Raw genomic sequence first — 56,363 nt, forward strand, 5'->3', positions numbered from 1 at the left:
TGGCGCGATGCGCCACGTCTCGCCGCTCCGGGCCGAGCTCGGCTTCCGGACCATCTTCAACCTGCTGGGGCCGCTCACCAATCCGGCGGGCGCCACGCGGCAGGTCGTCGGCGTCTTCGCCGAGCGCTGGGTCGCGCCGCTGGCCCAGGTGCTGGGCGCGCTGGGCTCGGAGCGCGCCTGGGTCGTCCACGGGGGCGGCATGGACGAGATGACCACCACCGGCGAGACCAGCGTGGCCGAACTCCGCGAGGGGCAGGTCCGCCTCTTCACGATCACGCCCGAGGCCGTGGGCCTGCCGCGCGCATCGCTGGCCGACCTCACCGGCGGCTCGCCCGCCCACAACGCCGACGCCCTGCGCCGCCTGCTGGACGGCGAGACGGGCGCCTACCGCGACGTGGTGATGCTGAACGCCGCCGCCGCCTTCTTCGTGGGCGACAAGGTCGAGACCCTGCGCGACGGCGTCGAGCTCGCCGGCCGGGTCATCGACGACGGCCGCGCCCGGGCCGCGCTTTCGAAGCTGGTCGAGATCGCCCCCCTGGTGCGCGAGGGCGCATGAGCGACATCCTCGAGAAGATCGCCGCCTACAAGCGCGAGGAGGTGGCCGATCGGAAGGCTGCGCGCCCGACGGTCGCGGTCGACGGCGTCACGCCCCCCAGAGGCTTCCGCGCCGCCCTGGCGCGCGCCCATGCGCCCGGCCGCCTCGCCCTCATCGCCGAGATCAAGAAGGCCTCGCCGTCGAAGGGCCTGATCCGCGAGGACTTCGACCCGCCCGTCCTGGCCAGGGCCTACGAGGCGGGCGGCGCCGCCTGCCTCTCGGTGCTGACCGACACGCCCAGCTTCCAGGGCGCCGACGCCTACCTGGCCGCCGCGCGCGACGCCGTCGCCCTGCCCTGCATCCGCAAGGACTTCCTGGTCGACCCGTGGCAGGTGGCCGAGAGCCGCGCCCTGGGCGCCGACGCGATCCTCGTCATCCTCGCCATGGTGGACGACGCGCTCGCCGCCGACCTGATGTCGGAGGCCCGCCGCCTGGGCATGGACGCCCTGGTCGAGGTCCACGACGCGCATGAGATGGCGCGCGCCGGCCGCCTGGGCGCCGACCTCGTGGGCGTCAACAACCGCGACCTGCGCACGTTCACGGTCGACCTCGGCATCACCGAGCGCCTGGCCGCCGCCGCGCCGCCCGGCGCCCTCCTCGTCACCGAGAGCGGCATCTTCACGCCGGACGACGCCGCCCGGCTGGAGCGCTCGGGCGCGAAGGCGATGCTGGTGGGCGAGAGCCTGATGCGGCAGGCCGACGTGACGGCGGCGACTCGGGCCCTGCTCGGCTGAGTCGAGCGGCGATTCCCCCGACCGCCGCTTATCGATCCCCTTGTTTCGGAAACACTTTTTCCGGCACGTGGCGCTGTAACTTGACATTAACGGGGAACGCCTGGAGAACATCCACAGAAGTTGGCGGTTTGTTCTGCGAGGACCCGAGATGCTTACCCGCAAACAGCATGAATTGCTCATGTTCATCCATGAGCGGATCAAGGAAACGGGCGTCTCCCCGTCGTTCGACGAGATGAAGGATGCGCTCGATCTCGCCTCCAAGTCCGGCATCCACCGCCTCATCACCGCGCTGGAGGAGCGCGGGTTCCTGCGCCGCCTGCCCCACCGGGCCCGCGCGCTGGAGGTGGTGAAGCTGCCGCAGCAGGCGACGCCCACCGCGCCGCCCAAGGGCCGCGCGCCCTTCAAGCCGCAACTGGTCGACGCGGGCTCGGCGATGCCGGCGGCGGCGAACGACACCCGCGAGCTGCCGATCCTGGGGCGCATCGCCGCCGGCACGCCGATCGAGGCGATCCAGCAGGAGCGCGACCGCATCCCCGTGCCCGAGACGATCCTGGGCGCCGGCGAGCACTTCGTCCTCGAGATCTCGGGCGACTCGATGATCAACGCGGGCATCCTCGACGGCGACTTCGTGGTCATCCGCCGCACCGATAGCGCCGTCTCCGGCGACATCGTCGTGGCTCTGGTGGACGGCGAGGAAGCCACCCTGAAGCGCCTGCGCAAGAAGGGCGCCTCCATCGCCCTGGAGGCCGCGAACCCAGCCTACGAGACCCGCATCTTCGGCCCCGATCGCGTCTCGGTGCAGGGCAAGCTGGTCGGCCTCATCCGCCGCTACCACTAAGGACTCTCCTACCTCCCCCGCGAAGCGGCGGGAGGGGGACCATCCGCCGAAGAGCGGATGGTGGAGGGGGCGAGCTTCAAGCTCGGCAGAGCGGACACCCATGATACAGGGGATGGGGCTCGCCCCCTCCACCACTCGCTCTCCGCTACGCTCGGCGAGCGGTCCCCCTCCCCCGCAGCGCGGGGGAGGTAGGGCGATCTCAGGGCGCTACGAACACGAAGTCCACGATGAACACCCGCTCGCCACGCCCGTGGCGGGCGGTTTTCATGAGGTCTTCCAGATCGGCGAACCCGCCGTCCCGCGCGATCTCGTCGGTGATGTCGGAAAGGTCGACCTCCTGAAGCCGTGTCACCTCGATGCAGCCGTCCAGCAGCGGATAGCGTGCGCCGACCTTCACGCGCGGCGTCAGCCAGAGCCGCACGCTGGAGGTGATCTCGCCCGAGCGGACGCGGGCGCGGAGTCGCTTGGCGAACGTCATCGCGGGTCGTAGCCCCAGGTCCACGGCCGGCGGCCGCGCAGGTCCTGCGCCCAGACGATGCGCCAGCCGGCGCCCGCCCGATAGATCTCGGCCGCCCCGCCGGCCGCGAAGTCCGCGCCTGTCAGCACCAGCGGCGCCGGGCAGCTCTCCGGCCGGACGTCGTTGCGCAGCACCACGATGTCGGCGTTGCGGCAGAGCTCCTCAAGGCGGCCGGCCTTCAGCGGCCGGCGCAGGTTCCATGCCGCCGCGAGCTTCACCGGCGCTGTCGGCCCGGGCGCGCAGCTCCACCGGTCGCACGCGAACCGCGCATCCCGCTCGGCCTCGCTGACGAGCGGCGTGAGCCCGCGCCGCCGCGACCAGAGCTCGGCCCCGAACAGCTTTACGTCCGGCCGCAGCAGCACCGACGCCTGGCCCTCGCGCACGGCCACCGCCGCTCCGTCGGCGGCGATCCAGACGTCGGGCGCGGGCGGTCGCGGGACCACCAGCACGGCGGCGGCGACCGGCACGCCGATCCAGCGCAGCGGCCCGCGCCACAGGCAGGCGAACAGCAGCCCCAGGAAACTCACCGGCAGCACCCAGTCGGGGGCGCTCGGCACCACCACCTGCGACATGGGCGCCGCCGCGGCCCAGGCGGCGATCCGGTTCATCAGCCCGATCGACCAGCCCGCCACCTCCAGCGGCGCCTGGCCGAGGCCGAGCGGCGTCAGCGCCGCGCCCAGCGCCAGGCCCGGCATCATCAGGAACGACGAGATCGGCGCGACGGCGAGATTGGCGAACAGGCCCCAGGTCGAGACGCGGTTGAAATGCTGGATCGCGAACGGCCCCGTGGCCAGCCCCGCCACGAAGCTCACCGCGATGCTGGCGGCCGTCCACGTCACCGCGCCCTGGACGATGCGGATGGCCCAGGGGACCTTGATCTCCCGGATCGGCCGCGGCCAGATCTCGGCCAGGGCCACCAGCGCCGCCGTCGCCGCGAACGACATCTGGAAGCCCGGCTCGGTCACCGCCTCGGGCTGCAACAGCAGCACGCCCATGGCCGCCAGCGCCAGCGCGTGCAGGCTGATCGCCTGGCGGTCCGCCAGGATCGCGGCGAACGCCACCGCCGCCGTGATCGCCGCCCGCTCGGCCGGCGGCGGCGCGCCGGACAGCACGAGGTAGCCGCCCACCGCCGCCAGGCCCACCAGCGCGGCGGCCTTCTTCCCATGCACGCGCAGCGCCAGCCACGGCCAGCAGGCGATCAGCAGCCGCGCCAGCCCGAACGCGAAGCCGCCGACGATCGCCATGTGCAGCCCGCTGATCGAGACGATGTGCGCCAGCCCCGCCGCGCGCAGGTTGTCCACCTGCTCGCGCGGGATGAACGCCTCGTGGCCGGTCGTCATGGCCGCCGCCAGCCCGCCCGTCCCGGGTCCCAGCGCGTCCACGATCCGCTGCGTGAGCGCCCAGCGCGTCGCATTGACCCGCATCGCCAGGGCGAGCCGCCACGGCGGCGTGACGCCGGCCTCGACCGCCTCCGGCGGCCGTAGCGCCAGGCCCACCGCGCCGACGCTCTCGAAGTAGGCGTCGCGGGCGAAGTCGTAGGACCCGGGGCTCGCCGGCGACGGCGGCGGGTTCAGGATCGCCAGCAGGCGCACCGTCTCGCCCGGCGCCGGCAGCGGCGTCCCCGGCCGCAGCGTGGCGCGCATGCGGATCGGCGTCGCCTCGGGCGGCCAGTCGCCGACGCGGATCGGCGCCAGCAGCAGCCGCTGGCCGCCGACGCCCGGTGAGGCGATGTCGACCACGAACGCGTCGACCCACTGCGGCCGCGCCCCCGCCTGCGCCACGGGCGCCTTCACCGCCTCGGCCCGCAACTTGGCGACCGCGAAGCCGCCCACAGCGCAGGCGCCCAGCACCAGCGTCATGGTCACGCCGCGCCAGCGGCTCCAGCGCGTCGCCGCCAGCAGCGCCACAGCCGCCACGACCAGCGTCCACGCCACCCACGCCTGCGGCTCGCGCAGCAGGCCGAAGTAGAGCCCGCAGCCCAGGCCCAGCGCTACGGGCGTCCACAGCGTCCAGCGGTCCGCCTGCAGATCGGCCTGCTCCGTCAGCCAGCCCGCGATCCGCCGCAGGCTAGGAAGGCCGCGAAGCCGCGTGCTAAGTGGCGCCGCCTCCGCGGAGGCCGCCGCTCCCGCCCTCTCGAGATCGCCCGACCCCACGATGTCCGCCCCCGCCCCCACCGATCGTCCCGTCCGGACCCGGATCGCCCCGTCGCCCACCGGCATGATGCACATTGGCACCGCCCGCACGGCGTTGTTCAACTGGCTATACGCGCGCCATACGGGTGGGAAGTTCCTCCTGCGCGTGGAGGACACCGACCGCGAGCGTTCGACCGACGCGGCCGTGCAGGTGATCCTGGACGGCCTGAAGTGGCTGGGCATGGACTGGGACGAGGCGCCGGTCTTCCAGTTCGCCCGCGCCGACCGCCACCGGGAGGTCGCAGCCGAGCTCCTGGCGAAGGGCGAAGCCTATCGCGACTACATGCTCCCCGAGGAGCTGGAGGCCGAGCGCGAGCGCGCCCGCGCCGAGGGCCGCGTCGTGCGCACGCCCTGGCGCGACGCCGATCCGTCCACCTGGCCCGACCGCGCCTACGCGGTGCGCCTGAAGAGCCCGCTGGACGGCGAGACGATCGTCGCCGACGCGGTAAAGGGCGAGGTGAGGTTCCAGAACGCCGGGCTGGACGACCTGATCCTGCTGCGCTCGGACGGCAACCCGACCTACAACCTGGCCGTCGTGGTGGACGACCACGACATGGGCATCACCCACGTCATCCGCGGCGACGACCACCTGAGCAACGCCGCGCGCCAGACGATCATCTACAAGGCCATGGGCTGGGACGTGCCGGTCTGGGCGCACCTGCCGATGATCCACGGCCCCGACGGCGCGAAGCTCAGCAAGCGCCACGGCGCCCAGTCGGTCACCGAGTTCGACGACATGGGCTACCTGCCCGAGACCCTGCGCAACTACCTGGCCAAGCTGGGCTGGGGCCACGGCGACGACGAGATCTTCTCCGACGCCCAGGCCGCCGAGTGGTTCGACATCCACGACGTCGTCAGCGCGCCGGCCCGCCTCGACTGGGCCAAGCTCAACCACGTCAACAACCACTACATCCGCCTGGCCGAGCCCGAGCGCCTGGCCGGCCTCGTCGCGAAGATCCTCAAGAGCCGCGGCGTGGCGCTGAAGCAGGGCGACGCGGCGCTGATCGCCCGCACCATCCCGTTCGTCCGCGACGGCGCCAAGACGACGCTGGAACTGGCCGACGCCGTCGTCTTCGCGCTGAAGGTCCGGCCCCTGGACGTGCCCGAGAAGACCCGAACCCAACTCGCCGAACCGGAGATGGCGGAGCGGTTCACGAAACTGCGCACGGCGCTGGGGGAGGTCGCCGACTGGAGCGTGCCCGGACTTGAAGAGTCCCTGCGCAAGTTCGCGGAATCAGAGGGGATCGGGCTTGGGAAGTTCGGTCCGCAACTGCGGGCGGCGCTGTCCGGCGGCGCCCCCGCCCCTGACCTAGCGGGAACCATGACGGCGCTCGGCCGCGACGAGAGCCTCGGCCGGATCGACGACGCGCTTTCTCCGGCCGCATAAAGGGGTATAAGCGCCGACGAACGGATGTTTCATTTCGCAACCGCGAAGGGGGTCTCATGGCTGAATCGGCGAAGTTCCAGGTCGACGGCAAGACGGTCGAACTGCCCGTGATGCGGGGCACCGATGGCCCGGCCGTGGTCGACATCCGCAAGCTCTACGGCGACGCCGACGTCTTCACCTACGACCCGGGCTTCACGTCGACGGCCTCCTGCGAGAGCAAGATCACCTTCATCGACGGTGACAAGGGCGTGCTGCTGCATCGCGGCTACCCGATCGACGAACTGGCCGAGAAGTCCAGCTTCCTGGAGGTCTGCTACCTCCTGCTCCACGGCGAGTTGCCGACCGCGGCCGAGTTCGCCGAGTTCGACAAGAACATCACCTACCACACGATGGTGCATGAGCAGGTCGACCGCTTCTTCCAGGGCTTCCGCCGCGACGCCCACCCGATGGCCATCATGTGCGGCGCGGTCGGCGCGATGAGCGCCTTCTACCACGACAGCACCGACATCAACGATCCCGAGCAGCGGATGATCTCCGCCCACCGGCTGATCGCCAAGATGCCGACGCTGGCGGCGCGCGCCTTCAAGTACTCGCGCGGCCAGCCGTTCGTGTACCCGCGCAACGAGCTCTCCTACGCCGAGAACTTCCTGCGCATGTGCTTCTCGGTCCCGGCCGAGGACTGGAAGCCGAACCCCGTCCTGGCCAAGGCCATGGACCGCATCTTCATCCTGCACGCCGACCACGAGCAGAACGCGTCGACCTCGACGGTGCGCCTCGCCGGCTCGTCGGGGGCCAATCCGTTCGCCTGCATCGCGGCGGGCATCGCCTCGCTCTGGGGCCCCAAGCACGGCGGCGCGAACGAAGAAGCGCTGAACATGCTGAAGGAGATCGGGACGGTCGACCGGATCCCCGAGTTCGTCCAGGGCGTGAAGGACCGCCGCTACCTGCTCATGGGCTTCGGCCACCGGGTCTACAAGAACTACGACCCCCGCGCGAAGGTCATGCAGAAGTCCTGCCACGAGGTGCTGGAGGCCGTCGGCGCCCAGAACGACCCGCTGCTGCAGGTGGCGATGGAGCTCGAGAAGATCGCCCTGAGCGACGAGTTCTTCATCGAGCGCAAGCTCTACCCGAACGTCGACTTCTACTCCGGCATCACGCTGCGCGCCCTGGGCTTCCCGCCCGAGATGTTCACCGTGCTGTTCGCCCTGGCCCGCACCGTCGGCTGGATCGCCCAGTGGAAGGAGATGATCGAGGACCCGTCGCAGAAGATCGGCCGCCCGCGGCAGATCTACACCGGCGCCCCGCAGCGCAGCTACGTGGCGGTCGACAAGCGCTGACGCGCGATCAGGTCCAGGACGGCGGACGCCGCGGCCTCGTTCGGATCGGGGCCGCCGCGTCCCATCTTCAGCAACGCCGCGTTCTGCCGCTCGACCTGCCGCGCCCGCAGGCCGGCGTCGTCGAGGCGTAGCGCGACCTCGCGCGCGAGCGCGGGCCCGTTGCAGTCCGCCTGGATCATCTCGGGCGCCACGAAGTCCTGGGCGGCGATGTTGAACAGGGTCACGTACTTCGTGCGGATCAGCCGCTTCAGGACGGCGTAGGTCACCGGCGCCAGCCGATAGGCCACCACCATCGGGCAGCCCGCCAGCGCCAGCTCGGTCGTGACCGTGCCCGAGCAGGCCAGCGCCACCGTCGCGGCCTTCATCGCCGAGCGCTTGGCGGCGTCGCCCTCGACCACCTGCGCCCGGTGCGGCCAGCCGGCGACCCGCGACTTCACCAGCCCGGCCACCGTCGGCGCCGCCGCGACGACCACATGCAGGTCCGGCCGCCCGGCCTTCAGGCGATGGACGGCGTCCTCGAACGCCGGCATCACCCGCTCGATCTCGGACGGCCGGCTGCCGGGCAGCACCAGCAGGATCGGCTCGTCCGGCGCCGCGCCGATCTCCGCGCGCAACCCGGCCGGATCGGCCGCCGAGAAGTCGATGGCGAGCGTCGAGTCGCCCACGAACACCGTCTTCAGCCCCTCGCGCTCGAAGGCCGCGCCGTCGAAGGCGTGGATGGTCAGCAGGAGGTCGTACCAGCGCGCCGCCGTCCGCGCGCGCCCGGGCCGCGACGCCCAGACCTGCGGGCCCACGTACTTCACCAGCGGCAGCGCCGGGGACTGCCGTCGCAGGCGATGCGCCACGCGCAGGGTGAAGCCCCAGGAGTCGATCAGGACAGCCACGTCCGGCGGCTCCCGCGCGGCGACGGCCGCGGCCTCGTCGGCCCGGCGCACCACCTTGCCGTAGGCCATCAGGCCCTCCAGCAGGCCGAAGATCGAGAGCTCCGCGATGTCGAACGGGCTCGTGAGCCCCTCCCCGCGCATCCGCTGGCCACCGACGCCCACGAACCGGACGCCCTCGCCCAGCTTCGCCTTCAGCGCCCGCATGAGCCCCGCGCCGCGGTCGTCGCCCGAAGCCTCCGCGGCGACCAGCATCACCGTGAGCGGCCGCGCCGTCATGGCGGCGGCTCGACGCCCAGGATGAAGACCCCGAGCTCGTCGGCCAGTGCGATCACCGCCTCGCGGTCCAGCACGAGCAGCCCCCCCGCCTCGCCCACGATCCCCGCCAGGCCGGCCCGCGCCACGCCCTGCACCGTCGCCAGCCCGATGGTCGGCAGGTCCACCCGCGTCTCCTGGATCGGCTTCGGCGCCTTGGCCAGCACGCCGAGGCCCGCGCCCGCGCGGCCCCTCAGGTGCGCCGGCAGGCCGGCCACCCGCGCCAGCATCGCGTCGGTGCCCTCCTGCGCCTCCACCGCCAGCACCAGGCCTTGCGCCACGACCGCCGCCTGCCCGACGTCCAGCCGGCCGATCGCGCGCGCCACCTCCAGCGCGCGGCCCGCGTCCGCCCTGTCCTCGGCCGAGGGCTCGCGTCGCCCCAGCAGGCCGGCGGGCAACGACAGGTCGTCCATCACCTCGTGCGCCCCCTCGACCGCGAAGCCCTCCTTCTCGAACGCGCCGACGAGGACGCGCAGCATGGCGTCGTCGCCCTGGCGCGCGGCGGCCGCCACCTTCGGCAGCAGCATCAGGCCGCGGAGGTCGGGCATCAGGCTCGCGAAATCCGGCCGCGCCACCTCGCCGGCCAGGCAGATCGAGCGGCACCCCGCCCGCTTCAGCGCCTTCAGGCACTTTCCGAGCTCGGCCAGCCCCACCTCGGCCCCGGCGTAGTCGCCGAGGCCCTCGCCGGCGAACCCCTTCAGCCGGATGACGAACAGCGGCCGCCCGGAGCGTTCGCAGTGCCGGGCGATCTCCACCGGCAGGCCCCCGCCGCCGGCGATGAGGCCGAGCTTCTGCATCGCCGCTAGAGTTCCCGCTCGGGCAGGCAGAGCGGGCGGCTGGCGTCGGCGCGGATGAAGTCGATGATCTCCATCACCGGCGGCGAGCGGCCGAAGGTGGCGGCCGTATCGTCGATCCGCTCCTGGAACGTGCCTTCCTCGGCGAACATCAGGCGGTAGGCCGAGCGCAGCGCGCTGACGGTCTCGCGATCGAAGTTCCGCCGCTTGAGGCCCACGAGATTGAGCCCCTCGAGATGGGCGTGGTTGCCCCAGACCATCCCGTAGGGAATCACGTCCTTGGTCACCGCGGCCAGGCCGCCGATGAACGAGTAACGCCCCACGCGGCAGAACTGATGGACGGCCGCGAGCCCGCTGACGGTGACGAAGTCGCCCACCACGACGTGGCCGCCCAGGGTCGCCCCGTGCGCCAGCACCACGTTGTCGCCGACGATGCAGTCGTGGCCGATGTGGCTCGTGGCCATGAAGAAGCCGTCGTCGCCCACGCGGGTCACGCCGTCCTCGCCGGGACCGCCGATGTGCATCGTGACGTGTTCCCAGATCCGGTTGCGGTCGCCGATGATCAGCTCGGTGGGCTCGCCCTTGAAGCCGGTATGGTGCGGCGGCCCGCCCAGGTTGGCGAAGTTCCTGACCGAGCAGTCCACGCCGATGGTGGTGCGGTTCTCGATCACCACATGCGCCAGCACCTGGGTGCGCGCGCCGATCCTCACGTGCTCGCCGATGATGCTGTAGGGGCCGACCGACACGCCGTCGGCCAGTTCCGCCCCCTTGGCGACGAGGGCGGTCGGGTGGATGTCGACGCTCAACGGCTCAGGTCTCCACGACCATGGCGGCGAACTCGCATTCGGCGGCCACCTTGTCGCCCACGAGGGCCTGGCCGGCGAACTTGAAGACGTCGCCGCGATGACGGACCACTTTCACCGGCATGCGCACCACGTCGCCGGGCCGCACGGGCGAGCGGAACCGGCAGTTGTCGGCCGACATGAAGAAGATCGCCTTGCCGCCCACGTCCACGTCCAGCGACTTCGACATCAGCACGGCCCCGGTCTGGGCCATGGCCTCGATCAGCAGCACCGCCGGCATCACCGGATAGTGCGGGAAGTGCCCCGGGAAGAACGGCTCGTTCACCGTCACGCACTTGATGCCGACGATGGATTCCGAGGCCCTGTAGTCCTCGCACCGGTCCACCAGCAGGAACGGATGACGGTGCGGGATCCGCTCCATGATCTCGGTGATGTCGATATCGGTGGGATTCGCCGCCACCGGGGCTCTTCGCGCCATCAGTTTCCCCCCGACCTGCGGTTGGCCATGCGGGCCAGCCAGGCCGTTTCCTTCAGCCATTCACGGATGGGCCGCGCCGGCATCCCGCCCCAGGTCTCGCCGGCCGGGATGTCCTTCATGCAGCCCGCGGCGGCGCCGACGCGGGCCCCCGCGCCGATGGTCACGTGGTCGGCGACCCCGGCCCGGCCGCCGAACTGGGCTCCGTCCCCGATCGTCACGCTGCCCGAGATCCCCGTATGGGCGGCCATCACGCAGTTGCGTCCCACGCGGACGTTGTGGGCGATCTGCACCAGGTTGTCGATCTTGGTGTTCTCGCCGATGACGGTGTCGTCGTAGGCCCCGCGGTCCACGGTCGAATTGGCCCCGATGGACACGCCGTCCTGGATGATCACGCGGCCCAGTTGCGGGATGTCGATCAGCCCCTTGGGGCCGACGGTGGCGCCGAATCCGGGCTCGCCGATCCGTGCGCCCGCCAGCACCTTCACCCGGTCGCCGATCAGCGCGAAGCCGATGCTGACGTTCGGGCCGATGTCGCAGTCGCGCCCGATCGCGACCCCCGGCCCGATCACCGTGTTCGGCCCGATCCGCGTGCCGCGCCCGATCTGCGCCGCCGGGCCGACGACCGCGCCGGCGCCCAGCACGACGCCGTCCTCCAGCTTCGCGTCCGCGGCCAGGCGCGCCGTTCCCGCATCGCGGGGGCGGTGCAGGCGCTGGGCGGCGAGCGCATAGGCGCCTTGCGGATTCGCCGCGATCAGCATGGCGCAGCCGTCGGGGGCGAACCCCTCGGCCCCGCGGGGCGCAAAGCAGCCCGCCGGCCGCGCCTCGGCGAGCTGGGCCGCATAGCGCCTGTCGGTCAGGAACGTGATGCTGTCGGGACCGGCGTGGGCCAGCACGGCCACCCGGCCCACCATCCGGTCGCCCGCGCGCGCATCCACGAGCTCGGCGCCGGTCAGGCGGGCGAGCTCGTGGAGTGGCGCCGGGCCCAGGTCCTCGAAGAAGCGCGGGTCGGGCATGGCCTGGGTTCTAGGCCGCTTCGGCCCGCGCGTCAGTCCTATCCGTCGCCTACTTGCGCGGAGCCGCCGCCGCGGCCGGCGCGCCCTGCTGGTCGAGCCGCTCGCGATCGAAGGCGAACTGGGTGATCTTGGCGTTCAGCGCCGTCACCACCTGCGGGGTGAGGTCGGTGGCCGGATTGGCCAGCACGATCACCTGGCGGTTGAAGAGCATGGCGCAGCCCTTGGCCTGGTAGGCCTGGCGGATCAGCGGCTCCATCTCGTTGCCGATGCGGTCGATGGCCTTCTGCTGCGTCGCCTGCAGCTCCTGCTCGCGCAGTTGGCGCTTACGGGCGAAGGCGTTGGCCTTCACCTGCACGGCGGCGGCGCGCTGCTCGAAGGCGTCCTGCGCCAGCGTCGCGCGCTGGGCGTCGATCGCCTTGGCTTCGTTGTCGATCGCCGTGCCTTCGGACGTCAGCTCGGCGTTCACCTGTCCGGCGAGCTGCTGGATGCGCGTCTGCACGTACTTGCCGACCGTCGAGTTGGCCAGCACGCCTTCCGGCGAGACGATGCAGAGGCCGGCCGGAGCCGCGCCGTGCGTCACTTGCGGAGCCGCAGCGGCCGCGGGAGCCGGGGCCTGGGCGGTCGCGGTGGTCGCGCCCGTGAGCGCGAGGGCCACGGCGGTTCCCGCCACGGCGAAGGTCTTGAACGTCATCTTTTCCTAGAACCTGGTTGAAGTGGAGAACCGGAAGAGTTCCTTCCTGTCGTAGTCTTCCTTGGCCAAAATTCGGCTGAAGTCGAAGCGGATCGGCCCCATCGGCGATTTCCAGAAGACGCTCAGGCCCGCCGAGGCGCGAAGCGACAGGTCGTCGCGGATGCAGACGTTGCGCGTGCCGGGCGTGGCCAGGTTCGGGATCGTCTGGGTCGGGTCGGTCGGGCTCGGAAGCGTCGGGTTCAGGCAGTCGACGTCGCCCGGCTGGTAGGTCTTGTCGCGCTTGTCGAGCATGCCCAGCGTACCGATGTCGCTGAACAGCGCCGCCTTGATCCCGTACTGCTCGGGCAGGAAGGTCGGCACCGTCAGCTCCACGGTGGTGATCGCATAGGTCTTGCCGCCCAGGGCGTCGGCCCGTTGCAGCGAGATGTCGCGCGGACCGATGCCGGCGGTCTCGAACCCGCGGAAGGTCAGGCCGCCCTTGTAGTAGCGGTCGTTGATCCGCACGTCGTCGCCGGCCCAGCCGACCACATAGCCGGCCGACCCGACGATCGAGAAGATGAAGTCCTTGGTGAAGCCGTGGAACCAGCCCGCCTCGATATCGGTGCGCACGTAGTTCACGTCGCCGCCCAGGCCCGCGACGTCCTGGTTGAAGTCGATGTAGTAGCCGCGGGTGGGGTTCAGGTAGTCGTTCCGCCGGTCGAGGCGCGCGCCGTAGCCGACCAGCGACGTCAGGCGCTTGCCGACCTGGCCGCAGAGCGCCGTCGACAGCACCTGGCCCTGGGTCGGGTCGCAGTAGAAGTCGTCGATGTCGATGTCTTCCTGGCGCAGCGTGTAGCGCACCGACCCGCGGCTATCGATGCTGAGCGGGAAGCTCGTGCGCAGGCTGAAGCCCACCGTGGCGGTCTTGTAGGCCGAGAAGTCCGAGTAATCGAGGCGGTAGGCGAACAGGTCCACGCCCGCCGCCAGGTCGCGGTTCAGGAACCGGGGCTCGGTGAAGGAGAAGTCGAGCTGCTGGCGCAGCGAGCCCACCGAAATCCGCGCCCGCACGTCCTGGCCGCGGCCGCGGAAGTTGCGCTGGGTGACCCCCAGGTCGAGCACGAGCTGGTCCACCGACGAATAGCCGGCCGAGAACGAGAGCTCGCCCGTCGGCTGTTCCTCGACCTTCACCTGCAGCGCGGTGCGGTCGGGCGCAGAGCCCGGGACCTCGGTGATGTTGACGTCCTTGAAGTAGCCCAGCGCGCGGATCTGGCGCTTGGACCGGTCGACCAGGGCGCGGTTGTAGGCGTCGCCTTCCACGACGCTCATCTCGCGGCGGATCACGTAGTCCAGGGTCTGGGTGTTGCCGACGATGTCGATGCGGTCGACGTAGACGCGCGGGCCTTCGTTGACCTGGAAGGTCACGTCGACGACGCCCTTCTCGCGGTCCGGCGTGTAGCGCGGCCGCACGTCCACGAAGGCGAAGCCCGCGGCGCCGGCGGCGAAGGTGAGCGCGTCGGTCGCCTGCTCGATCGCCTCGTCCTGGTAGGTCGAGCCCGACCGGATCGGCACCAGGGCGGTCAGCACGTCCTTGTCCAGCTTCTGCAGCGTCGTCTCGACGTTCAGCTTGCCGAACCTGTACCGCGGGCCTTCGTCGACCGTGTAGGTGATGACGAAGCCGTTCTTGTCGGGGGCCAGCTCGGCCACCGCCGAGGAGACGCGGAAGTCGTAGTAGCCGCGGTTGCGGTAGTGCTTCCGGAGCTGCTCCTTGTCGTACTCCAGGCGGTCCGGGTCGTAGTTGGCGTTGTTCGAGAAGAACTTGTACCAGCGGCTCTCCTCGGTCACGACCACGTCGCGCAGGTCGTTGTCGCTGAAGGCCTTGTTGCCCAGGAAGTTGACCGAGAGGATGCCGCTCTTGGGGCCTTCGTCGATCTTGAAGATCAGATCGACGCGCTTCTGCGGCAGTTCGATGATCTGCGGCGTCACCGTGGCCGAGATCCGGCCCGACCGACGATAGAGTTCGACGATCCGCTGCACGTCGCCCTGCGCCTTGGCGCGCGTGAAGATGCCCCGCGGGCGCACCGTCACCTCGTCGCGCAGCTTGTCTTCCTTGAGGCCCTTGTTCCCCTCGAAGATCACCCGGTTGATGATCGGGTTCTCGACGACGGTGACGATCAGGTCGCCGTTCTGGAAGTCGATCTGCACGTCGGCGAACAGGTCGGTGCGGAACAGCGCCTTCAGCGCCAGGTCGATCTTCGCCGAATCGACCGCCTCGCCCGGCTGCACCGGCAGGTAGGAGACGACCGTCGACTGCTCGATCCGCTCGTTGCCCTGGACCAGGATCCGCTGGATGACCCCGCCCTGCTCCTGCTGGGCGTTCGCGATACCGGGCGCGACCAGGGCCGTTGTCCCGAAGAGAAGGGCAACGCCAGTGGCGAGCGCGGCGCAGGGTACGCGGGTTCTAAGCATCGAATCAGCCGTTTGAGGGGACGAGCGGGCTTACGAGAATAGCCCGCCGAACAGATTGAACACACGGTTGCGCTGCAAATCGTTCCAGGTGGCGAACAACATCAAACCGAGAACGAGTGCAAGCCCAACGCGGTACCCTGCCGCCTGAACCTTGGCGGCAAGAGGGCGGCGCGCCACGGCCTCGTACGCATAGAACAGCAGGTGTCCCCCATCGAGCACAGGCACGGGCAGCAGGTTCATGAACCCGATGCTGACCGAGATCAGCGCCGCGAGCTGGAGCAGGTTGATCCCGGAGCGGAAGATCTTGTCGCCGAAGTTCTCCGAGCTGTCGGCGCCCAGGGTGGCCACGTTCTTCGCGACGCTGGCGATGCCCAGCGGTCCGCGCAGCTCGTCGGCGCGCACCTGCCCGGTGATCATCCGGCCCAGGTAGTAGACGGTGGTCTCCAGCGTATGCCACGTCTTCACCGCACCGCGCGTGACGGCCTCGATCGGCCCGTAGCGGATCTGGATGAAGTCGTCGCGCGATTGCGCGGGCGCGATGCCCAGCAGGCCCAGGCGCTGCTTGCCGGCCACCGGGTCGTTGGTCTCGTTCCAGCGCGGTGTGGCGGTCAGATGCACCTCGCGCCCGCCCCGCTGCACGACGAACTCGGTCGGCACCTCGGCGCGGACGCTGATGATCTCCTTCACCTCGTCGAAGCGCTGGATCTTGCGGCCGGCCGCCTCCACGATCAGGTCGCCGGCCCGGAAACCCGCGGCGGCGGCCGGCGTGTCCGGGGCCACCGTCGCCACGCGCGCCGGCACCACCCACTCGCCGAACGCCATCAGGAGGCCCGCGAAGATCGCGATCGCCAGCAGGAAGTTCGCGATGGGTCCCGCGCCCACGATGATCGCGCGCTGCCAGATCGGCTTGAAGTGGAAGTAGCGGTTGATCTCCGCGCCGCGCCCCTGGGCGATCAGCGCCTGGCGCATGCCCTTCAGGTCTTCGGCGTCGGGGATGGACGCGGCGTTCTCGTCGCCGGCGAAGCGGACGTAGCCGCCGATCGGCGCCCAGCCGATCCGCCACTCCACGCCCGACCTGTCGGTCCAGTGGGCGATGGCGCGCCCGAAGCCGATCGAGAAGCGGTCGATCTTGGTCCCCAGCCACTTGGCGGCCAGGAAGTGACCCAGCTCGTGGACCGTCACCACCACGCCCAGGACGAGCAGGAACGGAACCACATAGAGCAGGATGGTCTGGAGGATCTGCATCGGGGCTGTTGCTCCTAGGCGGCGGCGAGGTCGTGGACGACCGCGTCCGCCACGCGCCGCGCGGCGGCATCGGTTCGTCGAGCGCTCTCCAACGCGTCGTTCGGCGTGGAGAAGTCGTCCGTGCGGTCCATCCGCTCCAGCGTTTCGGCCACCACGTTCGGGATATCCAGAAAGCCGATGCGCCGGTCAAGGAAAGCCGCCACCGCGCGCTCGTTGGCCGCATTCATGGCCGCCGGCGCCGGACCGCCCGCGGCCAGGGCCTGCTTGGCGATGGCGAGCGCCGGGAACTTCTGCGGATCGGGATGCTGGAACTTCAGCGGGCCGGCGGTCACGAGGTCCAGCTTGGGCGCGGGCCACGGCAGGCGGTCGGGCCAGGCGAAGGCGCAGGCGATCGGCGGGCGCATGTCGGGCGGCCCGAGCTGGGCCAGCGTCGAGCCGTCGGCGTACTCCACCAGCGAATGGATGATCTGCTGCGGGTGGACCAGCACCTCGATCCGCTCGGGCGGCATGGCGAACAGGTAGGCCGCCTCGATCACCTCCAGGCCCTTGTTCATCATGGTCGCCGAGTCGACCGAGATCTTGGCGCCCATCGAGAAGTTCGGGTGCGCGATCGCCCGCTCGGGCGTGGCCGCCGCCATCTCGTCGCGGCTGGCGTCGCGGAACGGGCCGCCCGACGACGTCAGGATCAGCTTCGAGACCTGCGCGGCGATGGTCGGGTCCAGCACCTGGAAGATCGCCGAGTGCTCCGAGTCGACCGGGATCACCGCCCCGCCCGCCAGCTTCGCCGTCCGCAGCAGCGAGGGGCCGGCGCAGACCAGGCTCTCCTTGTTGGCCAGCGCCACCACCGCCCCCGCCCGCGCCGCCGCCAGCGTGGGCGCGAGGCCTGCGAAGCCCACGATGGCCGACATCACCCACTGGGCGTCGGCGCCGGCCACGTCCGCCACCGCCCGCGCGCCTGCCGCGGCTTCGACGCCCGAGCCCTTCAGCCGCTCGCGCAACTCGGCCAGCTTCGTCTCGTCCTCGATCACCGCCAGCTTCGGCCGCCAGCGCAGCGCCTGCTCGGCCAGCCGCGCCGCGTTGCGCCCCGCCGTCAGGCCCACGACCTCGACGTCCACGCCGGCCTGCTCGAACAGGTCCAGCGTCGAGACGCCGATCGAGCCCGTCGAGCCCAGGACGCTGACCTTGCGCGGCAGGTTCAATGTCCCCATCCTAGCTGGTTCGCGAGCCGAAGCGCCGCCATCACCACCACAGCAAACATCAGGCCATCCACCCGATCCAGCAGCCCGCCGTGACCGGGGATGAGATCGCCCGAATCCTTCACGCCGAAACGCCGCTTCAGCGCCGATTCCCAGAGATCCCCGGCCATGGTCGCCAGGCCCACGGTGAACCCGATGAGGCCGGTGGCCCAGACGTTGAGCTGGAACGGCTGGATCATCGGCCAGAACGCGCGCAGCAGGTCGGGCAACGTCTCCACGCCGATCGCCGCCAGCGTCGCGGCGACGAGGCCGCCGAAGAAGCCCGACCAGGTCTTGTTCGGCGAGAACCGCGGCCACAGCTTCGGCCCCTTCAGGATGCTGCCGACCGCGAACGCCCCGATGTCGGCCGACCATGTCGCGGCGAACAGCATGATCGTCCACCAGTTGCCCTGGTTGGTCTGCTGCAGCCACACGAGGCACAGCGCGGCGGGCGCGATGTAGAGCACGCCGTACGCCGCGTCGGCGGGCCGCTCCGCCACCCCCCGCGCCACCACGGCCGCGCCGGCCGCCGCCAGGAAGATCGCGCCCCAGGCCCAGATGAAGTCACCCCGGTAACCCACGAAGATCGCGATCAGAACCGCCGCCGCGACGGCCGCCGCGACCCGCGTCGGCGACACCGGCGCGCTCATCCCGCCCCATTCGATCGCGAGCAGCGCCACGCCGATCGCGATCAGGACGAGATAGGGCCAGCCGCCGAACCACGCGGCGGCCAGGGCGGCCGGCACCAGCACCACGGCCGACGCGACGCGCAGGCCGAGGTTGGACCAGTCGAACCGCTTAACCGGCGGCAAGGACGTCATCGGCGACGATTGCGCCGTAGCGCCGGTCCCGCGCGGCGAATTCCGCCAGCGCCGCCTTGAGGTGCTCTTCCCCATAGTCGGGCCAAAGCACGTCCTGGAAGACGAGTTCCGCGTAGGCGGCCTCCCAGAGCAGGAAGTTCGACAGCCGCTGCTCCCCCGAGGGCCGCACGATCAGGTCCGGCGGCGGCGCATCCGCCGTGGCCAGCATGCTCCCGAACATCGCTTCGTCCATCTCGGAGGGATCGCGCCGCCCCGCGGCGACCTCCTCGGCGAAGCGGCGGGCCGTCGCGGCGATGTCGGCCTGGCTGCCGTAGTTGAAGGCGATGTTGAGGTTGAAGACGCTGTTGTGCGCCGTGCGCGCCTGGGCGTCCTCGACCAGGCGCACGAGCTCCTTGGGAAGCCCCTCGCGCTGGCCGATCACCCGCACGCGGACGCCTTCGCGCTCCAGGCGGCCGAGGTCGGTCTCGAAGTAGCGCTTGGGCAGGGCCATCAGCTCGGCCACCTCGGCGGCGGGACGACTCCAGTTCTCGGTGGAGAAGCCGAAGACGGTCAGCCAGCCGATGCCCAGCCCGGGCGCCGCGGAGACCGTGCGGCGCAGCGATTCCACCCCGGCCCGATGGCCCAGCGGCCGCGGCAGCCGGCGCTGCTTGGCCCAGCGGCCGTTGCCGTCCATCACGATCGCCACGTGCAGGGGCCGGCTCCCTTCGGGAGCGCCCGCAAACGGTAGCTTCTCGGCGGCGGCCATGGAGGGAACGCTATCCTTCACGCAGGTTCAGACCTGCATGATCTCCTGCTCTTTTGTTTTCAAGGCTTCGTCGATGCGCTTGATGGCTTCGTCGGTGATCTTCTGCACCTCCGTCTCCATCCTCTTCTCCTCGTCCTGGCTGATGACGTGGTCCTTCTCGGCCTTGCGGCAGTCGTCGTTGGCGTCGCGCCGGACGTTGCGCACAGCGATCCGCTGCTGTTCGGCGTACTTGCCGGCGAGCTTCGCCAGGTCCTTGCGGCGGTCCTCGGTGAGCGGCGGGATCGGCAGGCGCAGGGTCTGGCCGTCGACCACGGGGTTCAGGCCCAGGTCCGAGGCGCGGATGGCCTTCTCCACCGAGACCACGAGGCCGCGGTCCCACACGTTGATGGTGATCATCCGCGGTTCCGGCACGCTGATCGCGCCCACCTGGTTCAGCGGCGTGCTCGCGCCGTAGGCTTCGACGTGGATCTGGTCGAGCAGGCTGGCCGAGGCGCGGCCGGTGCGCAGCGAGCCGAACTCGTCCTTGAGGGCGGCGATGGCCTTGTCCATCCGGGCCTTGTAGGTCGCAAGCACGGGCTTCTCGGCGGTGGCCATGTCGGGCGTCTCCGTATTCCTGGTCGTGGACTTTAGCGTCTAGGCGATGGTCGTGAAGACGCCTTCGCCGTTCAGCACCTTCAGCAGGTTGCCCCGCTCGCGGATGTTGAACACCACGATCGGGATCTTGTTGTCGCGCATCAGCGAGACCGCCGAGGCGTCCATGACCTTCAGGTCCCTGGCCAGCACGTCGGTGTAGCTGAGCGTCTTGTAGCGCTCCGCCTTCGGGTCCTTCTTCGGGTCGGCGGTGTAGACCCCGTCCACGCTGGTGCCCTTGAACAGCGCCTCGCAGCCCATCTCGGCCGCCCGCAGCGCCGCGCCCGAGTCGGTGGTGAAGAACGGGGCGCCCACGCCCGCGGCGAAGATCACCACCCGCCCCTTCTCCAGGTGCCTGAGCGCCCGGCGGCGGATGTAGGGCTCGCAGACCGCTTCCATCGGGATCGCCGACTGCACGCGGGTGAAGACGCCGATCTTCTCCAGCGCCGCCTGCACCGCCAGCGCGTTCATCACGGTCGCCAGCATGCCCATGTAGTCGGCGCTGGCCCGCTCCATGCCCGCCTCGGCCAGGGCCGCGCCGCGGAAGATGTTGCCGCCGCCCACGACCACGCACACCTGCACGCCGGCGCGCGCGACCTGGGCGATCTCCTCGGCCACCGCCCCCAGGGTCTTGGGATCGATCCCGAAGCTGTCGCCCCCGACGCCCGCCTCGCCCGAGAGCTTCAGGAGGATGCGCTTGTAAGGGGCGTCGGCCATCGGGTGAGTCTCTTCGGAAGCTGGGGGAACATACAGCGCTGCCGCTGCCCGTCGAGGTGGAAGCCGGCCCCGCGCCAGGCATCGGCATCACCAGGATCACCGTTGCCATCTCTCGCGGAGATGGCAAAGGGGCGCCGCACGTCGAACGTGCGGCGCCCCGGGTCTTGGTGCAGGTGCGGTTTAGGCCGCGCCGGTCATCGAGGCCACTTCGGCGGCGAAGTCGGGGCCTTCCGGACCCTTGTCGACGCCCTCGCCGAGCGCGAAGCGCACGAAGCCCTTCAGCGCGACCGGCGAGCCGACGCTCTTGGCCGTCTCGGCCACGAGCTGCTCGATCGTCTGGTCAGGGTTCATGACGAACGGCTGGACCATGAGCACGACTTCTTCCTGCCACTTGCGGATGCGGCCCTCGACCATCTTCTCGGCGATCTCGCGGGGCTTGCCCGACTCGATCGCCATCTGGGTCTGGATTTCGCGCTCCTTGGCGACGACGCCCGGATCCAGATCGGCCGAGGTCAGCGCCAGCGGCGGGGTCGGCGTACCGGCCACGTGGAGCGCGATCTTGCGCGCCACTTCGGCCAGCGTGGCCTGATCGCCGGCGCCTTCCAGCGCCACGAGCACCGCCAGCTTCGCCACGTCGTCGCCCTGCTTGTTGTGCAGGTAGAGCGCGACGGCGCCCTGATCCACCGCGAGCCTGGCGGCGCGGCGGATGCGCATGTTCTCGCCGATCGTGGCGATCAGGTTGGTCACCACGTCGCTGACGACTTCGCCCTTGGAGGTCTTGGCCGCCGCGATGGCGTCCACGGTCCCGTCGGTTCCCAGCGCCACGGTCGCGAATTCACGCGCCGCGCTCTGGAACTGGTCGTTCTTGGCCACGAAGTCGGTCTCGGCGTTGAACTCGACGAGAGCGCCCGACTTGCCGTCGGCGGCGATCTTGCCGGCCACCAGACCTTCGGCCGCCGCGCGGTCGGCCTTCTTGGCCGCCTTCGCGATGCCCTTGGTCCGCAGCCAGTCCATCGACGCCTCGACGTCGCCGTTGTTCTCCTGCAGCGCCTTCTTGCAGTCCATCATGCCGGCGCCGGATTTTTCGCGCAGGTCCTTGACCAGCGCAGCGGTGATTTCCGCCATGGTCAGCTCCTTGAGAAAGAGACTCGTGAATCGGGACGGCCCTTCGATGAGGGCCGTCCGTCAGGGTTTTGTGTCAGCCGAGCGCGGGGTGCGCTCAGCCGGCCTTTTCTTCGCTCGCCGCGTCGGCGCCTTCAGAGGCCGTCTCGTCCGCCGCGGCGGTGGTATCGGGCTCGGCCGCCGGAGCCGCTTCACCGGACATTTCCGCCTCGAGGGCCGCGGCTTCCGCCGGGGCGACTTCGGGCTCCGCCGCGGGCGCCGGAGCGGCCGCACGGGCCAGCGCCGGCTCCATCGGAGCTTCCGACGCGCCCAGGTCGACGCCCGAGGCCGCCTGGCCGGCGGCCAGGCCGTCGAGGATCGCATCGGCCATCAGGTCGCAGTAGAGCTGGATGGCGCGCGCGGCATCGTCGTTGCCCGGGATCGGATAGGTGATGCCGTCCGGGTTCGAATTGGTGTCCAGGATGGCGATCACCGGGATGTTCAGCTTCCGGGCTTCCTGGATCGCGATCGCTTCCTTGTTGGTGTCGATCACGAACATCAGGTCGGGGATGCCGCCCATGTCCTTGATGCCGCCCAGGGAGAGCTCCAGCTTGTCGCGCTCGCGCGTCAGTTGCAGCAGCTCCTTCTTCGAACGGCCCTGGCCTTCGCCGGTCACCAGCGCGTCGGTCTCGCGCAGGCGCTGGATCGAGCCCGACACGGTGCGCCAGTTGGTGAGCGTGCCGCCCAGCCAGCGGTGGTTCACGTAGTACTGGGCGCAGCGCTTGGCGGCCGTAGCGATCGGCTCCGACGCCTGGCGCTTCGTGCCGACGAACAGGATGCGGCCGCCGCCGGCGGCGACTTCACGCACCTTCACCAGCGCCTGGTGCAGCAGCGGGATCGACTGCGACAGGTCGATGATATGGATGTTGGAGCGCGAACCGAAGATGTACTTGTCCATCTTCGGGTTCCAGCGGTGCGTCTGGTGGCCGAAGTGGGCGCCGCTCTCGAGCAGTTGGCGCATGGAGAATTCAGGCAGAGCCATCGTCTGTAACTCGTCTTTCTTCCGGTTGGACCGCCGCGGGCAAACCCCTCCGAGGAGGGACCGGAACGGAATTGACGGGATGTCTCCCCGCCAAGCCGCACACCCGCGTGTGGATTGGAGCGGCGCATGTAGTGGGATTGCGCCGGAAAATCAAGCGCGCAGGGCAGCCGCGCGCCCCGGCCCGATCACCGCTTCTTGTCGCAGGCGTTCATGTAGACGCTGGTCTTGCACGGGTCGGGCTTCGCCGAGGCGCTGGGGCTCGAATAGACCGAACTGCCGCTGAAGGGCTTGTACGGCTCGAAGCCCTTGGCCGTCGGCGCTTCGGGCGCGCCGTAGGTCGTCCGCGGCTTCGCGGCCGGCGCGGGCGGGGTCGAGGGCAGGTACGACCCGGGCTTCGGGGTCGACGGCGAGGCGGACCCTCCGAACGTCGAGCCCGGCTTCTGCCCCGGCGAGAACGTGCCCTGCGCCATGGCCGGCCCGGCGACCAGCACCGCCGCCGCCGCGATCCACCCTGGGTTCATCGTGCCCTCCTCTGCGCCCCGGCAATGCGCCGGACATGCAAGCGCCGCACACTCGTCACAATACCGGCGATACGCTCCCCTCGGCAACCTGGAGGGCTGCACGATGCGTTACCGCCTCGCCCTGATCGTCCCCGTCGTCTCCCTGGCCCTCGCCGCCGCTCCGGCCCTGGCGAAGACCTCCGGCCATCCGCGACACCACCCGTCCGCCGCCGCGGCGACCCAGAAAACCCCGCATGACCGGGCCGGGCGTCAGTCCGGCGCCAATGCGTTCAGCGCCGACCCCAGCAGCGACCCGTTCGCCCAGGCCGCTTACTCCGGCCTCATCCAGCCGGGCGCCCGGAAGACCGGCGGCGACGCCTCCGCCTTCCCGTCCAAGCCCCACCGCCGCGGCGCGTCCTACTGACGCTCGTCAGAGGTCCTCGACGAACACGACGCCCGGCGCGGTCTTCAGCGCGCCGCGGACCGCGCCGTCCAGCACGAACCGGCCCGGCAGCCTGAGCTCCACCTCGCGGTTGTTCTCCAGCCGGGCGGTCAGCACCACCTCGCCGCCCTTCCCGTTCGAGACGCCCAGCCGCTTCTTGATCGCCTCGATCTCGGCGCTCCTCGGCTGGACGTGGACGCGCAGGCCCGCCACCACGTTCGCGACCGCCGTCTCCACCGGCTCCACGTCGTCGCCGAAGAAGCGCACCTCGCCGTCGCTGGCCTTGGCGCGCACCTTCAGCACGACCGCCCTGCCGGGCTCCAGCAGCTCGCGGCACTTGCGCAGGCTCTCGGGCGGGAACAGCACCTCGTACTCGCCGGTCGGGTCCGAGAAGGTGACGAAGGCGAACTTCTCGCCGCTGCGCGACGGCCGCTCCTGCTTGCGGCGCACCACGCCGGCCATCCGCAGCGCCTCGGCCCCGGCGGCCGCCTTGGCCACCGCGTCGGTCAGCAGGTCGGTGCGCTTGCGCCGCAGCGCCTCGATCATGTCGTCCAGCGGGTGGCCCGAGAGGTAGAAGCCCACCGCCACCAGTTCCTGGTCCAGCCGCTCGGTCGGCGTCCAGTTGTCGCGGCGCGGCATCTTGCTCCGCTGGGCCTGGATCAGGTCGGCGGTGCCGTCGCCGAAGAGGCCGCCCTGCTCCGATTCCCGCTGGGCCGACACCGTCTGGCCGACGCTCAGCAGCAGGTCCGCCGCCTCGACCAGTTGCGCGCGGTTCGGGTGGATCGCGTCGAACGCGCCGGCGCGCGCGAGCGTCTCGAACGTGCGCTTGTTGACCTGCCGCGGGTCGACCCGCTCGACGAAGTCGAAGATGTCCCTGAACGGCCCGCCGTCCTTGCGGACCGCCACCACATGCTCCATCGCCTGCAGGCCGACGTTGCGGATGGCGCCCAGCGCATACAGCACCTCGCCGTTCGCGACGTCGAAGTCGGCCATCGAGCGGTTCACGCAGGGCGGCTGGATCCTCACCCCGACCCGCCTGGCGTCCTGGTAGAAGACCGCCAGCTTGTCGGTGTTGGCCATGTCGAGGCTCATCGAGGCCGCGAAGAACTCGACCGGATGGTTCGCCTTCAGCCAGCCCGTCTGGTAGCTCAGGAAGGCGTAGGCTGCGGCGTGGGACTTGTTGAAGCCGTAGCCCGCGAACTTGTCCACCAGGTCGAAGATCGCGCCCGACTGGGCCGCCGGCACGCCCTTGGCCTCGGCGCCGGAGACGAAGCGCGCCCGCTGGAGCTCCATCTCCTCCTTCTTCTTCTTGCCCATGGCGCGGCGCAGGAGGTCGGCTTCGCCCAGGCTGTAGCCGGCCAGGATCTGGGCGATCTGCATCACCTGTTCCTGGTAGACGATGATGCCGTAGGTCTCCTTCAGCACCCCCTCCAGCATGGGGTGCAGGTAGTCGATCTCCTTCCGGCCGAACTTGCAGTCGACGAAGGTCGGGATGTTGTCCATCGGCCCCGGGCGGTAGAGCGCGCCGATGGCGGTGACGTCCTCGATGGAGTTGGGCCGCAGTTGCCGCAGGGCGTCGCGCATGCCCTGGCCTTCGAACTGGAAGACCCCGATCGTCTGGGCGTTGCTCATCAGCTCGTAGGTGGGCGTGTCGTCGAGCGGCAGCTTGGCCATGTCGACCACCTCGCCGCGCTTCTCCAGGTACTTCACGGCCCGGTCGATGACGGTGAGCGTCTTCAGGCCCAGGAAGTCGAACTTCACCAGCCCGGCGCTCTCCACCCACTTCATGTTGAACTGTGTGGCGGGCAGCTCCGAGCGCGGGTCGCGGTAGAGCGGCGTCAGTTGCGTCAGCGGCCGGTCGCCGATGACGACGCCGGCGGCGTGGGTCGAGGCGTTGCGGTAGAGACCCTCCAGTTGCAGAGCGATCTCCAGCAGGCGGGCCACCGCCTCGTCGCGCTTGCGCTCCTCCTGCAGCCGCGGCTCCACCTCGATGGCCTGGGCCAGCGTCACCGGGTTGGCGGGGTTGGCCGGCACCATCTTGGCCAGCCGGTCCACCTGGCCCAGCGGCAGTTGCAGCACCCGGCCGACGTCCCGCAGGACCGCGCGCGCCTGCAACGTGCCGAAGGTGATGATCTGGGCGACCTTGTCGCGCCCGTAGCGTTGCTGGACGTAGGTGATGACCTCTTCGCGGCGCTCCTGGCAGAAGTCGATGTCGAAGTCGGGCATCGACACGCGTTCCGGGTTCAGGAAGCGCTCGAACAGCAGGCCGTACTGCAACGGGTCGAGGTCGGTGATGGTCAGCGAATAGGCCACCAGCGAGCCCGCGCCCGAGCCGCGCCCCGGCCCCACCGGGATGCCGCGCGCCTTCGCCCACTTGATGAAGTCCGACACGATCAGGAAGTAGCCGGGGAACCCCATCTGGGTGATCACCTGGATCTCGCGGTCCAGGCGGGCCTCGTAGTCGGCGGCCGGGAAGGCGTTGGCGCGGCCCTCGGCCATGCGCAGCCTGAGCCCGTCGCGGGCCTGGCGGGCGAGTTCGTCGGCCTCGGAGACCTCGCCGTCCGTGAAGCGCGGCAGCAGCGGGTCGCGCTTGCTGACCATGAACGCGCAGCGCCGCGCGATATCGAGGGTGTTGTCGCAGGCCTCGGGCAGGTCGGCGAACAGGGCCCGCATCTCGTGCGAGGACTTGAAGCCGTGCTCGGCGGTCACGCGCCGCCGGTCGTCCTGGCCCACGAAGCTGCCGTCGGCGATGCAGAGCAGCACGTCGTGGGCGCCGTGGGCCTGGGCGTTCTTGAAGTAGACGTCGTTGGTGGCGACCAGGGCCACGTCCTCGTCGTAGGCGAAGCCCACCAGTTCGGCCTCGGCGGCCGCCTCGGCCGGCGCCCCGTGCCGCTGCAGCTCCACGTAGAAGCGGTCGCCGAACGCGCGCTTCATCTCGGCCAGCGCCGCGCGGCCTTCCTTGGCCTTGCCCGCCGCCAGCAGGTGGTCGACCGGCCCGTCGGGCCCGCCCGACAGCAGGATCAGCCCCTCGGCGTGGGCGCAGACCGTCTCCCAGCGCACGTGCGGCTCGTCGCTGGCCTCGATATCGACGTAGGCCTTGGAGGAGAGCTCGCAGAGGTTGAGGTAACCCGGCTCGTTCTGGGCGATGAGGACCACCGTGGGGACCTTGGCCCAGCGTTCCGGCGGCGCCTCGCCGATCCCCAGCACCGGGATCGCGCAGGCGATGATGGGCTGCACCCCCTCGCCCTTCGTCGCGACCGAGAACTCCAGCGCCCCGAACAGGTTCGCCCGGTCGCAGAGCGCCACCGCCGGCATGCCGTCGGCCTTGGCCAGCCCGCCGATCTTGTCGGCCTTGATGGCGCCTTCCAGCAACGAATAGGCGGACCGCACCCGGAGGTGGACGAACCCTTCGCCGCGTCCCTCCGCCAAGGCCTGATCCCCCATTCGCATGGCGGTCAGCTCACCATGCCGGCCACCGAACAGACGAGCCAGACAAAGCTCGCCACTGACGCAAAGGCCAGCGATTCCCGCGCGATCCGAACCATCTTCCGCATCCTTCCTGTGAGGCGCCTGTGGAGAACCTGCGGCGCGTTCTATTTTCGTTCTTATTCTTCTTTTGTTCTCACAGTCAAGCCACTGGATGCTGCGGGGGTACGCGTCGCATCAGGCGGACCGGACGACTCCGTGGCGCGGAAGGTCCGCCCCCGAAGCCCGTCCGGTCGACCGATGGCTTCAGGCCGCGGCGAAGGCCCGGCTGCGGCGCAGCAGGCCGCCGGCCATGCCGAAGCCCAGGATCATCAGGGCCCAGGCGCCCGGCTCCGGCACGCCGCCGCCGCCAGGAGCGCCGGTGATGTTGAGGCGCGCGACGAAGTCCTCGCCGCCTAGCGCGCCGCCGTCCGATCCGCCGCCGAACACCGCGACGTAGCGGTCGGTGTAGAGCCCGACGGAAGACGGCAGGAATTCGTCACCCGTGAAGAACCAGAACGCCGCCTCGCCGGGCGCATAGTCAGCCGGCAACCCGCACTGCACGCCGTCGCCGCCGTTCAGCGCGACGCCGGCGGTGGCGAAGAGGAAACAGTTGCCCTGCCCCGCGAACACCGTCGTCGCCCCGTGCGTGATCTCGAACGAGTCGTCGCCGTGATTGATCGTGAAGGCCGCGAAGCTGAAAGGGTCGCCGGCCCCGAGGAAGTCGCTCGTCGTGAAGGAGAAGTCGAACGGCTCCCAGTCGGTCGGCGCCGCCTTGAACGTGTAGGTGACGTCGGCCAGCGCCGGACCGGCCGCCAGAGCGATCGCTGCGGCCGCGGCCGCCAGGAAACTACGCATGAATTCACCCCAACCGTTGCTGTACATGGAGAAAGGCGCGGGCCCGCCGGAAATCCCGTCAGCGGCGAACCCGATTTTCATGACGGCGGGTTCCTGTAGGCTCGTGGACCGGCTGTGGGAGGTTCGACGCGTGAGCCACGCGTATCGGCAGGACGACACCCTCTGGGACTCCGTCGCGCGCGGCGAGGCCCGCGGTCGCGACCGCCTGCTGGCCGCCCACTACGCCGAGTTCCGCAAGATCGCCCGGCGCGTCCTGCGCGACGACGCCGGCCGCCTCGCCCTCCAGCCCACCGACCTCGCCCACGAGGCCGCCATCCGCATCCTCAAGCTGGAGCGGATGGACTGGCGCGACCGCACCCACTTCCTGGCCACCACGGCGCGGATCATGCGCCAGACCCTGCTGGACGAGGTGCGCCGCCAGCGCGCCGGCAAGCGCCAGGCGCCGCCCGCGCTCACCCTGTGGCGCCACGACGACCGCGGCGCGGTGTTCGACCTGGAGCACTTCGACGAGGTGCTGGCGCGCCTGTTCGAGGTCGACCCCGAGCGCGCCCGCGTGGTCGAACTGCGCTTCTACGCCGGCCTGACGCTGGCGGAGGCGGCCCACGCCCTGGGAATCTCGGAAAGCACGGTCGAGCGGCGCTGGCGCGGCGCGCGGGCGTGGCTGCTGAGCGCGCTCGAGGTCCCCGACTGACATGGACGCGGCCTTCGAGCGGCGGGTCCTGGAAGTCTTCGACGAAGCCCTGGGGTGGGACGACCCCGAGGCCCTGCTCGCCCGCAGGCACGCCGATGAGCCCGCCCTGGTCGCCGCCGTCCGCCGCCTGCTGAGCGCCCACGCCCGCGCCGACGACCTGCCCACGGCGCCGGCGGAACCGGTCTCGCCGTTCGAGATCCAGCCGCCGGAACGGGTCGGCGCCTACCGCCTCGCCGAGGAACTGGGCCGCGGCGGCATGGGCCTGGTCTACCGCGGCGAGCGCATCGAGGGCGGCTTCGAGCAGACGGTGGCGATCAAGCTGATGCGCGGCGGCCTCTTCTCGGCCTCGGCCGCCGAGCAGTTCGCGCTGGAGCGCCGCATCCTCGCGCGCCTGCGCCACCCGCACATCACCCAGCTCTTCGACGGCGGCGTCACGCCCGAGGGCCTGTCCTACATCGTCATGGAGCGGGTCGAGGGCCTCTCCATCACCGATCACGTCGCCACGGCCGGCGCGCCGCTGAAGGCGCGCCTGCGCCTCTTCCTGGAGCTCTGCGCCGGCGTCGGGCACGCCCACGCCAACGGCGTCATCCACGCCGACCTGAAGCCCAGCAACGTCGTCGTCGACCGCGGCGTCGGCGTGAAGGTGCTCGACTTCGGCATCGCCGCCCTGATCGACGCGGCCAACCGCGAGACCGAGCGCGCCAGCCGCCCCCGCGCCCACACTGCCCGCTACGCCAGCCCGCAGCAGGCGGCCGGCGAGCCCGCCCACGCCGGCGACGACGTCTATGCCCTCGGCGTCCTGCTGGAGGAGCTGGCCGCGCCCACCGGCATGGACGCCGAGCTCGCCGCCGTCGCCGCCAAGGCCCGCGCGCCCGCCCTCGCCGACCGCTATCCGGACGTCCGCCACCTCGCCGCCGACGTGGAGCGCTGGCTGATCCGCCAGCCGGTCGGCGCGCGGCCGCCCAGCCTGCGGCGCAACGCCCTCTTCTTCGCCCGCCGCCACCCGCTGGCCATCGCCTCGGCGACCGCGGCGGCGGCCGGGCTCGTCCTGGCGCTGGCGGTCACCACCAGCCTCTACCTGCGCGCCGAGCAGCGGCTGGCCCAGGTGCGCGGCCTGTCGGTCTACCTGCTCGACGACGTCACCCGCGCCCTGCTCCGCGCCCCCGGCACCGCACAGTTGCGCCACGACGTCGCCGACCGCGGGCGCGCCTACCTCGAGGCGCTGGACCGGCCGGGCGCCCGCCCCGACATCCGCATGGAGGTGGCCCAGGGCTATTCGCGCATGGGCGAGGCGCTGACGCAGGTGGGCGGCCACGCGGTGGGCGACGTCAGGACCGGCAAGCAGGACCTCGCCCGCGCCGAGGCCGAGCTGCGCCGCCTCATGGCCGCCGGCCACGCGGGGCCCGACACCGAGCTGGAGCTGGTCCGCACGCTGAACGCCCGCGCCCACGTCCTGCAGAACATCGACAACGACGCCGGGGGCGCCAGCGCCGTCTACGCCGAAAGCTGCCGCCGCGCCGAGGACCTGCTGCGCCGCCGGCCGGACGACCCGCGCGTCCACTTCGCCCGTCTCGACTGCCTGGGCGGCCGCGCGAACCTCATGAACTACGAGGGCCAGTTCGACCGCATGCCGCCGCTGCTCGCGCAGATGATCGCCGGCTACCGCGCCCTGCCGCCCACGGCCGATCCGGAGGACGCCGCCCTCGGCCTCGCCAAGACCTACAACCTGCTGGGCGACGCGACGTACTTCGCCAGGCGCCCGCGCGACGCCCTGCCGATCTATCGCCAGGCCGCCGAGGTGCTGGAGCAGGCGCGGGCCAGGGGCCGCGACGTCCGCATCCTCGACCAGCTCGCCTTCACCCAGTTCAACCTCTCCAGCACCCTGCAGGAGATGGGCCGCCACGCCGACGAGCTGGCCGCCGCGCAACGGGGCGTCGAGGTCTCCGCCCTGCTCGGCGCCTTCGAGGACAGCCCGCGCGCGCGCCACGTCGACAACATCGTGCGCATGCAGCACGCCGTGGCGCTCAGCGACAACGGCCGCCACGCCGAGGCGATCGCCGAGGCCACAGCCGGCGTCGAGGCCCGCCGCCGCGCCGCCGCCGCCCGGCCCGACGACTACAACTCCGCCCGCGCGGTCCCCGTGGGGATGAAGCCGCTGGGCGAGATCTACCTCGCCGCCGGCAAGCGCCGCGAGGCCTGCGCCGCCTACCAGGCCGCCGTCGCCGCCTGGCGCGACCTCCGGAAACGCACCCCCCTCAACGACTTCGACGGCGGCCCCGAGCTGAAGGAAGTCGAAGCCAAGGCCCGCGCGACGTGCGGGACCATGGCCCGCCTGGGTGCAGGGTCCTGACTCCGCTCATCCGGCGAAGGTCGTGACCCCGGGTCATTGATCTGCGCGCAATTTGCCTTTGAGCAGTATGAGAACGCAAAGGGCGTGCTTGAAGTCGCGGTCCGCCCTGGACGTCGCACCTCGCCAGGCCGCGATGACGCGCCCCACCCGGGCGTGCAGCAGCCTCGCGTCGACTTCGCTCAGCGACTTGTTCAAGTCATAGTCCGCGTCGTGGCGCTTCGCCTGGGCGTCGGCGAACGCCTTGGCCATCTTCTGGACAAAGGCTGGAACTGCGACGTTCGCCGCCTGGCCTCCATCCTGCCTCAGGAAGTCGGCCACCGACACGTCGGCAGAGGCGCCTCGTACCTTGTCGAGGGCGGTCTTTACGCCGGCATGCGCCAAGGTTCTGGCTAAGATTCGTCGACGAACGCGCAGACCGTTGCCCGCGCCCACAACGCGCAGGGACACCTCATCCAGGATGAAGTGGAATAGGGCGTAGTAACTCGTCGAAATACTTCGCCGTATGCGGGCCGCCGCCAACTTCCCTCGCTGACCAGTCCTGCGGGCGAGTAGCCGCTGCGCCGCTTCGAGCAACTCCTCGTCGTATGCCGCCACTAAGCGGCGTCCGCGAAGCGCACGCTCGGGTACCGATCATCCAGCTCTGCCACGGCCCCTTCAATCCGCTCCAGCAGCGCTTCGAAAGCCTCATCCCCGGCCTTCTCGACATCCTTCACCTGCACGATCACGCGGAGGAAGTCGGCGCCCTCGTCATCCTGGGCCGGTTCCAGAATGACATCCGACACGCTGGCGCCGACGTCTGAGCCCTTGGCGGCGGCAAGCACCCGTTCTTTCAGTGTTGTCAGATCGGTCAGCATATCGGGTCACTTCTGTTCGGCGCCAACCTATCACGACTTTCGAACGACGGCGTCTATTCCGCCGTCCACGGCACGAGGTGGCCGTCCTTGAGGGCGAAGACGCGGTCCATGTGGCGCGCCAGCTCGAAGTTGTGGGTCGCGACCAGCGCCGCCACGCCGGCCCCGCGGGCGAGGTCGAAGAGGCTGTCGAACACCGCCGTCGAGGTCGCCGGGTCGAGGTTGCCCGTGGGCTCGTCGGCCAGCAGCAGGCGCGGCGCGTTGGCCAGGGCGCGCGCCACCGCCACCCGCTGCTGCTCGCCGCCCGAGAGCTGCGCCGGCTGGTGGTGGGTGCGGTCCCCGAGGCCGAGGTCGCCCAGCAGCCCCCGCGCCCTCTCGCGCGCCTTCGCCTGCGGCGTCCCAGCGATCATCATCGGGATCGCCACGTTGTCGAGGGCGGTGAACTCCGGGAGCAGGTGGTGGAACTGGTAGACGAAGCCGATGGTCGCCAGCCGCACCCGCGTGCGCTCGCGCTCGTTCAGGTTCGTGCAGTCCGTCCCCAGGATGGCGATCCGCCCGCCGTCGGGGCGCTCCAGCAGGCCCGCCGCGTGCAGCAGGCTCGACTTGCCCGACCCTGACGGCCCGACGAGGCCCACGATCTCGCCCGCCTGCACGTCGAGGTCCACGCCCTTGAGCACCGGCAGCGATCCCGCCGCGGTGACGTAGGTGCGCTCCAGGCCGCGGATGGAGAGGACCGGCTCACTCATACCGGAGCGCCTCCACGGGATCGAGCTTCGAGGCCCGCCACGCCGGCAGCAGGCTCCAGAAGCACGCCATGCCCAGCGAGAAGACCGAGATCCAGAACACTTCCAGCCAGTCCACCTTCGCCGGCAGCCGCGAGAGGTAATAGACGTCCGAGGCGAACACCTGCGCGCCGGTCGCCCACTCCACCGCCGACTGGATCGGCCCGATGTTCAGCGAGAACAGGACGCCCAGCGCCACGCCTGCCAGGGTCCCGGCCCCGCCGATCGCCGCGCCGGTCATGAAGAAGATGCGCAGGACCGACCCCTGCCCCGCGCCCATGGTCCGCAGGATCGCCACGTCGCGCGTCTTGTTCTTCACCAGCATGACAAGGCCCGAGATGATGTTCAGCGCCGCGATCACGATCAGCATGCCCAGGATGATCCGCATCGCCGTGCGCTCCACCGACAGCGCGCCCCAGAAGGCGACGTCCCGCTGCGTCCAGTCGTTGACCAGCGCCGCCGGCCCGGCCGCCTTGCCGATCGGCCCGCGCATGCGCGAGGCGTGGTCCGGGTCGGTCACCTTGACCTCGATGGCGTCGGCGGTGTCCTCGCGGCCGAAGAAGAGCTGGGCCTGCGCCAGCGGCATGTAGATGTAGGCCTGGTCGTACTGGCTCATGCCGACGCTGAAGGTGGCGGCCACCGTGTAGGCCTTCTGCAGCGGCGCGCCGCCGAACGCCGTGGCGCCGCCCGAGGGCGAGATCAGCGTGAGCATGTCGCCCGGCCGCACGCCCAGCGACTGCGCCAGCCGCTCGCCGACCACGATGGCGTCGCCGCCGTACTCGCCCACGCCGAAGTCCCGCAGCGCGCCGCCGGTGATGTGTCCGGAGACCAGCCGGGTCTCGGCCAGGTCCCTGGCGCTGATCCCGCGCACCAGCGCCCCGGTGATCTGGCCGGGGCCCAGCGCGATCGCCTGCGCCTCGATGATCGGCGCGGCCTGGGTCACGCCCGGCACCTTCAGGATGCGCGCCACGGCCCGGTCGCGCTCCGCCCCGTCCAGCACGCCGCCGGTGACGAACAGGTGGCCCTGGAAGCCCAGGATCCGGCCCAGCAGTTCCGACCGGAAGCCGTTCATCACCGACATCGTCCCGATCAGCACGGCCACGGCCAGCATGATCCCGAAGAACGAGATGACCGTGATCAGCCCCACGCCGCCCTGGCTGCGCCGGGCGCGCAGGTAGCGCGCCGCCAGCATCCGTTCCCAGAGCCCGAACGGCGCCGCGCGCCCGCCCATGACGGCGCGGGCGTCAGCCATCCTTCTTCGCTCCTGTCGGAGCTTCGAAGGACCAACCCTGCGAAGCCTTGGGCGAAGCAGGGTCAGCCATTCACGATAGCCTTCAGCGCCGCGTCGAGCGGCAGGCTCTGGCGCTCGCCGGTCGCGCGGCGCTTCAGCTCCACGACCCCGTCCGCCACGCCCTTCGGCCCGACGATCAGTTGCCACGGGATGCCCACCAGGTCGGTGGCGGCGAACTTCGCGCCCGGCCGGTCGTCGCGGTCGTCGTACAGCGGGTCGATCCCGGCGTCGGTCAGGGCCCTGTAGGCCTGCTCGCAGACCTCGTCGCAGCCGGCGTCGCCGACGCGCAGGTTCAGCACCGCCGCGCCGAACGGCGCCACGCTCGCGGGCCAGATGATGCCCGCGTCGTCGTGGCTGGCCTCGATGATCGCGCCGGCCAGGCGCGAGACGCCCACGCCGTACGAGCCCATCTGCACGTTCACGTCCTTGCCGTCCGGCCCCGTCACCTTCGCGCCCATGGGCGCGGAGTATTTCTCGCCGAAGTAGAAGATGTGGCCCACCTCGATCCCGCGCGCGGTCATCCGCTTGCCCTCGGGCATCGCCTCGAACCGCGCGGCGTCGTGCATCTCGTCCGAGGCGGCGTAGAGGCTCGTGCGCCGCGACACCTCGGCCTCCAGGTCGCCGAACCAGTCGATGTCCGGCCCCGGCGCGCCCATCTCCACCAGGTCGCGGTGCGCGAAGACCTCGCTCTCGCCGGTCTCGGCCAGGATCATGAACTCGTGGCTCATGTCGCCGCCGATCGGGCCGGGATCGGCCTTCACCGGGATCGCCTTCAGCCCCAGCCGCGCATAGACGTTGAGGTAGGCCAGGAACATCCGGTTGTAGCTCCTGCGCGCCGCCGCCTCGTCGATGTCGAACGAATAGGCGTCCTTCATCAGGAACTCGCGCCCGCGCATAACGCCGAACCGGGGCCGGCGCTCGTCGCGGAACTTCCACTGGATGTTGTAAAGATTCATCGGCAAGTCCTTGTAGGACTTGACGTAGCTGCGGAAGATGTCGGTCACGACCTCCTCCGCCGTGGGGCCGTACAACAGGTCCCGCTCGTGGCGGTCCTTGATGCGCAGCATCTCCTCGCCGTAGTCGTCGTAGCGGCCGCTCTCGCGCCACAGATCGGCGAGTTGCAGGGTCGGCATCAGGATCTCGACCGCGCCGGCGCGGTTCATCTCCTCGCGCACCACCTGCTCGATCTTCTTCAGCACCTTCAGGCCCAGCGGCAGCCACGCATAGATGCCCGCCGCCTCCTGGCGGATCAGGCCGGCGCGCAGCATCAGCCGGTGCGAGACGATCTGCGCGTCGGCCGGCGCCTCGCGAAGCGTGGGCATGAAGTACCGCGAAAGGCGCATGGGATTCCCGTCAGGTCAGGCGAAGGCGCCCTGATACCCCTGCCGAGAGAACCTTGGCAACGATGAGGCGAACGCCGGCCGCACGGGCGCCCCGTCCGGGAAGGCCGCGAAGCGGCGCCGTCCGATTCAAGGAACCGCGGAATACGCGGAAGGACGCGGAAAGCGCCGGGCCTTTCTTCTTCCGCGTCCTTCCGCGCATTCCGCGGTTCTCAAATGACTGAGCCTCCGCTTGCGCGGAGGCCCGAAGGATGGGCACGGCGCCCTTTCGTGGTTCCCCGTCAGTATCCGCTCGGCAGGCGGGGCAGTTGCACGAGGCCCAGCTTCACGACGCCGAACAGGACGAGCCAGACCACGGCCGCGACCCAGGTCGTCGTGAAGAACTTGCGCTTCAGCTTCGGGTCCACCGGCGCGCCGGGATCGCCGCCGTCGCCCTTGTCGATGCCGGCCTCGGCGTGGCTGACCACCCCGATCGGCAGCACGGCGAACAGCACCGTCCACCAGATGGTGAGATAGACCGCGCCCCAGGTGATCGGGCTCATCGGTGCGCGCCCTTCGGCGTTTCCATGAGCTCGACCAGCACGCCGCCCATGTTCTTCGGATGTACGAAGATCACCGGCGTGCCGTGCGCGCCGATCCGCGGCTTGCCTCCGTTCAGCACGGTCGCGCCCTTGGCCGCCATGTCGTCGCGCGCCGCCTCGATATCGGCGACCTCGAAGCAGATGTGATGCTGGCCGCCGGCCGGGTTCTTCTCCAGGAAGCCCTTCAGCGGCGAGGCCTCGCCGTGCGGCTCGATCAGCTCGATCTGGCTGTTCGGCAGGTCGACGAAGCAGACCCAGACGCCCTGCTCGGGCATGGCGAACTTCTCGCCGATCTTCGTGGCGCCCAGCACGTCGCGGTACAGCGCGACCGACTGCTCAATGGAGGGCGTGGCCACGCCCACATGGTTCAGTTTCCCGATCATGCGAGGCGTATAGCGCACGAACGCAGGCCGCGTCAGATCACGTTGGGTCAAACTCCGATTGTCATCCCGGTTTCGCCCCCGCTGTCATCCCGGTTTCGCAAAGCGAAGACCGGGACCCAACCGTCGGGCGTATCGATGGTTGGCGGGTGGCCCCGGCGGCCGGGGGCCAGATCACCGCCTCAGAGCACCGGTAGGTTGGGTCCCGGTCTTCGCCTGGCGGCGAAACCGGGATGACAACGCGTGAGCTACCGGGGCGCCGCGATCCCGCCCATGCCGTCCGAGACGAACACGGCGCCGGACGCGACCAGCGCCGCGATGCGGTCCGGCGCGACGCCCCAGTCGCGCAGCACCTCCAACGTGTGCTCGCCGATATCGGGCGTGGGCCGCGTCAGCTTCACCGGCGTGCGCGCGAAGCTCGCATAGCCCTTGCAGCTTATCACCGGCCCCACGCGCGGGTGCTCCCAGGTCTCCAGGTAGCCGTTCTCGCGCAGCCAGGGGTCCTCCAGCGTCTCGGCCGCCCGCGCCACCGGGGCCGCCGCCACGCCCGCCGCCAGCAGCGCCTCCAGCACCGGCCCCCGCGCGCGCCCCGCCAGCGCCGCCGCCAGCCGCTCGGCCAGCGCGCCGTCGCGGGTCTCCAGCAGCGGCCCGGGGCCGACGTCGACCGCCAGCGCCGCGCCCAGCGCCTGGGCCTCCGCGTCCGTCTCGCACACGATCCCGATCCAGCCGTCGGCGCATTCGTAGTAGCGGTGCAGCGCCCGCACGCCCGGGCAGTCCTCGCCGCCCAGGTCGTTCGGCGGCCGCCCGTCGTAGGTGACCATCTCGCCGAGCTGGAACAGCAGCGATTGCGCGAGCAGGCTGGTCTTGATCTCCTGCCCCTCGCCGGTCCGCTCGCGGGCGTGCAGCGCCGCCACGACCGAGCTCGTCACGACCGACGCCGTCGCCACGTCGTTCACGGCGATGGTGTAGAGGATCGGCGCACCCTCGCCGCCCTGCGCCGCCTGCATCCCGCCCTCGGCCTGCAGCAGCGGGTCGAACCCCGGCAGCGCCGCGCGCTGGCCGGTGTCGCCGTAGGCGTTGATCGAGCACGAGATGATCCGCGGGTTCACCGCCTTCAGCGCCGCATAGTCGATGCCCAGCTTGCCGCGCACCCCCAGCCGGTAGTTGTCGATCACCACGTCGGCGCTCCTGGCCATCTCCAGGAAGAGGTCCTTCGCCCCCGGCTGGCGCAGGTCGAGCCCCAGCCCGCGGCTGCCGCGGTTGTAGATCATGAAGCCCGGCCCGTCGGACCGGAACGGGTCCCCCGCCGGCGGCTCGATCTTCACCACGTCCGCGCCCAGGTCGCTCAGCAGCGTCCCGGCATAGGCCCCGGCGATCACGGTGCCCATGTTCAGCACCTTCACGCCGGCCAGCGGCGGCGTCGACCCGCCCGGCCCGGCCGCCGCCGTCTTCGCCGGCCAGGCCGGCGGCGCGTCGGCCGGCTGCGGCAGGCCCCGCACCGACGCCGGGGTCGCCGAGAGCCGCGCGGGCGGCGCCGGGATCGCCACCTCCCCGTGCCGCGGATGCGGGAAGCTCAGGCGCATGCCGGCCTCGGCCACCGTCGAGCTCGCGAACCACGCCTCGCGCCGGCCCACCGGCCCGCACGGCACGTCGTTGGCCTGCAAGGCCTCCAGCCACTCGGCCCGCGTCCGCGTCAGGAACATGCCTTCCAGCAGGTCGCGGGCGGCCAGCATGTCCATCTCGAGCGCCTCGAAGGCGTCCTCCAGGCCCAGCACCTCGAAGGCCTTGCGGTAGAAGTTGGTGAACAGCGTGCCCAGGAAGAACCACTCCCCGTCGGCGCACTGGTAGAGCCGGTAGCGCGGGTTGGCGCCCGGCGGGATGCCGCGCGGCAGCGGGTCCTGCAGCAGCGCCCGCGCCACGCCCGACGCCTCCGACGCCCCGTGCAGGCCGCTGATCGTCACCGCCTGCCCCTGCCCGCTCCGCGCCCGCTCGACCAGCGCCGCGCCGATGGCGGCCGAGCCCATCACCGCTTGCGCGTACCAGAGCACCGGCAGGATCAGGTGCGTCGGCTGGTCCGTGTACGACCCCTGCCGGAACGCCGTCCCGGCCAGGCCCGCCAGCAGGCTGTGGTGCGCCGGCAGCCGGCTCCACGGCCCCGACGTCCCGTAGGGCGGCATCCACGCATGCACGAGCCCCGGATGCGCCCGGGCCAGCGTCGCCGCGTCCAGCCCCAGCGCCTCCAGCCTGCCCGGCGCGTGGTCGAACAGCGCCACGTCGGCGCCCGCGATCAGCGCCTTCGCCGCGCCCAGCCCCTCCGCCGTCTCCAGGTCGAGCGTCACCACCTGCTTGTTGCGGTTGAAGGCCAGGTAGCCCGGGTGGTCCTTCCAGCGGTCGCCGCCCGGCGGCTCGACCTTCACCACCTCGGCCTCGTGGTCGCCGAGCAGCATCGCGGCCATCGGCCCGGCCACGCCCTGGCTGAAATCGGCGATCCGAATCCCCTGGTAGGCCGACATCCACCCTCCCCGGCGCGTGTGCCCCGCGCTCCAACGCGACCCCATCAAACCGGGTGTTCGAACCCGTCGCAAGGGCGTGCTGGCGCGACCGCAAGGCATGGAGGCCCGCGATGCGCGCGGCCCGTATTCAGCCGAAGAGATGGCTGAGATCGACGGAATGGGCCTTACCTCCCCCGTCAAGACGGGGGAGGGGGACCGTTCGCCGACCCCGGCGAAGGCCGGGGGAAGAGCGAATGGTGGAGGGGGCGAGCCCCATCTGCTGAGTCATGGGCGCCCGGGTCGATCAGCCGAGCTTGAAGTTCGCCCCCTCCACCATCCGCTCTTCGGCGGATGGTCCCCCTCCCCCGCTGCGCAGGGGAGGTGAGGCTAGAGCCGCAGCACCATGGTCTCCACCACCGGGCGGCGGCCCCAGATGCGCTGGCTGGCCTTCTTCACGGCGCGGTTGACGGCCGTCTCGACGCTGTCGTCGAACTCCAGGCCCTCGCCCTTCAGGCGCTTGATCGCCGCCTCGGCCTCGTCGGCGAGGTCGTCGAGGGCGTCTTCGAGGTCGTCGTCGCTCTCCGTCGGCAGGCCTAGGGCGCGCACCTGCGGCGTCGAGGCCAGCCTGTTGCGCCCGTCCAGCACGACGGCCACCGTCACCACGCCGTTGAACGACGCGTGTCGCCGCTCGCGCAGCGCTTCGCCGTTCTCGGGCGTCAGGACGCCGGCGTCCACGAACAGGCGGCCGGACGGGACCTCGTCGATGATCTCGGCGCGGCCGGGCGCCAGGCGCACCATGTCGCCGTTGCGGGGCGTCACCTGTTGCGCCACCTGCAGGTCGCGGGCGAAGGCGGCGTGCTCCATCAGGTGGCGACGCTCGCCGTGCGTCGGCACCGCGATCTGCGGCCGCGCCCAGGCGTACATCTCGGCCAGCTCGTCCCGGCATGGGTGACCGCTCACGTGGATGCCCGGATGGTCGCGCTCGGTGTAGAGCCGCACGCCGTTCTCGGTCAGCTTGTTCTGCAGGTTGCGGATCGGGATCTCGTTGCCTGGGATCACGCGGCTGGAGAACACCACGGCGTCGCCCGCCCCCAGCTTCACGTGCGGATGGGTCCCGTCCGCGATCCGCGCCAGCGCCGCCCGCGGTTCGCCCTGGCTGCCGGTGCAGAGGTAGAGCACCCCGTTCTCGGGCAGGTGCCTGGCCTCGGTGTCGTCGATGAAGGGCTTGATGTCCTCCATCAGGCCCACCGACTTCGCCGCCGCCGCCATGCGGTGCATCGAGCGGCCCGCCAGGCAGACCCGCCTTCCGTTCGCCTCGGCCGCGCGGATCACGCTGTCCATCCGCGCCACGTTCGAGGCGAAGCAGGCCACCGCCACCTTGCCCTTCAGCCCGCCGATCAGGTCGGTCAGCGCCACGCGCACGTCGGCTTCCGAACCGGCATGGCCGTCCACGAAGACGTTCGTGCTGTCGCACACCATCGCCAGCACGCCCTCGTCGCCCAGCTTGCGGATCGCCGCCGCATCGGTGACGTCGCCCAGCAGCGGGTCGGGGTCGATCTTCCAGTCGCCGGTGTGCAGGATCGTGCCCAGCGGCGTCTTGATCGCCAGCCCGTTCGGCTCGGGGATCGAGTGGGTGAGCGTGATCAACTCCAGCTTGAACGGCCCCAACTCGATCGTCCCGCCCAGCGGAACCTCGGTGATCTCGACCTCGTCCAGCAGGTCGGCCTCACGCAGCTTCTCGCGCAGGATGAAGGCGGTGAACGGCGTCGCGTAGACCGGCGCCTTCAGCCTGGGCCACAGCCACGCCACCGCCCCGATGTGGTCCTCGTGGGCGTGCGTCAGCACGATGCCCAGGATGCGGTCGGCGTACGCTTCGATGTACTCCGGGTCGGGCAGGATCACCTCCACGCCCGGCGTCGTCTGGTCGCCGAACGTGACCCCCAGGTCGACCACGATCCACTTGCGGTCGTGCGCCGGCCCGAAGCCGTAGAGGTTGAAGTTCATCCCGATCTCGTTCGAGCCGCCCAGCGGCAGGAAGACGAGTTCGTCGTTTGGGTTGGCCATCAGCCGGCTTTCTTGTTCCGCCGCCAGATCTCCAGCATCCCGCGGATGGTGAGGTCGGGGTCGAAGTGGTCGATGCTGGTCGTGGCGCCGTGGAACAGCGAGGCGACCCCGCCGGTCGCCACCACGGTCAGCGGCTTGTCGTGCTCGGCCTTGATCCGGGCGATCAGCCCCTCGATCAGGGCGATGTAGCCCCAGAACACGCCCGACTGCATGGCCCCCACGGTGTCGGTGCCCACCACGCGCTGCGGCTTCTGGATCGCCACGCGCGGCAGCTTGGCCGCCGCCTGGTGCAGCGCCTCCATGGAAAGGTTGATGCCGGGCGCGATCACGCCGCCCTCGAACCCGCCGTCCGCGGCGATGATGTCGAAGGTGGTGGCGGTGCCGCTGTCGATGACGATCAGGTCGCCCGGATAGACCACGTGCGCGCCGATGGCGTTCACCAGCCGGTCGGCGCCGGCCTCGGACGGCTTCTGGATGCGCACCGGGATGCCCAGGTCGACGTTGTCGCCCACCACCAGCGGCTCCACGTGCAGGTAGCGCCGCGCCAGGTTGCGCAGGTTGAAGATCGACTGCGGCACCACGGACGAGACGATGCAGCCGTCGAACTGGTTCAGGCTCAGCCCGGCCATCGCCAGCAGTTGCGACAGCCACACCGCGTACTCGTCGGCCGTGCGCGTGGAGTCGGTGCCGGCGCGCCATTGGGCCGTCCACCGCTCGCCGTCATGCACGGCGAAGAGGGTGTTGGTGTTGCCCTGTTCGATCGCGAGCAGCATTCACGCCTCTCCGAAAAACACGTCGCCGGCCGTTATGCGCTCCAGGCCGCCGCCGTCCAGCCGCAGTCTGAGCGCGCCGTCCGGGTCGAGGCCTTCCGCCACGCCGCTGAGCGTCCGGTTGGGCAGGCGCGCCTCGCAGCGCTGGCCGATGCCGGTGGCCCGCTCGGACCACCCCGCCGCGATGGCCGGGAAGCCCTGCGCGGTCCAGGCGGTGCGCCAGCGCTCGAACGCGGTGGCCAGCACCTCCAGCGCCGCCCTCGGCTGCGGCGCCGGCCCGGCCATGTGCTCGGCGAAGGCGGTGGCCGGGCGCTCCACGTCCTGCGGCGCATGCGCCAGGTTCACGCCGATCCCGACCGCCAGCCACAGCCGCCCGTCCGGCCGCGACCCGCTCTCGACCAGGATTCCCACGGCCTTGCGGCCATGCACCAGCACGTCGTTGGGCCACTTCAGCCGCGCCGCGCCCGCGCCCAGGCACGCATCCGCCAGGTCGCACGCCGCCAGCGCCGCCACGAACGAGAGCTGCGCCGCCTCCCCGGCCGGCCGATCGGTCAGCGTCAGCAGCGTCGCCGCCAGGTTGCCGCGGTTCGTGGACCATGCCCGCCCGCGCCGCCCCCGCCCCGCTGTCTGCACCGCCGCGGTGATCCACACCGGCCCCGCCTCCCCCGCCTCCGCGCGCCGCCGCGCCTCGGCGTTGGTGGAGTCGAGCTCGTCGTAGGCCTCGATGGGAGGATGAGCCATCAGGGGAACCACTGAAGACACGGAAAACACGGAACGCTCGCGCCGCGCCCCAGCACGCTGTGCGCCTCGGGCGCGCGACTCGCCACGGAAACGGCCGTTTCAGCCGCTTCCGTGTTTTCTGTGTTTTCCGTGGTTTGAATCTTAGACCAACCCCAGCGCCTGCGCGGCGGTGGCGGCCGCGTCGTTGAGCCAGTAGAGCGCCACGATCACGATCGGGAAGGCGAAGGCCGCCGAGGCGATGGCGATGGCGTTGGCCTCCATCGGGGGCTTGTCGGTCGCCCCGGCGCTGCCGTCGAACCACATCACCTTGATCACGCGCAGGTAGTAGAAGGCCGCCACCACCGAGCCGATCAGGCCCGCCACCGCCACGCCCCACAGGCCCGCGTCCAGCGCGGCCTTGAAGACCGCGATCTTGGCGAAGAAGCCCGAGAACGGCGGCAGGCCGAGCGCCGACAGCGAGAAGATGGTGATGGCGAAGCCCAGCGCCGGGCGCTCCTTGATCAGCCCCGCCATGTCGTCGATCGTCTCCATCGCCCGGCCCTGGCGCGACAGCGCCGCCAGGCAGGCGAAGAAGCCCGTCACGTCGATCATGTAGAGGATCATGAACACCAGCATGCCCTGCACGCCCTCGGACGTGCCGGAGGCGAGGCCCAGCAGCGCATAGCCGATGTTGGCGATCGAGGAGTAGGCCCAGAGGCGCTTCAGGTTCTTCTGCACCAGCCCCGCGAAGGCGCCGACCGCGATGGAGATCAGCGAGATCGCCACCAGCACCTGCTGCCACTGGTCGGTCGCGCCGGCGAAGCCGTCGGCCAGCACGCGGGCGAACAGCATCATGGCGGCGAGCTTCGGCGCCGCGGCGAAGAAGGCCACCACCGGCGTCGGCGCGCCCTCGTAGACGTCGGGCGTCCACATGTGGAACGGCGCCGCCGAGACCTTGAAGGCCAGGCCGCAGATCAGGAACACGAGGCCGAACAGCAGGCCGGTGTTGTCCGGCGCGCCCGCCGCCGCGGCGATGTCGGGGAACAGCGTCGAGCCCGCGAAGCCGTAGATCAGGCTGGAGCCGTAGAGCAGCAGGCCCGACGACAGCGCGCCCAGCACGAAGTATTTCAGGCCCGCCTCCGACGCCTTGGCGTTGTCGCGGTGCATGGCGGCCAGCACGTACAGCGCCAGCGAATGCAGCTCGACGCCGACGTAGAGCGAGATCAGGTCGCCGGCCGAGGCCATCATGCCCATGCCCAGCGCCGCCAGCAGGATCAGCACCGGGAACTCGAACGCCCGCACCCCGCGCCGCGCGAACCACGGCTGGCCCAGCGGGATCGCGATGGCCGAGGCCAGGTAGATCGCCACCTTCGAGAAGGTCGCCGCTGCGTCCGAGATCAGGCCGCCGCCGAACGCCACCCCGAACGGCTGCGTCGCCGAGGCGATGGCCGCGGCCACCAGCACCAGCACCGACCCGCCGCCGACGAGCGCCGTCTGCTTCGGGGCGAAGGCGCCGACCACCAGGAGCGCGAGCGCGCCCACGGCGAGGATCACTTCGGGATAGGCGTAGGCCAGGTCGGCGGACAGCATCGAGAAACCCCTACCCGCCGATGGCCGCCTGGTAGACCCGCACTAGCTGGTCCACCGACGCACTCGTCAGGTCGAATACGGAATTGGGCTGCACGCCCATGAACAGCGTGGCGATCATCAGCGGCGCGAAGATCGCGACCTCGCGCCATTCCAGGTCGGTGATCGTCTCCAGCTTCGGGTTGGTGATCGTGCCGAACACCACGCGCCGATAGAGCGTCAGCATGTAGACCGCCGACAGGATCACGCCGGTCGCCGCCAGAATCGCGGTCCAGGTCGACACCTGGTAGGTCCCGGTCATCGACAGGATCTCGCCGACGAAGCCCGACGTGCCCGGCAGGCCCACGTTGCCCATGCTGAACAGCAGGAACACCGCCGCGTACCACGGCATCCGGTTCACCAGCCCGCCGTAGAAGGCGATCTCGCGGGTGTGCATCCGGTCGTAGATCACGCCCACGCAGAGGAACAGCGCCCCCGAGATCACCCCGTGGCTCAGCATCTGGTAGATCGCGCCCTGCTCGCCCACGGCGTTGCCCGAGAAGATGCCCATGGTCACGAGGCCCATGTGGGCCACCGACGAATAGGCGATCAGCTTCTTCACGTCGTTCTGCCGGAAGGCCACGAGCGAGGTGTAGATCACCGCGATCACGCTCAGCGCGAACACCAGTGGCGTGAACAGATGCGAGGCGTCCGGGAACATCGGCAGCGAGAACCGCAGGAAGCCGTACCCGCCCAGCTTCAGCAGGATGCCGGCCAGGATCACCGAGCCCGCGGTCGGCGCCTCGACGTGGGCGTCGGGCAGCCAGGTGTGGACCGGCCACATCGGCATCTTCACCGCGAACGAGGCGAAGAAGGCCAGCCACAGCCAGGTCTGCGCCTGCGGCGTGAAGGCGTACTGCATCAGTTCGGGGATCGAGCTCGTATGCGCCTGGCCCATCATCCACAGGAGGGCGGCCAGCATCAGGATCGAGCCGAGCAGCGTGTAGAGGAAGAACTTGAACGCCGCGTACACCCGCCGCGCGCCGCCCCAGATGCCGATGATCAGGAACATCGGCACCAGGCTGAACTCGAAGAAGACGTAGAAGACCATGATGTCGAGGGCGCAGAACACGCCGGTGACCAGCACCTCCAGCAGGAGGAAGGCGGCCATGTACTCGTGGACCCGCTTGTCGATCGACTTCCAGGAGGCCGCGATGCAGAGCGGCATCAGGAAGGCGTTCAGCAGCACGAACAGCACCGAGATGCCGTCGACGCCCATCCGGTAGTGCATGCCGGCGAACCACGGCACGTCTTCCACGAACTGGAAGCCCGGGTCGTTCGGGTCGAACTGCACGACCAGCAGCACCGACACGGCGAAGGTCGCCAGCGTCGAGACGAGCGCGATCCACTTGGACGTCTCGACGCCCTTGGCGTCGTCCTTGGCCGCGAGGCGCAGCGCCAGGATGCCGAACACCCCGACCAGCGGCAGGAAGGTGACGAGGGAGAGAATGGGCATGTCCGTCGGCTCCCTCAGGCGGTCCAGGCCACCAGGGCGTAGGTCAGCAGACCCGCCACCCCGAGGAGCATGACGAAGGCGTAGTGGTACACGTAGCCGCTCTGGATCTTCCCGGCCCCCTTGCCGACCTGCACCGAGAGCGCCGAGACGCCGTCGGGCCCCAGCCCGTCGATGATCTTCTGGTCGCCGCCCTTCCAGAACAGGTCGCCCAGCAGCTTCGCGCCGCGCACGAAGGTCGCCTGGTAGATCTCGTCGAAGTACCACTTGTTGTAGAGGAACTGGTAGGTGATGCCGCCGTTCGCCGCGAGGCGCGCGCCCGACCCTTCCTTCCAGAGATACATGTAGGCCGCGACCAGCAGGCCCAGCACCGACGCCGCCAGCGGCGCCAGCACCACCCACGTCGGCGCATGATGCTCGGCCGCGTGCTTGGCCGGCAGGTGGAAGATCGCCCCCTTCCAGAACTCGCCCATCTCGCCGCCGATGAACTGGTGGTGGAACAGGAAGCCCGACGCGATCGCCCCGATCGACAGCACGATCAGCGGGATGCGCATCGTCCAGGGGCTCTCGTGCGGCAGGTGCGCCCCGTGTCCATGGGCGTCATGACCGTGGTCGCCATGCCCGTGGTCCGCATGCGCCGCTTCCGGCTCGCTGTGCGTCTCGATCTGCGCGTGGCTGGCGTGGTCGTCCGCGTGGCCGTGGTCGTGGTCGCGGTTGTGCCAGTGGTGCTCGAGGTCCTCGGGCGTCCAGCGGGCGTGGCCGTTGAACGTGAAGAAGGCGACCCGCCAGGAGTAGAAGGCGGTCAGGCCGGCCACGAAGATGCCGATGGTGAAGGCGAAATAGCCCATCGGCTGGCCCGCCCCGCCGGCCTCGTAGGCGGCGTGGATGATGGCGTCCTTCGAGTAGAAGCCGGCGAAGCCCAGGTCGACGAAGGGGATGCCCAGGCCGGTGATGGCGATGGTGCCGATGGTCATCACCGCGAAGGTGATCGGCAGGAACTTCGCGAGGTTCCCATAGCGCCGCATGTCCTGCTCGTGCGCCATCCCGTGGATCACCGAGCCGGCGCCCAGGAACAGCAGCGCCTTGAAGAAAGCGTGCGTGAACAGGTGGAACATCGCCGCCTGGTAGGCGCCCACGCCCGCGGCGAAGAACATGTAGCCGAGCTGCGAGCAGGTCGAGTAGGCGATCACCCGCTTGATGTCGTTCTGCGTCAGGCCGACCGTCGCGGCGAACAGCGCCGTGACCGCCCCGATCACCGTCACGATGGTCTTCGCCGCCGGCGCGTACTCGAACATCGGCGACAGGAGGCAGACCATGTAGACGCCGGCGGTCACCATGGTGGCCGCGTGGATCAGCGCCGACACCGGCGTCGGGCCTTCCATGGCGTCGGGCAGCCAGGTGTGCAGGAAGAACTGCGCCGACTTGCCCATGGCGCCCACGAACAGCAGCGCACACGCGAGGTCGACGAGGCTGAAGGTCCACGAGCCGAAGTCCCAGCCCTTGCCGACGCTGGCGGCGATCTGCGGGAACACCTCGTGGAACTGGACCGTCCCGTAGGCCCAGAACACCGTCATGATGCCCAGCGCGAAGCCGAAGTCGCCGACCCGGTTCACCACGAACGCCTTGATGGAGGCCGCGTTGGCGGTGTCCTTGTGGAACCAGAAGCCGATCAGCAGGTAGCTCGCCAGGCCCACGCCTTCCCAGCCGAAGAAGAGCTGCATGAAGTCGTTGGCGCTGATCAGCGCCAGCATCGCGAAGGTGAACAGCGACAGGTAGGCGAAGAACCGCGGCTTGCTCGGATCGTCCGCCATGTACCCCCACGAATAGAGGTGGACGAGCGACGACACGGTGGTCACCACCACCAGCATCACCGCCGACAGGCCGTCGAGGCGGAACGCCCAGTCGGAGACGAAATTCCCGACGTGGATGAACGGCGCGTACTTCACCGTGAACGGCTCCAGGCCGCCCCAGGTCCACTGGCTGAACACCACCCACGACAGGATGGCCGACAGGAACAGGAAGCCCGTGGTGACGCCGCGGCTGAGGTTGTCGCCGATCCGGCGGCCGAACAGCCCCGCGACGGCCGCGCCGATCAGCGGGCCGAACAGGATGACGGTGACGAGGGTTTCAGCGCTCACGGAAACTCAGCCCTTCATCATCGAGGCGTCGTCCACGGCGATGTCGCCGCGGTTGCGGAAGAAGGTGACGAGGATCGCCAGCCCCACGGCGGCCTCCGCGGCCGCCACGGTCAGCACGAACATCGCGAAGATCTGCCCGGTCAGGTTCCCGAGGTACACCGAGAACGCCACCAGGTTGATGTTCACGGCCAGCAGCATCAGCTCGACCGACATCAGGATGACGATGATGTTCTTGCGGTTCACGAAGATCCCGAACACGCCGATCGTGAACAGGATGGCGGCGACCGCCAGATAGTGCTCGAGGCCGATAATCATTCGCCGACCTGCCTTCCTGGTTCACGATTCCCCTCCCCCTTGCGGGGAGGGGTCGGGGGTGGGGGTGCGAACCTCAGGGCTCGGCGTCGACACCCCCACTCCCAACCCTCTCCCCGCAAGGGGGAGAGAGCTATGCTGTGCGCAGTCGGACGACGCTGTGGGTGACTGAGGATCATTCCCCGATCCCCTCGCCCGGCTTCAGGTCGCGGATGCGCATGCCGGTCTTCGGCGTGCGCAGCACCTGGTTCATGATCACCTGCCGCTTCACGCCCGGCTTGTGGCGCAGCGTCAGCACGATGGCGCCGATCATCGCGACCAGCAGCACCAGGCCCGCGGCCTGGAAGAAGTAGACGTAGTCCGTGTAGAGCACGCGGCCGATCGCCTCGGCGTTCGAGAGCGCGCTGTCGGCGCCCGACGCCGCCGGCGCCTTGGCGTCCGCCGCCGCGCCGCGGCCCGCCACCGTCGCCGACACCAGCACCATCTCGGCGGCCAGGAAGCCCGCGATCACGAGGCCCAGCGGCATGTACCGGGCGAAGCCCTGCCGGAGCGCCGTGAAGTCCACGTCCAGCATCATCACGACGAACAGGAACAGCACCGCGACGGCGCCCACGTAGACCACCACCAGCAGCATCGCCAGGAACTCCGCGCCCATCAGGACGAAGAGGCCGGCGGCCGAGAAGAAGGCCAGAATCAGCCAGAGCACCGAGTGGACCGGATTGCGGGCCGAGACCACGCAGAATCCGGCCGCCACGGTGACCAGCGCCATCAGGTAGAATGCGATCGCCTGCAGGGCCATCGGGTCCGTCTAACCCCTCAATTCATTTCCCAGGATCGTCATCCCCGGGCTTGTCCCGGGGATCCATGGACACGGGCCTCTCCCGGTGTTCATGGGTGGCCGGGACAAGCCCGGCCATGACGCGATTTAGCTCGGCGGAATCGCGCCGCCTCTCCTATCGGTACGGTGCGTCCAGTTCCAGATTCTTCGCGATCTCCCGCTCCCAGCGGTCGCCGTTGTCCAGGAGGCGCGCCTTGTCGTAGTAGAGCTCCTCGCGGGTCTCGACGGCGAACTCGGTGTTCGGGCCTTCCACGATGGCATCCACCGGGCAGGCCTCCTGGCACAGGCCGCAGTAGATGCACTTGACCATGTCGATGTCGTAGCGGGTCGTGCGGCGGCTGCCGTCGGCGCGCGGCTCGGCCTCGATGGTGATCGCCTGCGCCGGGCAGATCGCCTCGCACAGCTTGCAGGCGATGCAGCGCTCCTCGCCGTTGGGGTAGCGGCGCAGCGCGTGCTCGCCGCGGAAGCGCGGGCTCTGCGGCCCCCGTTCGTGCGGGTACTGCACGGTCTTCTTCGGCGCGACCATGTACTTCATGCCGAGCCCGAAGGCCCCCACGAAGTCCATCAGCGCCGCGCCCTTCAGCGCCTGTCCGATCCGGTTCAGCATCACTTCTTCTCGCAGGCGTAGTCGTCCAGGAACTGGGCGTCGCCGTTCTTCTGTAGCCGAAGGGTCCCGCCCTTCTCGGCGCAGGCCTTCTGGGCGGCCTTGATGTCGTCGTAGGTCGCGATGCCGCCGCTCGTGCCGAACCCGGCGCCCGTCGAGCAGGCGGCCAGGTCGAAGGCGATCAGCGCGAGCGCGGCGGCGGCGATGAAGCTCCTCATCCCGGCAACCCCGTGTAGACCAGCCAGCCCGCCACCGCGAACACGGCCACCAGCGAGGTCGGGAGGAACACCTTCCAGCCCAGCCGCATGAGCTGGTCGTAGCGGTAGCGCGGCACGATGGAGCGGACCATCGCGTTCATGAAGAACACGAAGAAGGTCTTGAGCGCATAGAAGACGAGGCCGTGCAGGCTGGCCAGCCACGCGGGCCACGCGGCCAGGTAGCCCTCCGGCCACGGCGCATGCCACCCGCCCAGGAACAGCACCGCCATCAGGCCGCTCATCAGGACGATGTTCGCCGTCTCGGCCAGGTAGAACAGCATGTAGGGCGTCGAGCCGTATTCCACGGCGTAGCCCGCCACCAGCTCCGACTCCGCCTCCGGCAGGTCGAAGGGCGGCCGGTTGGTCTCGGCCAGGCCCGAGATGAAGAAGATCACGCCCATCGGGAACATGATCAGGATCAGCGGCAGGTTGTTCAGCGTGCCCTCTTTCGAGCCGCCGAACATGTTCCAGTTGATGAGCCAGCCGGCCTGCGCCTCGGTGATGTCGGTCAGGTTCATCGAGCCCGCGATCAGGATCACGGTGATGATCACGAAGCCGATCGAGACCTCGTAGCTGACCATCTGCGCCGCCGATCGCAGCGACCCCAGGAACGGGTACTTCGAGTTCGAGGCCCAGCCGCCCATGATGATGCCGTAGACGCCCATCGAGCTGACGGCGAACAGGTAGAGGATGCCGACGTTGATGTCGGAGACCATCCAGCCCGGTGCGATCGGCATCACCGCCCAGGCGCCCAGCGCCAGGGTCACCGAGATGATCGGGGCCAGCAGGTAGACCGCCTTGTCGGCGCCGGCCGGGATCACCAGCTCCTTGATCAGGAACTTGCCCAGGTCGGCGAACGACTGCAGCAGCCCGAACGGGCCCACCACGTTCGGGCCCTTCCGCGCCTGCACGCCGGCGAAGATCTTGCGGTCGCCGTAGATGATGAAGGCGATCGTCAGCAACAGCACGACGGTGACGGCCAGGATGTGCGCCACCGTCAGGATCGTCCAGCCGACAGGTGTTTCCCAGAAATTCAAAGCCACACCCCCGACGCTGCTCTCGCCTCCCCCGCGCAGCGGCGGGAGGGGGACCGCCCGCCGAGCGTAGCGGAGAGCGGGTGGTGGAGGGGGCGAGCCCCATCCGCTGAATCGAAAACGCCGGACCGATCCGCCGAGCGTGCGGCTCGCCCCCTCCACCACGCCCTCTTCGGGGCGCGGTCCCCCTCCCGCCGCTGCGCGGGGGAGGTAAGGGTGGCGATGAGCGAAGTGTGCTGCATCCCCCTACTCCGCCGCGATCTTGGCCGCGCCCGAGGCGAGCTGGGCGCATTCGGCCATCGTCACGCTGGCGCGGGCGATGGGGTTGGAAAGGTGGAAGCTGGCCACCGCGCTCCGGAACGGCGCGTCCGAGACCTCGCCCTTCCGGCCGAGGGCCGCGAAGTCCACCGCCGGCGCCGTCTCCGGCACGTAGTCGATGCGCCCGAACGTCGGGTGGTCAGCGAACAGCTTCGCCCGGAGCTGGTCCAGCGTGTCGTAGGGCAGCTTGGCGCCGAGGCGTTCGGAAAGCGCCCGCAGGATCGCCCAGTCCTCGCGCGCCTCGCCCTTCGGGAAGACGGCGCGGAAGCCCATCTGCACCCGGCCCTCGGTGTTCACGTAGAGGCCGTTCTTCTCGGTGTAGGCCGCGCCCGGCAGGATCACGTCGGCCTTGTGCGCGCCCGCGTCGCCGTGCGTGCCCAGGTAGACGACGAACGCGCCCGACCTGGACACATCGACCTCGTCGGCGCCCAGCAGGACCAGCAGGTCCGCCCCGCCCTTCGCCGCCAGCTCGGCCGCCGTCCTGCCGCCTTCCGCCGGCACGAAGCCCAGGTCCAGGCCGCCCACCCGGCTCGCCGCCGTGTGCAGCACGTTCCAGGTCATGCCGTAGGCCTTGGCGACCGCCGCGGCCGCCGCCAGCACCGCGGCGCTGTCCGCCCGGTTCAACGCGCCCGCGCCCACGATGATCGCCGGGTTCTTCGCGTCCTTCAGGCCCTTCACGAAGTCGGACTTCGACCTGGCGAGCCCGCCCAGCGACGCGGCGCCCGCGCCCAGGTGTTCGTAGTCGTAGGTCAGGTCGACCGCCTCGCCGATCAGGCCGACCTTCGTCGCGCCCGCCAGCCAGCGCTTGCGGATGCGCGCGTTCAGCACCGGCGCCTCAAGCCGCGGATTGCTGCCGACGAGCAGGATATAGTCCGCGTCTTCAAGGCCTTGGATCGACGAATTGAAGAGCCAGCTCTCGCGCTGGCCGCCGCCCAGCACCATGCCGTCCTGCCGGCAATCCAGGCTCTTCACGCCCAGGCCGCCGAACAGGTCCAGCGCGGCCTTCATCGACTCCGCGTCCTGCAGGTCGCCGGCGATCACGCCGATGCGGTCCGGGCTGGTCGCCTGGATCTTCGCGGCCACCACGTCCAGCGCCTCGGCCCAGGTCGCGGCCCGCAGCTTGCCGTCCTCGCGCACGAACGGCCGGTCCAGCCGCTGCCGCGCCAGGCCATCGACGGCATAGCGGGTCTTGTCCGAGATCCACTCCTCGTTGACCGCCTCGTGGGTGCGCGGCAGCACGCGCAGCACCGCCGGCCCGCGCGCATCCACCCGGATCGCCGAGCCCAGGGCGTCCATCACGTCGACGCTCTCGGTCTTCTTCAGCTCCCACGGCCGCGCGTTGAACGCGTAGGGCTTGCTGGTCAGCGCGCCCACCGGGCACAGGTCGATGACGTTGGCGGAGAGCTCGCTCGTCACGGCCCGGTCGAGATAGGTGGTGATCTCCACGTCCTCGCCGCGCGAGATGAGGCCGATGTCCGGCACGCCCGCAACCTCGGTGATGAAGCGGACGCAGCGCGTGCATTGGATGCAGCGGGTCATGACCGTCTTGATCAACGGCCCCATGTACTTCTCTTCGACCGCCCGCTTGTTCAGCTCGTAGCGGCTCTCGTCGCGGCCATAGCCCATGGCCTGGTCCTGCAGGTCGCACTCGCCGCCCTGGTCGCAGATCGGGCAGTCCAGCGGGTGGTTGATGAGCAGGAACTCCATCACCCCGTGGCGCGCCTTCGTCACCATCGGCGTGTCGGTGAAGATCTCCTGCCCTTCCGCCGCCGGCAGCGCGCACGACGCCTGCGGCTTCGGCGGGCCGGGCTTCACCTCGACCAGGCACATGCGGCAGTTGCCGGCGATGCTCAGCCGTTCGTGGTAGCAGAACCGCGGAATCTCCTTGCCCGCGAGCTCGCACACCTGCAGGACGTTCATCCCCGCTTCGAACTCGACCTCGACCCCGTCGACCTTGGCTATGGGCATCAGGACATCGCTCCCATTCCCACAAGTCCGTCATGGCCGGGCCTGTCCCGGCCACCCATGCGCGCCGGCGCTGCGAGGATGGTCGGAACCGTCGCCGCCGCGAACTCGGGGACATCGGTGTTCATGGGTGGCCGGGACAGGCCCGGCCATGACGTTTGAGGGAGAAGGAACGACATCCGCCCTACTCCGCCGCGATCGAGGCGCCGGCGTACGAGCCCTTGCGCGCGCGGTAACTGTTGATGCGGTCCTCCACCTCCCCGCGGAAGTGGCGGAACAGGCCCTGGATCGGCCAGGCGGCCGCGTCGCCCAGGCCGCAGATGGTGTGACCCTCGACCTGGGACGCCACGTCGAGCAGCAGGTCGATCTCGGACATCTCGGCTTCGCCCGTGACCATCCGCTCCATCACCCGCCACATCCAGCCGGTGCCCTCGCGGCACGGCGTACACTGGCCGCAGCTCTCGTGCTTGTAGAAGTAGCTGGCCCGCGCGATGGCCTTCACCAGGTCGGCGTCCTTGTCGAACACGATCATGGTGCCGGTGCCCAGGCCCGAGCCCCGCGCCTGCAGGTCCTCGTAGGTCATCACCGCGACCTCGGCCTCCTCGGCCGGGATCATGCGCACCGAGATGCCGCCCGGGATCACCGCCTTCAGGTTGCCCCAGCCGCCCCGCACGCCGCCCATGTGCTCCTCGATGAGCGTCTTCAGCGGGATGCCGACCGCGTCCTCGACCACGCAGGGCCGGTTCAGGTGGCCCGAGCCCGCGAACAGCTTGGTGCCGGTCGACTTCTCGGTGCCGAACCCTGCGAACCAGTCCGCGCCACGCCGCAGGATCGTGCCCACGACCGCGATGGTCTCGACGTTGTTCACCGTCGTCGGGCAGCCGTAGATGCCGGCGCCGGCCGGGAACGGGGGCTTCAGGCGCGGCTGGCCCTTCTTGCCCTCGAAGCTCTCCATCAGCGCCGTCTCGTCGCCGCAGATGTAGGCCCCGCCCCCGTGCTGCACGCGCACGTCCACGTCCCAGCCGTGGATGTTGCCGGGCCCGATCAGCTTGGCGTCGTACGCCTGCTTGATCGCCGCCAGCAGCCGCTCGCGCTCATGCACGTACTCGCCGCGGATGTAGATGTAGGCCGTGTGCGCCCGCATGGCCTTGCAGGCGATCAGGCAACCCTCGATCAAGAGGTGCGGGTCGTTGCGCAGGATGTCGCGATCCTTGCACGCGCCCGGCTCCGACTCGTCGGCGTTGACCAGCAGGTAGTGCGGACGTTCGCTCTCCTGCTTCGGCATGAAGGTCCACTTCAGGCCGGTGGCGAAGCCCGCCCCGCCGCGCCCGCGCAGGCCCGAGGCCTTGATCTGGTCGCAGATCCACTCGGGCGTCTGGGCCACGATGTCCTTCGTGCCGTTCCACGCGCCGCGCGCCTTCGCCCCATCCAGGCCCCAGTCGCGCTGGCCGTAGATGTTCAGGAAGATGCGGTCCTTGTCGGCCAACAGCCCCGGCACGTCAGGAATCTCCCTTGCGGCCGCGCACGGCGGCCATGAACCACATCTGCACCGCGAACCCGCCGGCCACGGCGACGATCACCAGCGCGATCGCCCAGGTCCGGCCCTGGGCGTAGAGCATGATCCCGATCACGGCGACGAGCGCCGCCACCACGTTGGCGATCATCATCACCTTGCGCCGCCGCTGGATGGCCTCGATGTCGATGGTCATCGCAACCTCCTTACCTCCCCCGCGAAGCGGCGGGAGGGGGACCGCCCGCCGAAGCCGGCTTCAGCCGGCTGTAGAGCGGGGGGTGGAGGGGGCGAGCCCCATGCACGGAATTCGAAACGGCAGGGCTGACGCGCCGAGCTTGGCGTTCGCCCCCTCCACCACGCGCTCTCCGCTGCGCTCGGCGCGCGGTCCCCCTCCCGCCGCTTCGCGGGGGAGGTGAGAGGAAGTTCTGCCCCCCTCATGCCCCCACCTTCGTCTTCGCCGCCTTGGGCGGCTTCGGCGGCAGGTTCGGGATGGCGATCCTCTTGGCCAGCGACCCGTCGAACAGTTTCGCGTCGGTCAGCGTCAGCGGCTCGCCCGCGGGGGCCGAGCCCTGCCGCCCGATCTCCGACCCCGGCTCCGGCGTCTTCCCGGCCGCGAACGCGTCCAGCAGCTTCTCGAAGCCTTCCGGCGTCAGGTCCTCGTAGTAGCGGTCGTTGATCGCCGCCATCGGCGCGTTGGCGCACGCGCCCATGCACTCGACTTCCTGCCAGTAGAACTTGCCGTCGGCCGAGCGGTGGGCCTGCGGCCCGATCCGGCGCTTGCAGACCTCCATCAGCGCCTCGGACCCGCGCGTCTGGCACGGCGTCGTGCCGCACACCTGCACCAGCGCATGCGTGCCCACCGGCTCCAGCATGAACATGGTGTAGAAGGTCGCCACCTCCAGCACCCGGATCACCGGCACGCCCAGCAGCTCGGCCACCGCCCGGATCGCCGGCTCGGGCACCCAGCCCTCCTGCTTCTGCACCAGCCACAGGATCGGCACCATGGCCGACTGCTGCCGCCCCGCCGGGAAGTTGGCCATCCACTGCTTCGCCGCCTTCAGCGTGGCGGGCGCGAACGCGAAGCTCTCGGGCTGGATGGGAGAAAGACGGCGGACGCTCAACGGTCGATCTCCCCGAACACGATGTCCAGCGAGCCCAGGATGGCGGAGACGTCGGCCAGCATGTGCCCGCGGTTCAGCCAGTCCATCGCTTGCAGGTGCGGATAGCCCGGCGCGCGGATCTTGGCCCGGTACGGCTTGTTGGTCCCGTCGCTGACCAGGTAGACGCCGAACTCGCCCTTCGGCGCCTCGACGCAGGCGTAGACCTCGCCCGGCGGCGTCCGGTAGCCCTCGGTGAACAACTTGAAGTGGTGGATCAGCGATTCCATCGACCGCTTCATCTCGCCCCGGCGCGGCGCGGTGATCTTGTTGTCCTCGATCAGCACCGGGCCCGGCGTCTTCAGCAGGCGCTCGCAGCACTGCTTCATGATCCTGGTGCTCTCGCGCATCTCCTGCATGCGGCAGAGGTAGCGGTCGTAGCAGTCGCCGTTCACGCCCAGCGGAACGTCGAACTCCATGTCGTCGTAGGCGGCGTAGGGCTGGCTGCGCCGCAGGTCCCACGGGATGCCCGAGCCGCGCACCATCACGCCCGAGAACGACTTCTCGATCGCCTCCTCGCGGGTCACCACGCCGATGTCGACGTTGCGCTGCTTGAAGATGCGGTTGTGGGTGATCAGGCCCTCGATGTCGTCGCAGATGCGCGGGAAGCCGTCGCACCAGTCGAGGATGTCGCGCACCAGCGCTTCCGGCAGGTCCTGCCGCACGCCGCCCACGCGGTAGTAGTTGGCGTGCATCCGCGCGCCCGACGCGCGCTCGTAGAACACCATGAGTTGCTCGCGCGGCTCGAAGCCCCAGAGCGGCGGCGTCAGCGCGCCCACGTCCATGGCCTGGGTGGTCACGTTCAGCAGGTGGTTCAGGATGCGCCCGATCTCGTCGTAGAGCGTGCGGATCAGGAGCGCCCGGTACGGCGGCGTCACGCCCAGCAGCCTCTCGATCGCCAGGCAGTAGGCGTGCTCCTGGTTCATGGGCGCCACGTAGTCGAGGCGGTCCATGTACGGGATCGTCTGCTGGTAGGGCCGCGCCTCCATCAGCTTCTCGGTGCCGCGGTGCAGCA

Annotated in this window: 53 protein-coding genes (2 of these 53 running past the window's edge); 8 read left to right on the forward strand and 45 right to left on the reverse strand. The window is 70.3% G+C overall.

Annotated features, from left to right (window positions below; translation table 11 throughout):
- From trpD to lexA, 3 genes are all read left to right on the forward strand, one after another.
- Positions 1-556, forward strand: the 3' portion of a protein-coding gene (trpD, locus tag KF737_RS01560) for an anthranilate phosphoribosyltransferase (RefSeq protein ID WP_296449668.1). Its footprint begins 473 nt before the window's first position; only the last 556 of its 1,029 coding nucleotides appear in the window; the start codon falls outside the window, past its left edge; it ends in the stop codon at positions 554-556.
- Positions 553-1,329 (forward strand): indole-3-glycerol phosphate synthase TrpC, encoded by a 777-nt coding sequence (trpC, locus tag KF737_RS01565; protein ID WP_296449671.1) that lies wholly within the window; start codon positions 553-555, stop codon positions 1,327-1,329. Before trpD ends, trpC begins: the two co-directional genes overlap by 4 nt.
- A 148-nt stretch (positions 1,330-1,477) precedes the next feature.
- Positions 1,478-2,167, forward strand: coding sequence for a transcriptional repressor LexA (lexA, locus tag KF737_RS01570; protein WP_296449674.1), 690 nt, complete (start codon positions 1,478-1,480; stop codon positions 2,165-2,167).
- Positions 2,168-2,366: 199 nt separating this feature from the next.
- Here the strand turns inward: lexA and KF737_RS01575 are convergent, their stop codons facing one another.
- Positions 2,367-2,645: an ASCH domain-containing protein gene (locus tag KF737_RS01575; RefSeq protein WP_296449676.1), complete on the reverse strand. Its 279-nt coding sequence runs from the start codon at positions 2,643-2,645 to the stop codon at positions 2,367-2,369.
- Positions 2,642-4,912: a ComEC/Rec2 family competence protein gene (locus KF737_RS01580; protein ID WP_296449678.1), complete on the reverse strand. Its 2,271-nt coding sequence runs from the start codon at positions 4,910-4,912 to the stop codon at positions 2,642-2,644. Before KF737_RS01580 ends, KF737_RS01575 begins: the two co-directional genes overlap by 4 nt.
- Here KF737_RS01580 and gltX point away from each other — a divergent pair.
- The gene (gene gltX, locus KF737_RS01585; RefSeq protein WP_296449680.1) at positions 4,839-6,263 is read left to right on the forward strand and encodes a glutamate--tRNA ligase; all 1,425 of its coding nucleotides are present in this window, start codon (positions 4,839-4,841) and stop codon (positions 6,261-6,263) included. The genes KF737_RS01580 and gltX overlap by 74 nt on opposite strands.
- Before the next feature lie 56 nt (positions 6,264-6,319).
- Positions 6,320-7,600, forward strand: coding sequence for a citrate synthase (gene gltA, locus KF737_RS01590; protein WP_296449682.1), 1,281 nt, complete (start codon positions 6,320-6,322; stop codon positions 7,598-7,600).
- Here gltA and lpxB read toward each other — a convergent pair.
- From lpxB to KF737_RS01670, 16 genes are all read right to left on the reverse strand, one after another.
- Positions 7,576-8,760, reverse strand: coding sequence for a lipid-A-disaccharide synthase (gene lpxB, locus KF737_RS01595; RefSeq protein WP_296449683.1), 1,185 nt, complete (start codon positions 8,758-8,760; stop codon positions 7,576-7,578). The two genes, gltA and lpxB, sit on opposite strands and share 25 nt — an antisense overlap.
- Positions 8,757-9,593 (reverse strand): LpxI family protein, encoded by an 837-nt coding sequence (locus KF737_RS01600; protein ID WP_296449684.1) that lies wholly within the window; start codon positions 9,591-9,593, stop codon positions 8,757-8,759. The genes lpxB and KF737_RS01600 overlap by 4 nt, the downstream gene beginning before the upstream one ends.
- 5 nt (positions 9,594-9,598) lie before the next feature.
- Positions 9,599-10,396: an acyl-ACP--UDP-N-acetylglucosamine O-acyltransferase gene (gene lpxA, locus KF737_RS01605; protein WP_296449686.1), complete on the reverse strand. Its 798-nt coding sequence runs from the start codon at positions 10,394-10,396 to the stop codon at positions 9,599-9,601.
- A gap of 4 nt (positions 10,397-10,400) precedes the next feature.
- Positions 10,401-10,871 carry a 3-hydroxyacyl-ACP dehydratase FabZ gene (gene fabZ, locus KF737_RS01610; RefSeq protein WP_296449688.1) on the reverse strand — a complete coding sequence of 157 codons (471 nt, stop codon included), beginning with the start codon at positions 10,869-10,871 and terminating at the stop codon, positions 10,401-10,403.
- Positions 10,871-11,884 carry a UDP-3-O-(3-hydroxymyristoyl)glucosamine N-acyltransferase gene (gene lpxD, locus KF737_RS01615; protein WP_296449690.1) on the reverse strand — a complete coding sequence of 338 codons (1,014 nt, stop codon included), beginning with the start codon at positions 11,882-11,884 and terminating at the stop codon, positions 10,871-10,873. The genes fabZ and lpxD overlap by 1 nt, the downstream gene beginning before the upstream one ends.
- A 49-nt stretch (positions 11,885-11,933) precedes the next feature.
- Positions 11,934-12,575 carry an OmpH family outer membrane protein gene (locus tag KF737_RS01620; RefSeq protein WP_296449691.1) on the reverse strand — a complete coding sequence of 214 codons (642 nt, stop codon included), beginning with the start codon at positions 12,573-12,575 and terminating at the stop codon, positions 11,934-11,936.
- Between the two features lie 6 nt (positions 12,576-12,581).
- Positions 12,582-15,020 carry an outer membrane protein assembly factor BamA gene (bamA, locus tag KF737_RS01625; protein WP_296449693.1) on the reverse strand — a complete coding sequence of 813 codons (2,439 nt, stop codon included), beginning with the start codon at positions 15,018-15,020 and terminating at the stop codon, positions 12,582-12,584.
- A gap of 30 nt (positions 15,021-15,050) precedes the next feature.
- Complete coding sequence (locus tag KF737_RS01630; protein ID WP_296449695.1) at positions 15,051-16,265, reverse strand: RIP metalloprotease; 1,215 nt, start codon at positions 16,263-16,265, stop codon at positions 15,051-15,053.
- Between the two features lie 14 nt (positions 16,266-16,279).
- On the reverse strand, positions 16,280-17,473 hold the full coding sequence (dxr, locus tag KF737_RS01635; protein WP_296449697.1) for a 1-deoxy-D-xylulose-5-phosphate reductoisomerase: 1,194 nt from the start codon (positions 17,471-17,473) through the stop codon (positions 16,280-16,282).
- A complete protein-coding gene (locus tag KF737_RS01640) occupies positions 17,461-18,321 on the reverse strand; it encodes a phosphatidate cytidylyltransferase (protein ID WP_296449699.1) in 861 nt (286 codons plus the stop codon). Before KF737_RS01640 ends, dxr begins: the two co-directional genes overlap by 13 nt.
- Positions 18,299-19,066: a polyprenyl diphosphate synthase gene (gene uppS / locus KF737_RS01645; protein WP_296449701.1), complete on the reverse strand. Its 768-nt coding sequence runs from the start codon at positions 19,064-19,066 to the stop codon at positions 18,299-18,301. Before uppS ends, KF737_RS01640 begins: the two co-directional genes overlap by 23 nt.
- Positions 19,067-19,093: 27 nt before the next feature.
- Positions 19,094-19,660, reverse strand: a complete 567-nt coding sequence (gene frr / locus KF737_RS01650; protein WP_296449703.1) for a ribosome recycling factor — start codon at positions 19,658-19,660, stop codon at positions 19,094-19,096.
- A 39-nt stretch (positions 19,661-19,699) separates the two neighbouring features.
- The gene (gene pyrH, locus KF737_RS01655; protein WP_296449704.1) at positions 19,700-20,413 is read right to left on the reverse strand and encodes a UMP kinase; all 714 of its coding nucleotides are present in this window, start codon (positions 20,411-20,413) and stop codon (positions 19,700-19,702) included.
- A gap of 180 nt (positions 20,414-20,593) precedes the next feature.
- On the reverse strand, positions 20,594-21,538 hold the full coding sequence (gene tsf / locus KF737_RS01660) for a translation elongation factor Ts (RefSeq protein WP_296449706.1): 945 nt from the start codon (positions 21,536-21,538) through the stop codon (positions 20,594-20,596).
- Between the two features lie 94 nt (positions 21,539-21,632).
- Positions 21,633-22,556 carry a 30S ribosomal protein S2 gene (rpsB, locus tag KF737_RS01665; protein WP_296449707.1) on the reverse strand — a complete coding sequence of 308 codons (924 nt, stop codon included), beginning with the start codon at positions 22,554-22,556 and terminating at the stop codon, positions 21,633-21,635.
- Between the two features lie 185 nt (positions 22,557-22,741).
- Positions 22,742-23,077 carry a hypothetical protein gene (locus KF737_RS01670; protein ID WP_296449709.1) on the reverse strand — a complete coding sequence of 112 codons (336 nt, stop codon included), beginning with the start codon at positions 23,075-23,077 and terminating at the stop codon, positions 22,742-22,744.
- A 103-nt stretch (positions 23,078-23,180) separates the two neighbouring features.
- On the opposite strand from KF737_RS01670, the gene KF737_RS01675 reads away from it, so the two are divergent.
- Positions 23,181-23,480 carry a hypothetical protein gene (locus KF737_RS01675; protein WP_296449710.1) on the forward strand — a complete coding sequence of 100 codons (300 nt, stop codon included), beginning with the start codon at positions 23,181-23,183 and terminating at the stop codon, positions 23,478-23,480.
- 6 nt (positions 23,481-23,486) lie between these two features.
- On the opposite strand, the gene dnaE is transcribed toward KF737_RS01675, so the two are convergent.
- The 3 genes from dnaE to KF737_RS01685 all read right to left on the reverse strand — a co-directional run bounded on the left by dnaE (position 23,487) and on the right by KF737_RS01685 (position 27,821).
- Positions 23,487-26,927 (reverse strand): DNA polymerase III subunit alpha, encoded by a 3,441-nt coding sequence (gene dnaE / locus KF737_RS01680; protein WP_296449712.1) that lies wholly within the window; start codon positions 26,925-26,927, stop codon positions 23,487-23,489.
- Between the two features lie 26 nt (positions 26,928-26,953).
- The gene (sidA, locus tag KF737_RS22425; RefSeq protein WP_367273201.1) at positions 26,954-27,052 is read right to left on the reverse strand and encodes a cell division inhibitor SidA; all 99 of its coding nucleotides are present in this window, start codon (positions 27,050-27,052) and stop codon (positions 26,954-26,956) included.
- Between the two features lie 178 nt (positions 27,053-27,230).
- The gene (locus tag KF737_RS01685) at positions 27,231-27,821 is read right to left on the reverse strand and encodes a PEPxxWA-CTERM sorting domain-containing protein (RefSeq protein WP_296449713.1); all 591 of its coding nucleotides are present in this window, start codon (positions 27,819-27,821) and stop codon (positions 27,231-27,233) included.
- A 130-nt stretch (positions 27,822-27,951) separates the two neighbouring features.
- Between KF737_RS01685 and KF737_RS01690 the strand changes: the two genes are divergently transcribed.
- On the forward strand, positions 27,952-28,512 hold the full coding sequence (locus KF737_RS01690; RefSeq protein WP_296449715.1) for an ECF-type sigma factor: 561 nt from the start codon (positions 27,952-27,954) through the stop codon (positions 28,510-28,512).
- A gap of 1 nt (position 28,513) precedes the next feature.
- Positions 28,514-30,862 carry a serine/threonine-protein kinase gene (locus tag KF737_RS01695; protein WP_296449717.1) on the forward strand — a complete coding sequence of 783 codons (2,349 nt, stop codon included), beginning with the start codon at positions 28,514-28,516 and terminating at the stop codon, positions 30,860-30,862.
- A 33-nt stretch (positions 30,863-30,895) separates the two neighbouring features.
- Here the strand turns inward: KF737_RS01695 and KF737_RS01700 are convergent, their stop codons facing one another.
- From KF737_RS01700 to KF737_RS01815, 24 genes are all read right to left on the reverse strand, one after another.
- Positions 30,896-31,456 carry a hypothetical protein gene (locus KF737_RS01700; protein WP_296449720.1) on the reverse strand — a complete coding sequence of 187 codons (561 nt, stop codon included), beginning with the start codon at positions 31,454-31,456 and terminating at the stop codon, positions 30,896-30,898.
- Positions 31,456-31,716, reverse strand: a complete 261-nt coding sequence (locus tag KF737_RS01705) for a hypothetical protein (protein ID WP_296449721.1) — start codon at positions 31,714-31,716, stop codon at positions 31,456-31,458. Before KF737_RS01705 ends, KF737_RS01700 begins: the two co-directional genes overlap by 1 nt.
- A gap of 53 nt (positions 31,717-31,769) precedes the next feature.
- Positions 31,770-32,459 carry an ABC transporter ATP-binding protein gene (locus tag KF737_RS01710; protein ID WP_296449724.1) on the reverse strand — a complete coding sequence of 230 codons (690 nt, stop codon included), beginning with the start codon at positions 32,457-32,459 and terminating at the stop codon, positions 31,770-31,772.
- A complete protein-coding gene (locus KF737_RS01715) occupies positions 32,452-33,747 on the reverse strand; it encodes a lipoprotein-releasing ABC transporter permease subunit (RefSeq protein ID WP_296449726.1) in 1,296 nt (431 codons plus the stop codon). Before KF737_RS01715 ends, KF737_RS01710 begins: the two co-directional genes overlap by 8 nt.
- A gap of 62 nt (positions 33,748-33,809) precedes the next feature.
- Positions 33,810-35,129 carry a proline--tRNA ligase gene (gene proS / locus KF737_RS01720; RefSeq protein ID WP_296449728.1) on the reverse strand — a complete coding sequence of 440 codons (1,320 nt, stop codon included), beginning with the start codon at positions 35,127-35,129 and terminating at the stop codon, positions 33,810-33,812.
- A gap of 278 nt (positions 35,130-35,407) precedes the next feature.
- Positions 35,408-35,668, reverse strand: a complete 261-nt coding sequence (locus tag KF737_RS01725; RefSeq protein WP_296449730.1) for a DUF1467 family protein — start codon at positions 35,666-35,668, stop codon at positions 35,408-35,410.
- Positions 35,665-36,090, reverse strand: coding sequence for a methylmalonyl-CoA epimerase (gene mce / locus KF737_RS01730; protein WP_296449731.1), 426 nt, complete (start codon positions 36,088-36,090; stop codon positions 35,665-35,667). Before mce ends, KF737_RS01725 begins: the two co-directional genes overlap by 4 nt.
- Positions 36,091-36,335: 245 nt before the next feature.
- On the reverse strand, positions 36,336-38,600 hold the full coding sequence (locus KF737_RS01735; protein ID WP_296449732.1) for a CoA transferase: 2,265 nt from the start codon (positions 38,598-38,600) through the stop codon (positions 36,336-36,338).
- 366 nt (positions 38,601-38,966) lie between these two features.
- Positions 38,967-40,646: a ribonuclease J gene (locus tag KF737_RS01740; RefSeq protein WP_296450008.1), complete on the reverse strand. Its 1,680-nt coding sequence runs from the start codon at positions 40,644-40,646 to the stop codon at positions 38,967-38,969.
- Complete coding sequence (locus KF737_RS01745) at positions 40,643-41,416, reverse strand: type III pantothenate kinase (RefSeq protein ID WP_296449733.1); 774 nt, start codon at positions 41,414-41,416, stop codon at positions 40,643-40,645. Before KF737_RS01745 ends, KF737_RS01740 begins: the two co-directional genes overlap by 4 nt.
- On the reverse strand, positions 41,417-42,154 hold the full coding sequence (locus KF737_RS01750; RefSeq protein ID WP_296449735.1) for a biotin--[acetyl-CoA-carboxylase] ligase: 738 nt from the start codon (positions 42,152-42,154) through the stop codon (positions 41,417-41,419).
- Positions 42,155-42,295: 141 nt separating this feature from the next.
- On the reverse strand, positions 42,296-43,723 hold the full coding sequence (gene nuoN / locus KF737_RS01755; protein WP_296449737.1) for an NADH-quinone oxidoreductase subunit NuoN: 1,428 nt from the start codon (positions 43,721-43,723) through the stop codon (positions 42,296-42,298).
- A gap of 10 nt (positions 43,724-43,733) precedes the next feature.
- Positions 43,734-45,215 carry an NADH-quinone oxidoreductase subunit M gene (locus KF737_RS01760; protein ID WP_296449739.1) on the reverse strand — a complete coding sequence of 494 codons (1,482 nt, stop codon included), beginning with the start codon at positions 45,213-45,215 and terminating at the stop codon, positions 43,734-43,736.
- A 14-nt stretch (positions 45,216-45,229) separates the two neighbouring features.
- Complete coding sequence (nuoL, locus tag KF737_RS01765) at positions 45,230-47,350, reverse strand: NADH-quinone oxidoreductase subunit L (RefSeq protein ID WP_296449741.1); 2,121 nt, start codon at positions 47,348-47,350, stop codon at positions 45,230-45,232.
- A 6-nt stretch (positions 47,351-47,356) separates the two neighbouring features.
- The gene (gene nuoK / locus KF737_RS01770; RefSeq protein WP_293478395.1) at positions 47,357-47,662 is read right to left on the reverse strand and encodes an NADH-quinone oxidoreductase subunit NuoK; all 306 of its coding nucleotides are present in this window, start codon (positions 47,660-47,662) and stop codon (positions 47,357-47,359) included.
- 175 nt (positions 47,663-47,837) lie between these two features.
- A complete protein-coding gene (locus KF737_RS01775; RefSeq protein ID WP_296449743.1) occupies positions 47,838-48,461 on the reverse strand; it encodes an NADH-quinone oxidoreductase subunit J in 624 nt (207 codons plus the stop codon).
- Positions 48,462-48,615: 154 nt separating this feature from the next.
- A complete protein-coding gene (gene nuoI, locus KF737_RS01780) occupies positions 48,616-49,107 on the reverse strand; it encodes an NADH-quinone oxidoreductase subunit NuoI (protein ID WP_296449745.1) in 492 nt (163 codons plus the stop codon).
- On the reverse strand, positions 49,107-49,322 hold the full coding sequence (locus KF737_RS01785) for a hypothetical protein (RefSeq protein ID WP_296449747.1): 216 nt from the start codon (positions 49,320-49,322) through the stop codon (positions 49,107-49,109). The genes nuoI and KF737_RS01785 overlap by 1 nt, the downstream gene beginning before the upstream one ends.
- Positions 49,319-50,404, reverse strand: a complete 1,086-nt coding sequence (gene nuoH, locus KF737_RS01790; RefSeq protein ID WP_296449750.1) for an NADH-quinone oxidoreductase subunit NuoH — start codon at positions 50,402-50,404, stop codon at positions 49,319-49,321. Before nuoH ends, KF737_RS01785 begins: the two co-directional genes overlap by 4 nt.
- Before the next feature lie 237 nt (positions 50,405-50,641).
- Complete coding sequence (gene nuoG / locus KF737_RS01795) at positions 50,642-52,681, reverse strand: NADH-quinone oxidoreductase subunit NuoG (RefSeq protein ID WP_296449752.1); 2,040 nt, start codon at positions 52,679-52,681, stop codon at positions 50,642-50,644.
- 181 nt (positions 52,682-52,862) lie between these two features.
- On the reverse strand, positions 52,863-54,176 hold the full coding sequence (gene nuoF, locus KF737_RS01800; protein WP_296449754.1) for an NADH-quinone oxidoreductase subunit NuoF: 1,314 nt from the start codon (positions 54,174-54,176) through the stop codon (positions 52,863-52,865).
- 1 nt (position 54,177) lies between these two features.
- The gene (locus KF737_RS01805; RefSeq protein WP_296449756.1) at positions 54,178-54,387 is read right to left on the reverse strand and encodes a hypothetical protein; all 210 of its coding nucleotides are present in this window, start codon (positions 54,385-54,387) and stop codon (positions 54,178-54,180) included.
- Between the two features lie 238 nt (positions 54,388-54,625).
- Positions 54,626-55,312, reverse strand: a complete 687-nt coding sequence (nuoE, locus tag KF737_RS01810; protein ID WP_296449759.1) for an NADH-quinone oxidoreductase subunit NuoE — start codon at positions 55,310-55,312, stop codon at positions 54,626-54,628.
- Positions 55,309-56,363 carry the 3' portion of an NADH-quinone oxidoreductase subunit D gene (locus KF737_RS01815; protein WP_296449762.1) on the reverse strand. Its footprint extends 181 nt past the window's final position, so the window shows 1,055 of its 1,236 coding nt (coding positions 182-1,236); its start codon lies off the right edge, out of view; the stop codon is at positions 55,309-55,311. Before KF737_RS01815 ends, nuoE begins: the two co-directional genes overlap by 4 nt.

Source organism: Phenylobacterium sp. (assembly GCF_019636135.1).
In the GTDB taxonomy this organism is placed as follows: Bacteria; Pseudomonadota; Alphaproteobacteria; order Caulobacterales; family Caulobacteraceae; genus Phenylobacterium.

Excerpts from the sequence above, each read along its gene's own strand:
- uppS (WP_296449701.1), bottom strand. The coding sequence starts at position 19,066 with ATGGCCGCCGCCGAGAAGCTACCGTTTGCGGGCGCTCCCGAAGGGAGC.
- KF737_RS01735 (WP_296449732.1), bottom strand. The coding sequence starts at position 38,600 with ATGTCGGCCTACCAGGGGATTCGGATCGCCGATTTCAGCCAGGGCGTG.
- nuoI (WP_296449745.1), bottom strand. The coding sequence starts at position 49,107 with ATGCTGAACCGGATCGGACAGGCGCTGAAGGGCGCGGCGCTGATGGAC.
- lexA (WP_296449674.1), top strand. The coding sequence starts at position 1,478 with ATGCTTACCCGCAAACAGCATGAATTGCTCATGTTCATCCATGAGCGG.
- KF737_RS01670 (WP_296449709.1), bottom strand. The coding sequence starts at position 23,077 with ATGAACCCAGGGTGGATCGCGGCGGCGGCGGTGCTGGTCGCCGGGCCG.
- KF737_RS01745 (WP_296449733.1), bottom strand. The coding sequence starts at position 41,416 with ATGCTGCTCGCGATCGAACAGGGCAACACCAACACCCTCTTCGCCGTG.
- mce (WP_296449731.1), bottom strand. The coding sequence starts at position 36,090 with ATGATCGGGAAACTGAACCATGTGGGCGTGGCCACGCCCTCCATTGAG.
- frr (WP_296449703.1), bottom strand. The coding sequence starts at position 19,660 with ATGGCCACCGCCGAGAAGCCCGTGCTTGCGACCTACAAGGCCCGGATG.
- KF737_RS01705 (WP_296449721.1), bottom strand. The coding sequence starts at position 31,716 with ATGCTGACCGATCTGACAACACTGAAAGAACGGGTGCTTGCCGCCGCC.
- fabZ (WP_296449688.1), bottom strand. The coding sequence starts at position 10,871 with ATGGCGCGAAGAGCCCCGGTGGCGGCGAATCCCACCGATATCGACATC.
- nuoN (WP_296449737.1), bottom strand. The coding sequence starts at position 43,723 with ATGCTGTCCGCCGACCTGGCCTACGCCTATCCCGAAGTGATCCTCGCC.
- lpxD (WP_296449690.1), bottom strand. The coding sequence starts at position 11,884 with ATGCCCGACCCGCGCTTCTTCGAGGACCTGGGCCCGGCGCCACTCCAC.
- dxr (WP_296449697.1), bottom strand. The coding sequence starts at position 17,473 with ATGGGGACATTGAACCTGCCGCGCAAGGTCAGCGTCCTGGGCTCGACG.
- gltA (WP_296449682.1), top strand. The coding sequence starts at position 6,320 with ATGGCTGAATCGGCGAAGTTCCAGGTCGACGGCAAGACGGTCGAACTG.
- KF737_RS01685 (WP_296449713.1), bottom strand. The coding sequence starts at position 27,821 with ATGCGTAGTTTCCTGGCGGCCGCGGCCGCAGCGATCGCTCTGGCGGCC.
- proS (WP_296449728.1), bottom strand. The coding sequence starts at position 35,129 with ATGCGCCTTTCGCGGTACTTCATGCCCACGCTTCGCGAGGCGCCGGCC.
- pyrH (WP_296449704.1), bottom strand. The coding sequence starts at position 20,413 with ATGGCCGACGCCCCTTACAAGCGCATCCTCCTGAAGCTCTCGGGCGAG.
- KF737_RS01620 (WP_296449691.1), bottom strand. The coding sequence starts at position 12,575 with ATGACGTTCAAGACCTTCGCCGTGGCGGGAACCGCCGTGGCCCTCGCG.
- KF737_RS01640 (WP_296449699.1), bottom strand. The coding sequence starts at position 18,321 with ATGACGTCCTTGCCGCCGGTTAAGCGGTTCGACTGGTCCAACCTCGGC.
- KF737_RS01785 (WP_296449747.1), bottom strand. The coding sequence starts at position 49,322 with ATGAGGAGCTTCATCGCCGCCGCCGCGCTCGCGCTGATCGCCTTCGAC.
- trpC (WP_296449671.1), top strand. The coding sequence starts at position 553 with ATGAGCGACATCCTCGAGAAGATCGCCGCCTACAAGCGCGAGGAGGTG.
- gltX (WP_296449680.1), top strand. The coding sequence starts at position 4,839 with ATGTCCGCCCCCGCCCCCACCGATCGTCCCGTCCGGACCCGGATCGCC.
- KF737_RS01750 (WP_296449735.1), bottom strand. The coding sequence starts at position 42,154 with ATGGCTCATCCTCCCATCGAGGCCTACGACGAGCTCGACTCCACCAAC.
- rpsB (WP_296449707.1), bottom strand. The coding sequence starts at position 22,556 with ATGGCTCTGCCTGAATTCTCCATGCGCCAACTGCTCGAGAGCGGCGCC.
- KF737_RS01805 (WP_296449756.1), bottom strand. The coding sequence starts at position 54,387 with ATGACCATCGACATCGAGGCCATCCAGCGGCGGCGCAAGGTGATGATG.
- tsf (WP_296449706.1), bottom strand. The coding sequence starts at position 21,538 with ATGGCGGAAATCACCGCTGCGCTGGTCAAGGACCTGCGCGAAAAATCC.
- KF737_RS01630 (WP_296449695.1), bottom strand. The coding sequence starts at position 16,265 with ATGCAGATCCTCCAGACCATCCTGCTCTATGTGGTTCCGTTCCTGCTC.
- KF737_RS01775 (WP_296449743.1), bottom strand. The coding sequence starts at position 48,461 with ATGGCCCTGCAGGCGATCGCATTCTACCTGATGGCGCTGGTCACCGTG.
- KF737_RS01675 (WP_296449710.1), top strand. The coding sequence starts at position 23,181 with ATGCGTTACCGCCTCGCCCTGATCGTCCCCGTCGTCTCCCTGGCCCTC.
- KF737_RS01710 (WP_296449724.1), bottom strand. The coding sequence starts at position 32,459 with ATGAGTGAGCCGGTCCTCTCCATCCGCGGCCTGGAGCGCACCTACGTC.
- lpxB (WP_296449683.1), bottom strand. The coding sequence starts at position 8,760 with ATGACGGCGCGGCCGCTCACGGTGATGCTGGTCGCCGCGGAGGCTTCG.
- KF737_RS01715 (WP_296449726.1), bottom strand. The coding sequence starts at position 33,747 with ATGGCTGACGCCCGCGCCGTCATGGGCGGGCGCGCGGCGCCGTTCGGG.
- KF737_RS01760 (WP_296449739.1), bottom strand. The coding sequence starts at position 45,215 with ATGCCCATTCTCTCCCTCGTCACCTTCCTGCCGCTGGTCGGGGTGTTC.
- KF737_RS01695 (WP_296449717.1), top strand. The coding sequence starts at position 28,514 with ATGGACGCGGCCTTCGAGCGGCGGGTCCTGGAAGTCTTCGACGAAGCC.
- sidA (WP_367273201.1), bottom strand. The coding sequence starts at position 27,052 with ATGCGGAAGATGGTTCGGATCGCGCGGGAATCGCTGGCCTTTGCGTCA.
- KF737_RS01575 (WP_296449676.1), bottom strand. The coding sequence starts at position 2,645 with ATGACGTTCGCCAAGCGACTCCGCGCCCGCGTCCGCTCGGGCGAGATC.
- bamA (WP_296449693.1), bottom strand. The coding sequence starts at position 15,020 with ATGCTTAGAACCCGCGTACCCTGCGCCGCGCTCGCCACTGGCGTTGCC.
- nuoG (WP_296449752.1), bottom strand. The coding sequence starts at position 52,681 with ATGCCCATAGCCAAGGTCGACGGGGTCGAGGTCGAGTTCGAAGCGGGG.
- KF737_RS01580 (WP_296449678.1), bottom strand. The coding sequence starts at position 4,912 with ATGTGCATCATGCCGGTGGGCGACGGGGCGATCCGGGTCCGGACGGGA.
- KF737_RS01600 (WP_296449684.1), bottom strand. The coding sequence starts at position 9,593 with ATGCAGAAGCTCGGCCTCATCGCCGGCGGCGGGGGCCTGCCGGTGGAG.
- KF737_RS01725 (WP_296449730.1), bottom strand. The coding sequence starts at position 35,668 with ATGAGCCCGATCACCTGGGGCGCGGTCTATCTCACCATCTGGTGGACG.